This window comes from Streptomyces sp. NPDC029956, assembly GCF_055574655.1.
In genome coordinates, this window is record NZ_JBVHZJ010000013.1 from 124582 (window position 1) to 181428 (window position 56847).

49 protein-coding genes and 1 pseudogene are annotated in these 56847 nt (G+C 73.4%); 27 read left to right on the forward strand and 23 right to left on the reverse strand.

The features are described from left to right. Window positions 1-156 precede the first annotated feature (156 nt). Both ACZ4XX_RS13385 and ACZ4XX_RS13390 read left to right on the forward strand, forming a co-directional pair. Window positions 157-1590 (forward strand): WGR domain-containing protein, encoded by a 1434-nt coding sequence (locus tag ACZ4XX_RS13385; protein ID WP_468508058.1) that lies wholly within the window; start codon window positions 157-159, stop codon window positions 1588-1590. Next, complete coding sequence (locus tag ACZ4XX_RS13390) at window positions 1587-2066, forward strand: hypothetical protein (protein WP_468508059.1); 480 nt, start codon at window positions 1587-1589, stop codon at window positions 2064-2066. Before ACZ4XX_RS13385 ends, ACZ4XX_RS13390 begins: the two co-directional genes overlap by 4 nt. 34 nt (window positions 2067-2100) lie before the next feature. Here ACZ4XX_RS13390 and ACZ4XX_RS13395 read toward each other — a convergent pair whose 3' ends face one another. From ACZ4XX_RS13395 to ACZ4XX_RS13405, 3 genes are all read right to left on the reverse strand, one after another. After that, window positions 2101-2523: a DUF350 domain-containing protein gene (locus ACZ4XX_RS13395; protein ID WP_468508060.1), complete on the reverse strand. Its 423-nt coding sequence runs from the start codon at window positions 2521-2523 to the stop codon at window positions 2101-2103. A gap of 157 nt (window positions 2524-2680) precedes the next feature. After that, the gene (locus ACZ4XX_RS13400) at window positions 2681-2821 is read right to left on the reverse strand and encodes a hypothetical protein (RefSeq protein ID WP_468508061.1); all 141 of its coding nucleotides are present in this window, start codon (window positions 2819-2821) and stop codon (window positions 2681-2683) included. Window positions 2822-2886: 65 nt separating this feature from the next. Next, window positions 2887-4263: a M20/M25/M40 family metallo-hydrolase gene (locus ACZ4XX_RS13405; protein ID WP_468508062.1), complete on the reverse strand. Its 1377-nt coding sequence runs from the start codon at window positions 4261-4263 to the stop codon at window positions 2887-2889. Window positions 4264-4476: 213 nt separating this feature from the next. On the opposite strand from ACZ4XX_RS13405, the gene ACZ4XX_RS13410 reads away from it, so the two are divergent. Continuing rightward, complete coding sequence (locus tag ACZ4XX_RS13410) at window positions 4477-5025, forward strand: DoxX family protein (protein WP_468508115.1); 549 nt, start codon at window positions 4477-4479, stop codon at window positions 5023-5025. Between the two features lie 82 nt (window positions 5026-5107). Further along, on the forward strand, window positions 5108-6058 hold the full coding sequence (opcA, locus tag ACZ4XX_RS13415; RefSeq protein WP_468508063.1) for a glucose-6-phosphate dehydrogenase assembly protein OpcA: 951 nt from the start codon (window positions 5108-5110) through the stop codon (window positions 6056-6058). A gap of 84 nt (window positions 6059-6142) precedes the next feature. On the opposite strand, the gene ACZ4XX_RS13420 is transcribed toward opcA, so the two are convergent. Together ACZ4XX_RS13420 and ACZ4XX_RS13425 are read right to left on the reverse strand one after the other, a co-directional pair. After that, the gene (locus ACZ4XX_RS13420) at window positions 6143-6907 is read right to left on the reverse strand and encodes a class I SAM-dependent methyltransferase (protein ID WP_468508064.1); all 765 of its coding nucleotides are present in this window, start codon (window positions 6905-6907) and stop codon (window positions 6143-6145) included. Between the two features lie 40 nt (window positions 6908-6947). Next, entirely contained in the window at window positions 6948-8135 is a 1188-nt protein-coding gene (locus ACZ4XX_RS13425; protein WP_468508065.1) for a cytochrome P450 family protein, read from the reverse strand. A 277-nt stretch (window positions 8136-8412) separates the two neighbouring features. Here ACZ4XX_RS13425 and ACZ4XX_RS13430 point away from each other — a divergent pair, with 277 nt between their 5' ends. Beyond that, window positions 8413-9603, forward strand: a complete 1191-nt coding sequence (locus ACZ4XX_RS13430; RefSeq protein WP_468508066.1) for a cytochrome P450 — start codon at window positions 8413-8415, stop codon at window positions 9601-9603. 354 nt (window positions 9604-9957) lie between these two features. Here the strand turns inward: ACZ4XX_RS13430 and ACZ4XX_RS13435 are convergent, their stop codons facing one another. Together ACZ4XX_RS13435 and ACZ4XX_RS13440 are read right to left on the reverse strand one after the other, a co-directional pair. After that, window positions 9958-10455: a hypothetical protein gene (locus tag ACZ4XX_RS13435; protein ID WP_468508067.1), complete on the reverse strand. Its 498-nt coding sequence runs from the start codon at window positions 10453-10455 to the stop codon at window positions 9958-9960. Between the two features lie 196 nt (window positions 10456-10651). Next, window positions 10652-11635: an acetylxylan esterase gene (locus ACZ4XX_RS13440; protein ID WP_468508068.1), complete on the reverse strand. Its 984-nt coding sequence runs from the start codon at window positions 11633-11635 to the stop codon at window positions 10652-10654. A 250-nt stretch (window positions 11636-11885) separates the two neighbouring features. On the opposite strand from ACZ4XX_RS13440, the gene ACZ4XX_RS13445 reads away from it, so the two are divergent. Beyond that, window positions 11886-12167 (forward strand): hypothetical protein, encoded by a 282-nt coding sequence (locus tag ACZ4XX_RS13445; protein WP_468508069.1) that lies wholly within the window; start codon window positions 11886-11888, stop codon window positions 12165-12167. A 16-nt stretch (window positions 12168-12183) separates the two neighbouring features. Here ACZ4XX_RS13445 and ACZ4XX_RS13450 read toward each other — a convergent pair whose 3' ends face one another. The 4 genes from ACZ4XX_RS13450 to ACZ4XX_RS13465 all read right to left on the reverse strand — a co-directional run bounded on the left by ACZ4XX_RS13450 (window position 12184) and on the right by ACZ4XX_RS13465 (window position 16498). Beyond that, complete coding sequence (locus ACZ4XX_RS13450; RefSeq protein WP_468508116.1) at window positions 12184-14418, reverse strand: heavy metal translocating P-type ATPase; 2235 nt, start codon at window positions 14416-14418, stop codon at window positions 12184-12186. Between the two features lie 80 nt (window positions 14419-14498). Further along, window positions 14499-14654 carry a hypothetical protein gene (locus tag ACZ4XX_RS13455; RefSeq protein WP_468508070.1) on the reverse strand — a complete coding sequence of 52 codons (156 nt, stop codon included), beginning with the start codon at window positions 14652-14654 and terminating at the stop codon, window positions 14499-14501. A 277-nt stretch (window positions 14655-14931) separates the two neighbouring features. Continuing rightward, a complete protein-coding gene (locus ACZ4XX_RS13460) occupies window positions 14932-15627 on the reverse strand; it encodes a sigma-70 family RNA polymerase sigma factor (protein WP_468508071.1) in 696 nt (231 codons plus the stop codon). 157 nt (window positions 15628-15784) lie between these two features. Next, window positions 15785-16498 carry a hypothetical protein gene (locus tag ACZ4XX_RS13465; protein WP_468508072.1) on the reverse strand — a complete coding sequence of 238 codons (714 nt, stop codon included), beginning with the start codon at window positions 16496-16498 and terminating at the stop codon, window positions 15785-15787. Between the two features lie 243 nt (window positions 16499-16741). On the opposite strand from ACZ4XX_RS13465, the gene ACZ4XX_RS13470 reads away from it, so the two are divergent. Both ACZ4XX_RS13470 and ACZ4XX_RS13475 read left to right on the forward strand, forming a co-directional pair. Next, window positions 16742-17971, forward strand: a complete 1230-nt coding sequence (locus ACZ4XX_RS13470; protein ID WP_468508073.1) for an MFS transporter — start codon at window positions 16742-16744, stop codon at window positions 17969-17971. Then, complete coding sequence (locus ACZ4XX_RS13475; protein WP_468508074.1) at window positions 17968-19146, forward strand: sugar ABC transporter permease; 1179 nt, start codon at window positions 17968-17970, stop codon at window positions 19144-19146. Before ACZ4XX_RS13470 ends, ACZ4XX_RS13475 begins: the two co-directional genes overlap by 4 nt. On the opposite strand, the gene ACZ4XX_RS13480 is transcribed toward ACZ4XX_RS13475, so the two are convergent. Further along, a complete protein-coding gene (locus ACZ4XX_RS13480) occupies window positions 19133-20314 on the reverse strand; it encodes an acyl-CoA dehydrogenase family protein (protein WP_468508075.1) in 1182 nt (393 codons plus the stop codon). The genes ACZ4XX_RS13475 and ACZ4XX_RS13480 overlap by 14 nt on opposite strands. A 154-nt stretch (window positions 20315-20468) precedes the next feature. Between ACZ4XX_RS13480 and ACZ4XX_RS13485 the strand changes: the two genes are divergently transcribed. Next, entirely contained in the window at window positions 20469-22304 is a 1836-nt protein-coding gene (locus ACZ4XX_RS13485) for a CoA transferase (RefSeq protein ID WP_468508076.1), read from the forward strand. Next, a complete protein-coding gene (locus tag ACZ4XX_RS13490; protein ID WP_468508077.1) occupies window positions 22301-23959 on the forward strand; it encodes a class I adenylate-forming enzyme family protein in 1659 nt (552 codons plus the stop codon). The genes ACZ4XX_RS13485 and ACZ4XX_RS13490 overlap by 4 nt, the downstream gene beginning before the upstream one ends. A 122-nt stretch (window positions 23960-24081) precedes the next feature. Here ACZ4XX_RS13490 and ACZ4XX_RS13495 read toward each other — a convergent pair whose 3' ends face one another. Genes ACZ4XX_RS13495 through ACZ4XX_RS13505 form a run of 3 tightly spaced genes read right to left on the reverse strand, consistent with a single transcriptional unit; the run spans window position 24082 to window position 26350 of the window. Then, entirely contained in the window at window positions 24082-24891 is an 810-nt protein-coding gene (locus ACZ4XX_RS13495) for a metal ABC transporter solute-binding protein, Zn/Mn family (protein ID WP_468508078.1), read from the reverse strand. Further along, the gene (locus ACZ4XX_RS13500) at window positions 24840-25718 is read right to left on the reverse strand and encodes a metal ABC transporter permease (RefSeq protein ID WP_468508079.1); all 879 of its coding nucleotides are present in this window, start codon (window positions 25716-25718) and stop codon (window positions 24840-24842) included. Before ACZ4XX_RS13500 ends, ACZ4XX_RS13495 begins: the two co-directional genes overlap by 52 nt. Beyond that, window positions 25715-26350 carry a metal ABC transporter ATP-binding protein gene (locus ACZ4XX_RS13505; RefSeq protein ID WP_468508080.1) on the reverse strand — a complete coding sequence of 212 codons (636 nt, stop codon included), beginning with the start codon at window positions 26348-26350 and terminating at the stop codon, window positions 25715-25717. Before ACZ4XX_RS13505 ends, ACZ4XX_RS13500 begins: the two co-directional genes overlap by 4 nt. A 399-nt stretch (window positions 26351-26749) precedes the next feature. Here ACZ4XX_RS13505 and ACZ4XX_RS13510 point away from each other — a divergent pair, with 399 nt between their 5' ends. Continuing rightward, a complete protein-coding gene (locus ACZ4XX_RS13510; RefSeq protein ID WP_468508081.1) occupies window positions 26750-27109 on the forward strand; it encodes a DUF6193 family natural product biosynthesis protein in 360 nt (119 codons plus the stop codon). Window positions 27110-27231: 122 nt separating this feature from the next. Here ACZ4XX_RS13510 and ACZ4XX_RS13515 read toward each other — a convergent pair whose 3' ends face one another. Beyond that, on the reverse strand, window positions 27232-27516 hold the full coding sequence (locus ACZ4XX_RS13515) for a cupin domain-containing protein (protein WP_468508082.1): 285 nt from the start codon (window positions 27514-27516) through the stop codon (window positions 27232-27234). A 1153-nt stretch (window positions 27517-28669) separates the two neighbouring features. Here ACZ4XX_RS13515 and ACZ4XX_RS13520 point away from each other — a divergent pair. After that, entirely contained in the window at window positions 28670-29254 is a 585-nt protein-coding gene (locus ACZ4XX_RS13520; protein ID WP_468508083.1) for a DUF6328 family protein, read from the forward strand. 123 nt (window positions 29255-29377) lie between these two features. Here ACZ4XX_RS13520 and ACZ4XX_RS13525 read toward each other — a convergent pair whose 3' ends face one another. Then, a complete protein-coding gene (locus ACZ4XX_RS13525; protein ID WP_468508084.1) occupies window positions 29378-31108 on the reverse strand; it encodes a thiamine pyrophosphate-dependent enzyme in 1731 nt (576 codons plus the stop codon). A 32-nt stretch (window positions 31109-31140) separates the two neighbouring features. Continuing rightward, window positions 31141-32733, reverse strand: coding sequence for an FMN-binding glutamate synthase family protein (locus ACZ4XX_RS13530; RefSeq protein ID WP_468508085.1), 1593 nt, complete (start codon window positions 32731-32733; stop codon window positions 31141-31143). 144 nt (window positions 32734-32877) lie between these two features. On the opposite strand from ACZ4XX_RS13530, the gene ACZ4XX_RS13535 reads away from it, so the two are divergent. Together ACZ4XX_RS13535 and ACZ4XX_RS13540 are read left to right on the forward strand one after the other, a co-directional pair. Next, a complete protein-coding gene (locus ACZ4XX_RS13535; protein WP_468508086.1) occupies window positions 32878-33249 on the forward strand; it encodes a hypothetical protein in 372 nt (123 codons plus the stop codon). Window positions 33250-33353: 104 nt separating this feature from the next. After that, on the forward strand, window positions 33354-33515 hold the full coding sequence (locus ACZ4XX_RS13540) for a DUF5670 family protein (protein WP_033211473.1): 162 nt from the start codon (window positions 33354-33356) through the stop codon (window positions 33513-33515). A gap of 64 nt (window positions 33516-33579) precedes the next feature. Here ACZ4XX_RS13540 and ACZ4XX_RS13545 read toward each other — a convergent pair whose 3' ends face one another. After that, complete coding sequence (locus ACZ4XX_RS13545) at window positions 33580-33807, reverse strand: DUF5133 domain-containing protein (protein WP_468508087.1); 228 nt, start codon at window positions 33805-33807, stop codon at window positions 33580-33582. Window positions 33808-34089: 282 nt separating this feature from the next. Here ACZ4XX_RS13545 and ACZ4XX_RS13550 point away from each other — a divergent pair, with 282 nt between their 5' ends. The 4 genes from ACZ4XX_RS13550 to ACZ4XX_RS13565 all read left to right on the forward strand — a co-directional run bounded on the left by ACZ4XX_RS13550 (window position 34090) and on the right by ACZ4XX_RS13565 (window position 42339). Then, window positions 34090-38118, forward strand: a complete 4029-nt coding sequence (locus ACZ4XX_RS13550; RefSeq protein ID WP_468508088.1) for a HAMP domain-containing protein — start codon at window positions 34090-34092, stop codon at window positions 38116-38118. Window positions 38119-38233: 115 nt separating this feature from the next. Beyond that, window positions 38234-40690, forward strand: coding sequence for a SpoIIE family protein phosphatase (locus ACZ4XX_RS13555; RefSeq protein ID WP_468508089.1), 2457 nt, complete (start codon window positions 38234-38236; stop codon window positions 40688-40690). A gap of 52 nt (window positions 40691-40742) precedes the next feature. Further along, complete coding sequence (locus tag ACZ4XX_RS13560) at window positions 40743-41111, forward strand: STAS domain-containing protein (protein WP_468508090.1); 369 nt, start codon at window positions 40743-40745, stop codon at window positions 41109-41111. 67 nt (window positions 41112-41178) lie between these two features. Next, window positions 41179-42339 (forward strand): PP2C family protein-serine/threonine phosphatase, encoded by a 1161-nt coding sequence (locus tag ACZ4XX_RS13565; RefSeq protein ID WP_468508091.1) that lies wholly within the window; start codon window positions 41179-41181, stop codon window positions 42337-42339. Window positions 42340-42473: 134 nt separating this feature from the next. Here the strand turns inward: ACZ4XX_RS13565 and ACZ4XX_RS13570 are convergent, their stop codons facing one another. Next, window positions 42474-42986, reverse strand: a complete 513-nt coding sequence (locus ACZ4XX_RS13570; protein WP_468508092.1) for a MarR family winged helix-turn-helix transcriptional regulator — start codon at window positions 42984-42986, stop codon at window positions 42474-42476. A 107-nt stretch (window positions 42987-43093) separates the two neighbouring features. Here ACZ4XX_RS13570 and ACZ4XX_RS13575 point away from each other — a divergent pair, with 107 nt between their 5' ends. From ACZ4XX_RS13575 to ACZ4XX_RS13600, 6 genes are all read left to right on the forward strand, one after another. Then, window positions 43094-44305 (forward strand): PP2C family protein-serine/threonine phosphatase, encoded by a 1212-nt coding sequence (locus ACZ4XX_RS13575; protein WP_468508093.1) that lies wholly within the window; start codon window positions 43094-43096, stop codon window positions 44303-44305. A gap of 115 nt (window positions 44306-44420) precedes the next feature. Further along, the gene (locus ACZ4XX_RS13580; protein ID WP_468508094.1) at window positions 44421-44867 is read left to right on the forward strand and encodes an ATP-binding protein; all 447 of its coding nucleotides are present in this window, start codon (window positions 44421-44423) and stop codon (window positions 44865-44867) included. 245 nt (window positions 44868-45112) lie between these two features. Continuing rightward, the gene (locus ACZ4XX_RS13585; RefSeq protein WP_468508095.1) at window positions 45113-46789 is read left to right on the forward strand and encodes a SpoIIE family protein phosphatase; all 1677 of its coding nucleotides are present in this window, start codon (window positions 45113-45115) and stop codon (window positions 46787-46789) included. Then, the gene (locus tag ACZ4XX_RS13590; RefSeq protein ID WP_468508096.1) at window positions 46786-47904 is read left to right on the forward strand and encodes a cobalamin B12-binding domain-containing protein; all 1119 of its coding nucleotides are present in this window, start codon (window positions 46786-46788) and stop codon (window positions 47902-47904) included. The genes ACZ4XX_RS13585 and ACZ4XX_RS13590 overlap by 4 nt, the downstream gene beginning before the upstream one ends. Then, on the forward strand, window positions 47901-48302 hold the full coding sequence (locus ACZ4XX_RS13595) for an STAS domain-containing protein (RefSeq protein ID WP_468508097.1): 402 nt from the start codon (window positions 47901-47903) through the stop codon (window positions 48300-48302). The genes ACZ4XX_RS13590 and ACZ4XX_RS13595 overlap by 4 nt, the downstream gene beginning before the upstream one ends. A 213-nt stretch (window positions 48303-48515) precedes the next feature. Further along, a complete protein-coding gene (locus ACZ4XX_RS13600) occupies window positions 48516-50156 on the forward strand; it encodes a tetratricopeptide repeat protein (protein WP_468508098.1) in 1641 nt (546 codons plus the stop codon). Window positions 50157-50545: 389 nt separating this feature from the next. On the opposite strand, the pseudogene ACZ4XX_RS13605 reads toward ACZ4XX_RS13600, so the two are convergent. Then, window positions 50546-51067: pseudogene (locus tag ACZ4XX_RS13605) on the reverse strand (DedA family protein); the annotation flags it as partial. Continuing rightward, complete coding sequence (locus ACZ4XX_RS13610) at window positions 50965-51696, reverse strand: class I SAM-dependent methyltransferase (protein WP_468508099.1); 732 nt, start codon at window positions 51694-51696, stop codon at window positions 50965-50967. The gene ACZ4XX_RS13610 and the pseudogene ACZ4XX_RS13605, both read right to left, overlap by 103 nt. A 182-nt stretch (window positions 51697-51878) precedes the next feature. On the opposite strand from ACZ4XX_RS13610, the gene ACZ4XX_RS13615 reads away from it, so the two are divergent. From ACZ4XX_RS13615 to ACZ4XX_RS13625, 3 genes are all read left to right on the forward strand, one after another. Then, complete coding sequence (locus ACZ4XX_RS13615) at window positions 51879-52976, forward strand: sensor histidine kinase (RefSeq protein ID WP_468508117.1); 1098 nt, start codon at window positions 51879-51881, stop codon at window positions 52974-52976. After that, the gene (locus ACZ4XX_RS13620) at window positions 52973-53623 is read left to right on the forward strand and encodes a response regulator (RefSeq protein ID WP_468508100.1); all 651 of its coding nucleotides are present in this window, start codon (window positions 52973-52975) and stop codon (window positions 53621-53623) included. The genes ACZ4XX_RS13615 and ACZ4XX_RS13620 overlap by 4 nt, the downstream gene beginning before the upstream one ends. A gap of 131 nt (window positions 53624-53754) precedes the next feature. Then, window positions 53755-55188, forward strand: coding sequence for an aspartate ammonia-lyase (locus tag ACZ4XX_RS13625; protein WP_468508101.1), 1434 nt, complete (start codon window positions 53755-53757; stop codon window positions 55186-55188). Between the two features lie 97 nt (window positions 55189-55285). On the opposite strand, the gene ACZ4XX_RS13630 is transcribed toward ACZ4XX_RS13625, so the two are convergent. Continuing rightward, window positions 55286-56716 carry a pre-peptidase C-terminal domain-containing protein gene (locus ACZ4XX_RS13630; RefSeq protein WP_468508102.1) on the reverse strand — a complete coding sequence of 477 codons (1431 nt, stop codon included), beginning with the start codon at window positions 56714-56716 and terminating at the stop codon, window positions 55286-55288. Window positions 56717-56847: the final 131 nt, after the last annotated feature.

The window sequence follows — 56847 nt, forward strand, 5'->3', positions numbered from 1 at the left end:
AACGCTGGACGGGCAGGAGGGGGGGCTATCGACCAAACGAGGGCGGCGAATGCGGGAGAATGGGCAGAAACGCCGCGTCCTCCCCCCTAGGGGCCGAGCCCCGGGCCCGGTCCGGCGCGTGGGCCGTTGTCAGTGGGTGCCCCTACCGTTCTCACCATGACGACGACCTATCTGGAGCTGTCGCAGGACGACGGCGGCGCCCACAAGTTCTACGAAGTGACCGTCGACGACCTCGCGGTGTCGGTCCGCTACGGCCGGATCGGGACGGCGGGCCAGACGCAGAGCTCCACGTTCCCCACGGCGGCGAAGGCGCAGGCGGCCGCGGCGAAGAAGATAGGGGAGAAGGTTCGCAAGGGATACGCCCCGGCGGTCCGGGGACAGCGGGCGGCCCGCGCCGTGACGCGTCGCGCGGTGACCTCCGCGCCCTCCACCGCGCGCGCCGTCGCCCCCGTCCTGTGGCGTTTCCGGACCGGGTCGGCCGCCTTCGGCATCCACGTCGACGAGGAGCGCTGCTGGGTCGGCAACCAGGCGGGGGACGTGTTCACGCTCGACCGCTCCGGTGAGGTGCAGGCCCGGTTCAGCCTGCCGGACGGCGTCAAGTGCCTGGTCGCCGACGACTTCTGGATCTACGCCGGCTGTGACGACGGCAAGGTGTACGACCTGTCGTCGAAGCTGCCGTTCGCCGCGTACGACATCGCCACCGACGTCGACATCTTCTGGCTCGACATCCACGAGGGCGTCCTGCACGTCGCCGACCGCTCCGGCCGGCTCACCGTCATCGACCACGAGGACGAGCACCAGTGGGCGCGCGGCGGCCAGGGCGAGCACGCCTGGATGGTCCGCGCCGACGGGGACGCCGTCTACTACGGGGACACGCGGGGCGTCGCCGCCCACGCGCCCGACGGCGGCGGCGAGCTGTGGCACACGGCCACCGAGGGCGGGGTGCTCTTCGGCTGGCAGGAGGACACCGCGGTCTACGCGGGCACGGCCCGCAAGAAGGTCCAGCGGCTCGCGAAGAAGGACGGACGCGTCGAGGCGGTCTACGCCTGCGACAGCCCCGTGTACTCCTGCGCCACCTCGCCCGGCGGCCGGTTCGTCTTCGCCGCCGACTCGGCCTCCTCCGTCTACTGCTTCGCGGAGGACGGCACCCGGCTGTGGAAGCTCGGTACGGGAGGGGGCTCCGCGCTCTCCATGCAGTACCGCGACGAGCGTCTCTATCTGGTGACCACGGACGGTTCGCTGGTGTGCGTGGACGCGAGCGAGGCGGCGATCCAGGCCGCCCAGGGCGGCACGGTGCCGGTCGCGCGGGACATCAAGCTCGCCGCGGCCATGCCGGTGTACGAGCCGGCGACGACCGTCACCGCCGTCACCACCGTCAGCGTCGCCCCGGCCGGTTCGGTGGTCGTGGAGTGTGTGAACGAGTCGGGCAGGACGCGGGTCAGGGTCCTCTCCGAGGGCTACGACTCCGCGTGGAACGTGCAGTTCCCGCGCGCGATCCGGGAGCCCGGCGCGCGCTACGTGGTGGACGCCCTGCACGCGGCCGCGGGCGGCTTCTACCGGGTCCGCGGTGACATCCGGCGGCTGCAGTGACGGCGGGCCACGGGGGCGGCACGTTCGAGGCGGCCACGGGGGACGGCCCGCCGACGCCCCCGGCTGACATCGAGCAGCGGTCGAGGGAGGTCCGGGCCGCCCTCGACGGGCTGCTCCAGATCAGACGGCTGACCCACCGCCGGGACGGCGGGGACGCGACGGCCGTCCCGGCGGACTGGGAGCGTCGGCAGCCCGTCCGTGCGGTGGCCCTCGCCCTGGAGTCGGGCGGCCTCACGCCCTCGGCCGTGGACGCCTCGGGGACACGGATCAGCACGGGCTACCGCGTCCGGCCGGGGGACCGGCCGGGGACGGCCGTGATCGAGTGGCTGGGCCCGGCGGGCTCGGGAGCCGCCCAGGAGGAGGCGGCGACCCTCGGCGCCTGCGTACCCGCCCTGACGCGACTCGGCTGGGAGGCCCTGCTGTACAAGGGGCCGCGGGGCCGTCGCTTCCTCGAGGTGGAGCCGATGGCGGGCTGAGACCCGAAGGAGGCGGCCGGCCCCGGTGGTGGGCTCAGGCGATCGAGGCGGAGACGATCGCCGAGACCGCTATGTTGCAGGAGGCGGTCACCCAGACCGCCGGGTGCGGCTCGGGGTCGACCAGGGTGGCGCCCAGCCTGCCCGGCGTGACCAGGTCCACGACCAGGAACGCCACGGCCATCATGACCAGGCCGAGCAGGCCGAACGCGGCCGTCGACGCGAGGCCCTTGCCGAAGTTCTCGTACGTCGTCCAGATCGAGGTGAAGACGATGCCGCCGATGCCCAGGAGCGCCGAGCTCAGCAGGATCGCGGCGTTGCGGTTGCGGTCCTCCCAGATCTGCCGGCGGAGCTTCCCGGGGGTCAGCAGATCCACGAGGACCATGCCGAGGATCAGCAGGACCACGCCGAGGGCGCCGTAGGCGCCGGCCCGGCCGAGGCCGTTGACGATGTCGCTCATGGTGTGCCGGTCTCCGGGGAATCACGATCACGGGGGATCGGTGGTCAAGGACCGGCAAAATGTAGCGCACGCGTCAACAGCACTCGCCGCCCGCCCGGGAATCGGGCGGACGGCGAACGGTCGGACACGTGGTCGGGCAGGGGGAGCGGACTCCCCGTCAGGCGCCCGGCGGCAGCTTCTCGGCGCGGGAGCGCACCTGGAACGCCGTGACGATCTCGACCGCGCCGACGGCCGGCAGCCGGATGCCGCCCAGGACCATCAGCACCGCGGCCGACTCCAGCGGGGAGACGATGAGCACCGCCCCGACGAGGCCATGGACGGTTCCCGTCCTTCCGCGGGGGAGGCCGTCGGAGCGGGGACGGGTCAGCGCGGCGCGGCGTAGCCGCTGAGGAACAGCGCCTCGGCCAGCGCCATGTGCTCGATCTCGGAGGGGTCCACGCTCTCGTTGGGTGCATGGATGAGACAGCCGGGCTCCTCGACGCCGATCAGGGCGATCTCGGCGGTGGGGAAGTGGGCGGCGAGCACGTTGCAGAGCGGGATCGAACCGCCCTGCCCCGACTGGACCATGTCCTTCCCGTACGCCTCGCGGAGCGCCGCCGCCAGGGCCCGGTAGGCGGGTCCGTCGGTACGCGCCCGGAACGGCTGGCCGCCGCTCTCCGGCTCCACCTCCACCCGGGCGCCCCACGGGGCGGCCGAGGTCAGATGGGCGGCGAGGGCACGCTGGGCGTCGTCGGCGTCGACCCCCGGCGGGATCCGCAGACTGACCCGGGCGCTCACCTTCGCCTGCACGGCGGCCGAAGAACCCACCACCGGCGGGCAGTCGATGCCGAGCACGGTGACGGCGGGCCGCGCCCAGAGCTCGTCGGCGACCGAACCCGTACCGACGAGGGACACCCCGTCGAGGGCGCCGACATCGACGCGGAACTGTTCGGCCGGGTAGTCCACGCCGTCCCAGGCACCGTCGCCGGACAGCCCCTTGATCACGGTGTTGCCGTGCTCGTCACGGAGGCTGTCGAGCATCCGGATCAGGGCGGCCAGTGCGTCGGGCGCGGGGCCGCCGAACATGCCGGAGTGCATCGCCCCCTTGAGGGTGGAGACGGTGACGACGACGTTGGCGAGCCCGCGCAGCGAGGTGGTCGTGGTGGGCAGGCCGCGCGCGAAGTTGCCGGTGTCGCAGATCAACAGGGTGTCGGCGGAGAAGAGGTCGGGCTGCAGCGGGACGAGCTGCTCCAGGCCGCCGGTGCCCTGCTCCTCCGAACCCTCCGCCACGAACTTGATGTGCACGGGGAAGCCCCGGCCGTCCGGACCGCCCAGCGCGCGGAGGGCCGTGAGGTGCATGGCGATGTTGCCCTTGCAGTCGGCCGAACCGCGGCCGTACCAGCGGCCGTCGCGCTCGGTGAGCTCGAAGGGAGGTGTCTCCCACGCCGCGTCGTCCAGCGGAGGCTGTACGTCGTAGTGGCAGTAGAGGAGCACGGTGGGCGCCCCCTCGGGGCCCGGCGCGTGCCCCACGACCGCGTCCGTGCCGTCGGGAGTCGTCACCCGCCGCATGTCCTGGAGTCCCGCCTCGGTGAAGGCCCGTACGAGGAAGTCGGCGGCCTTCGCGCACTCCTCCGGAGGGAACTGACGAGGGTCGGCGACCGACCGCATCGCCACGAGCTCGGTCAGGTCCTCCTTCGCCCGGGGCATCAGGGCCCGGACCTTCTCCCGCAGGGCTGCGGTCCCGGTGGACTCGGCGGTCATGCGTACCCACTTCCCTCGGGCCGTGGCGGGGCGCGGCTCGCGGAGCCCGGGACGGCGACGGCCCTCTCAGCCAAGCACCCGTGAACAACTGCCGCAAAAGGTGACTCGTACGGAGTATTCGCCCGGGGTCCCGGGCGGCGGGGGCCGGGCAGGGCGACGACAGTGGACCGCGTACGAGTCCGCCCCTTCCTCCTCCCGCACCTGGAGAACCACATGGGCCACCCCAACCGACGCGACCTCGGGCTCCTCGTGCTGCGGGTCGGCACCGGAGCCGTACTCGCCGCGCACGGCACCCAGAAGCTCTTCGGCTGGTTCGGCGGCGGAGGCATCGACGGCACCACCAAGGCCATGGAGGCCATGGGCTTCCACCCGGGCCGGGAGAGCGCCATCGCCGCCGGGCTCGGCGAGGCGGGCGGCGGCGCCCTGCTCGCCCTCGGCCTCGCCACCCCGGCCGCCGGGGCCGCCGCCGCCGGAGCCATGACCGGCGCCGTCGCCGTCCATGCCCCAGCCGGCTTCTTCGCCCAGAGCGGCGGCTACGAGTACCCGGCGTTCCTGGGCTTCGTCGCCGCCGCGATCGGGGTCACCGGCGCCGGCCGGTACTCCCTCGACCACGCCACGGACCATGTCCTCGACCGTCCCTGGGTGGTGGCCGCCGCCTTCCTCGGCACCGCGATCGCCGCCGCGGCCGTGGTCAACCGACGGGCCGACGAGCAGGCCGCCGCCGGTGCCGCGGCGGAGGAGGCGGAGCCGGAATCCGTGTGAGGCCGTCCGAGGACGGGGGCCCGCACGCGTCCGCCGCGCGGGAGGGTTAGGCTCGCCGCAGAGGAAGGGACGGTCGCCGCGCATGAAGATCGATCTGACGGACACCAACTCCAGCAAGATCAACAAGGCGATCCTGGAAGGCCGAAGGGCCGTCGGCACACCCGCCGCCGGTGTCGTGCTCACCCTTGTCGTCGTCACCGACGAGGAGAACGCCTACGACGCGGTCAAGGCCGCCAACGACGCCTCCCGGGAACACCCCTCCCGCATCCTGGTGGTCATCAAGCGCCACGCCCGCTCGCCCCACGGACGCCACGAGACCCGGCTCGACGCCGAGGTCAGGCTCGGCACCGACGCCGGCTCGGGCGAGACGGTGCTGCTCCGGCTGCACGGCGAACTCGGCGACCGCGCCGACTCCGTGGTCCTGCCCCTGCTGCTGCCCGACGCACCTGTCGTCGTCTGGTGGCCCGTCGACGCCCCCGAGGTGCCGTCCCGCGACCCGCTGGGCTCGCTCGCCCAGCGCCGCATCACCGACATGTACGCGGTCGAGGACCCCCTCGCCGCGCTGGAGAAGCGGGGCGCCTCGTACGCCCCCGGTGACACCGACCTCGCCTGGACCCGGCTCACCCCATGGCGCTCGATGCTGGCCGCCGCGCTCGACCAGGCCCCGCTGACCGTGACCTCGGCCGCCGTCGAGAGCGAGGCCGAGAACCCGAGCGCCGAACTCCTCGCCCGCTGGTTCGAGGTCCGGCTGGGCGTCCCCGTCGACCGGATCGTCACCGACGGACCCGTCGTCACGGCCGTCCGCATGGGCACCGCGGACGGCGAGATCCGCATCGACCGGCCCGAGGGGCCGGTGGCGCGGCTCTCCATCCCCGGCCAGCCCAGCCGGGTCCTCGCCCTCAAGGTCCGGACGACGGCCGAGCTGATCGCCGAGGAACTGCGCCGCCTGGACCCGGACGACGCCTACGCGGCGGCCCTGCGCGGCCGCGGTGGAGCGGCGAGCCCGACGGCCGACCTGCACACCCACGCCTGACCTGCGGTCCGCGGCCCCCATCCGTTGCGGACCGATCCGGGCCGACGGCCAGGTCCGGCCGCCGGCCCGGATCGGCTCCCGGCCTCAGGGCTTCTCGAAGACCATGACGAAGTCGGCCATCTCCCGTACCCGCGGAACGTCCGGGTCCGGGAGCGCGAGGAGCCGCTCCTGGGCCTCGGTCACCAGGCGGGTGGCGTCACCCGTGACCGGCCAGGCGCCGGTGAAGAGGCCGCCCGACAGGGAGCGGGCCATCGCGCGGGGCGACACCCGGAAGGCCGTGGGGCGTTCGGAGGCCGCACCCCGGTAGACGAGTCCCCGGGACTCGGCGATCGGTGCGAGGGCCCACGGCCCGTCCTGACGGGTCCGGTGCGGATCGAGCCGGTCCTCCAGCTCGCCCACCACGACTCCTACGTCGTCCGTGGGACGGGTGCCCCCGGCCGGGATGACCAGATAGCGGCCTCCCGGGTGCAGCACCCGGGCGACCTCGTCGAAGACCATGCCGTGATCGGGCCCGGTGTGCAGCAGCCAGGTGGACACCGCCTGGCTCACCGACGCGGTCCGTAGCGGAAGACGGCAGGCGTCCGCCACCGCCACCCGCGGACCGAGCCGCTCCAGGGCCCGGGCGAGCATCCCGGTGGACAGGTCGAGCCCGTACACCACGTGCCCGCGCGCGGTCAGTTCGGCCGCCACGATGCCCGTGCCCACGCCGATGTCGAGCACCGGACGGGCGGGGTCGAGCAGCGGCGCGAGCTGCTCGGCGAAGCCGGCGGCCCGGGCCGTGCCGCCGCGCGAGGCGTCGTAGCCGGGGGCGATCGCGTCGAACTCCGCCGTACGGGAGGCCGAAGTCATCCGTCTGTCTCCGTTCGTCTCTCTGCCGTCGGGACGGACGTCAGGCCTCGGGCGTGAAGGCAACGGGCAGGGTCGCCATGCCGCGCAGGATGCCCTCGCGCCGGCTCAGATCCGCGTCCGGGTCGGCGAGCCGCAGGTCGGGGAAGCGGCGCAGCAGCGTGCCGATGGCGATCCTCGCCTCCGCGCGGGCCAGCGGCGCACCCAGGCAGAAGTGCACACCATGGCCGAAAGCAAGCTGTTGCGGCACCTCGCGGCGTGCGATGTCGAGGATGTCGGCACGGTCGTAACGGCCCGGGTCGCGGTTGGCGGCGGCCAGCCCGATGATGATCATCTCGCCCGGCGGGACGGTGACCCCGCCGATCTCGTACGCGTCGGTGGTGAAGCGGGCGACACCACGGCTCACCGGGCCCTCGTAGCGCAGCAGTTCCTCGATCGCCCCGGGCAGCAGCGAGGGGTCGTCGCGGAGCGCGGCGAACTGGTCCGGGTGTCGCAGCAGGGCGTGGACGCCGTTGGCGATCAGGCTCGCCGTCGTCTCGTGTCCGGCGAGCGTGAGCAGGATCGTCATCGCCGTCAGCTCGCGGTCGCTGATCCGCTCCTCGGCCTGCGCGGCGCAGAGCGCGCTCAGCAGATCGTCCTTCGGATCCGCCTTTCGCTCGGCGATCAACGGCAGGAAGAACTCGGTGAGTTCGGCCCGCGCCCGAGCACCCTTGGCGAGCCGCTCCGGGGTGTTGGGCGGCATGATCAGACCGACCGCGAGGCGGGCGAAGTCGGGCTGCCCCTCGGCCGGGATGCCGATCAGCTCACTGAGGACGGCCATGGGCAGCGGCAGCGCGAACTCGGAGACCAGATCAGCGGTTCCGCGGGCCGCGACGGCGTCGAGGAGGGCGTCGGTGTGCGCCTGCACGCGGGGCGCGAGCTGCTCCACCCGGCGGGCCGTGAAAGCCTTCGAGACGAGGTTGCGCAGCCGGGTGTGGTCCTCGCCGTCGGCGACGAGCATGCTGGCCATCAGGACGTTGGTGCGTTCCTGGTGGGCCATCTCCTCCTCAAGTCCGTTCACCCCGACGGGACTACTGCTGAGCCGCGGGTCGGTGAGCGCGGCAACGGCCTCGTCGTAACCGGTGACCATCCAGACTTCAAGAGTGGGATTCAGCCGTACGCGCTGGACGACACCATGCTCGCGGATGCGCTCGAAGAGCGGGTAGGGGTTGGGCTGTTGGGCCACGTTCACCGGGACATCGTGAACGATTGTCTGCTCTTGACCGGTCATCTTCCGTAACTCCCCGATGATTTGTGAAAGATCTCTGGCAAGTAGTCATACCAGCCACCCCAGTTGCGTGGTAGCGTCACCGGCGCTCGGCTCGGATTGATGTTCGGAGAAGGACCGGCGAACGGCCGGTGACAAGATCAGTGAGGCGCTCCACCCACCGGTGACCGGCGCCTCGCACTGCTCGACTCGTTGGCAGCCAAGGCCTCGACCAGGCCCTATGCGCAGGGGGAGACGTTTCGTGGAGCAAGCGGCAGCCGTGGACCCGATTCTGGACCTGGCCCGTCCGTCGATCCTGCGGAACCCGTACCCGTCGTACGCCCGGATGCGTGAGACCTCCCCCGTCCTGTGGCACGAACTGCTCGGCTCCTGGGTGCTGACCCGGCACGCCGACTGCCTCGCCGTGCTCACCGACAGCAATCGATTCGCCTCCGACTGGCGGCGCGCCGGGGAGGAGATCCCCGCCCCGCTGCTCAGCGTGCAGACCCTCGACCCGCCGGAGCACACGGCCATCAGGCACCTGCTGCTCGACGGTTTCCGGGCACAGGACCGGCAGGCGCTCAACGACGGCCTGGAGGGGCAGATCGCCGATCTGCTCGCGGAGTTGGCCCGCCGTCCCTCCTTCGATCTCGTCGGAGACCTCGCCGAGCCGGTGGCACTCCGCTTCGTGACCGCCTTCCTCGGCGTCGAGGCCCCCGGGCTCGACTGGTTCGTGCCCATGTCCCGTACCGTCGTCGACGGCATGGACGCCGGCCTCTGGCCCGAGAAGCACGAGCCGGCCGTCGCGGCCCGCGCCCGGCTCGCGGAGTACGCGGGGGGATGGCTCGCGGACCCGCCCAAGGAAGGCCTCATCGCGTACGTCGCCGAGCACGCGGCGGACAGCGGCGTGGCAGAAACGGTTCTGCGCAACAGTCTGCGCGCCGTCCTCCACGCCGGCTACGAATCCGCCTCGCGGCTCCTCGGCAACGCGGCGGCCGCCCTCCTCACCACCCCCGGCGCGCTCGAGGCGTTCCGGGCGACCCCGTCCACGGCCGTGGACGAACTCATCCGGTACGACGCACCGGTCCAGGCGGACGCCCGGGTCTGCGTCACCGACACCGAACTGGGTGGCGTCACGATGAAGGCGGGTGATCCGGTCACGCTCTTCCTGGGCGCGGCCAACCACGACCCGCTCCGCTTCGCCCACCCCACAGAGCTGCGACTCGACCGCGCCCCGAACCCGCACCTCGGGTTCGGCCGCGGGGCCCATGCCTGTCTGGGCGCGTCCATGGCGATCCGTCTCACCGGATCCGTCCTGGGTGCCCTGGCCAGGGATCATCCGCAGGCACGGGCAGTCGCGGAACCGGAACACCGGCGCAATCTGACCCTCCGCGGTCTCGACCGCTTCGAGGTCACCCTGCGTCCAGACACGGGGGAGGAGGTACGACCATGAAGTACTGGCACTGAAACCAGTGAGCGTGCGGCCCGTCCGGGAGGCGGGTACCCACGCCGTGCACGACAACCGTGCACCTCGCCGGAGCCCGAGCCCGCTGCACGGCTCGGGCTCCGGCCCTTTCGCGCGGCACACGCTCCACGAGGAGCCGGGGCCGCGAGGCGACGAGGCGACGAGGAGCAGAAGGGGCCAGGGCCGAGGACCCGAGCGCGAGGACCCGAGCGCGAGGACCCGAGCGCGAGGACCCGAGCCCGAAGACCCGAGCCCGAAGACCCGAGCCCGAAGACCCGAGCCCGAAGACCCGAGCCCGAAGACCCGAGCGCGAGCGCCCGAGGAGTCAGGCCGAGCGGTGGGTCACCGGCTGACGTCCGGTTCCATGCACACGTCGTCGACGAGCAGGCTCAGCGCGCCGTCGACGGGACACCGCAGGCCGACCGACAGCCGGCGCATGTGGCCGTCCGGGCCGAGCGTGTACGCGGCGGCCACCTGGAACAGGTCGTGGCCGGCGGGACACACGACCACGGCCGTGTCCGTCCCGGGGGCGGGAGCCGTGGGCGGCCGGAGTTCCCGGCCCTCCGGCTCCGCACCGCCGAACCCTTCCTCGTCATGGACCTCGAGCGGCAGACAGCAGCCCTCGCAGAAGCATTCCTGCGACACCACCTCGAACCGGTCCCAGCGGCAGTACGGGCAGATGACGGGCCCCGTCACGATCCGCCGCTCGTCCCCACCGTCCCCGTCCCCGTCCCCGGCCGCGGCCCCGTCCCCGGCCCCGTCGAGCAGGCGCAGAAGGCCGTCGCTCACGGCCGCGTCGTCGCCCACCGGGCCCTCGCTCCACACCTGTGTGCTCTCCATGCCAGTGATCATTCCACTTGCGGAACGGGCCGGTTCGACCGGTACGTTCCCACCGGTCGAGCGTGCCCAGGGCGGGTCGCAGGCATGCCGCAGGCGGGTCGTCGGCCGCACGCCCCGCACGCCCCGCGCCCCCGCGGGCACGTTCACACCCCACACCCCACACCCCACACCCCAGGCCCACGCCCCACCCCGTGCGTCAGTCCGGCAGCTCCCCTCGCAGCTTCCCCGGCAGCCAGCGGAGTTGGGCCGCCTGCTGGAAGGTGCCGCCGCCCTCGTGGTCGTTGAAGTCGTACACCTCGATCGCCTTCTCGTCCCCGGCGTACGCGTTGAAGGCCGCGAACACCGTCGACGGCGGGCACGTCAGGTCCTCCAGCGCCGTCGAGAACAGCGCCGGGGCCGAGGCGCGGGCGGCGAAGTGGACACCGTCGAAGTAGGAGAGGGTGTCCTGGACCCGGTGCACCCGGCCGCGATGCGTCTTGAGGTAGTTGCCTATCTCGCGGTACGGCGCGCGGTCCGTGACCGTCGTCGCACGCGGGAAGTCGCACAGGAACGGTACGTCCGCAGCCACCGCCACCAGGTCCGGCACGAGCCCCGCCACGGCGAGCGTGATCCCGCCACCCTGACTGACGCCGGTCACCGCGGTGCGGCCCGCGTCCACCAGGGGATGCGAGCGGGCGGCCTCCACGGCGCGGACCGCGTCGGTGAAGAGGCGCCGGTAGTAGTAGGTGTACGGATCCTCGACGCCCCGCGTCATGAAGCCGGGGAACGAGGGTGCGCTGCCCACCGGGTCGGGAGTGTCACCGGTGGCCCAGCCGCTGCCCTGGCCGCGGGTGTCCATCACGAAGTGCGCGAACCCGGCGGAGGCCCAGAGCAGGTGGGTGTGCGGAAGGCCGCGCCCACCGCCGTACCCGAGGAACTCCACGACGACGGGCAGCGGTTGGGAGGTGCCGGCGGGTAGGACGAGCCAGCCCTTGACCGGCTGTCCGTCGAACCCGGCGAAGGTGACGTCGAAGGTCTCGACGGTGGTGAGCCCTGTCGGGACCGCGTCGAAGCGTGCGTCCAGGGCGTGCGTGCGGGCCTCTCCGAGGGTCTTCGCCCAGAAGGCGTCGAAGTCCTCGGGCTCCACGGATGTGCTCCGGTAGGTACGGAGTCGGTCGAGGGGCAGGTCGAACTGGGTCATGAACACCGCCTGGTGGGTCGCTTGGTGAGGGAGAGTCACGTTCGAGATCCTGAACGGTTCACCCGGCCTGACCCACCCTATCTGCGCGACCCCGTGAATTCATATACGTGAACTGCACCGGGTCCGGTCGGACACTCCGCGCCGTCGACGTCACGAGAAGGGTTCCGGGCCGGTCGTCGTGACATCCTCTGACGAACCGCCCACAGCGTGTCCAGTTGTGGGCCTTCGTCGTCCTGCGCGGAGGGACACCATGCTCATCAGCCACGTCGTACGTCACCATGTGCTGCACGTGACGCTCCACCGCGACCTGGACGTCACCAACAGGGCCGCCGTCGCCCTCCAGGTCCAGGCTCTGGTCCAGGCGATCCGCCCGACCCGGGTGTCCGTCTCCGTCCCGACCGCCGACCCCACCCCGGCCACCGTCAGCGCCCTCGCCCGGGCCCACCGCATGTGCGCGAGCCTGGACATCCCCCTGACCGTGCGCGGTGCGAGCGCCCGCACCCGCAGACTCCTGGACGTGACGGCCGAGTAGTCCCTCGTGGCCCCGGTCAGAGCCCCCGGCGCCGAGGCGCCGTCGAGGGGCGCCAGGCACGCAGCCGCAGGCTGTTCCCCACCACGAGGACCGAGCTCGCCGACATCGCGGCCGCCGCCACCATCGGGCTGAGCACGCCGAGCATGGCGAGGGGCACGGTCACCACGTTGTAGCCGAAGGCCCAGACGAGGTTGACGCGGATCGTGGACAGGGTGCGCCGCGCGAGGCGTACGGCATCGGGCAGGGCCTCGATCCCCGTGCGTACGAGGGTGACGTCCGCGGCGCCGATGGCGGCGTCGGTGCCGCTGCCGAGGCCGATGCCCAGGTCCGCGGCGGCGAGCGCGGCGGCGTCGTTCACGCCGTCGCCCACGACCGCGACCCGGTGCCCCCGTTCCCGCAGGGCGCGTACCAGGGCGGCCTTCTCCTCGGGAGTGCAGCGGGCGTGGACCTCCTGGATGCCCAGGTCGGTGGCCACGGCCACGGCAGGCGCCTTCGCGTCTCCGGTGGCCAGGACGGGCCGTACGCCGAGGCGGCGGAGGGTGTCCACGGCCCGGTAGGTTCCGGGCCGCAGCACGTCACCGATCTCGACGAGGGCCGCCGGCTCGCCGTCGACGCGCACGAGGACGGGGGTGCGGGCGGTGGCCTCGGCCGCCGTCAGCGCGTCGGCGAGGGCCGCCGGCAGCTCGCCCGTCGGCGCCCCGATGTCGACCATCCTGCCCTCGACGACACCGCGGGCCCCTCTTCCCGGCAGGGCGCGGAAGTCGACGACGTCGGGCAGTTCCGCATCGGCGTGCGCCCGCGCGTAGTCGACGACCGCCCGGCCCAACGGATGTTCGGAACCCTGCTCCACCGCCCCGGCGTACCGCACGACGGCGCGCTCGCCGAGGCCGCCGGCGCCGGGGGCGACGGTGAAGCGGGCGACGGTCGTCCGACCAGAGGTCAGCGTGCCGGTCTTGTCGAGCACGACGGTGTCGACGTGCCGGAGTCCTTCGAGCGCCGCGGGACCGCCGACCAGGATCCCGAGCTGGGCTCCCCGCCCTGTCGCGGCCATGAGGGCCGTCGGCGTGGCCAGGCCCAGCGCGCACGGGCAGGCCACGACCAGGACGGCCACGCAGGCAGTGACCGCCGACTCCGCCTCCCGGCCGGTGCCGAGCCAGAAGCCGAGCGTGCCGGCGGCCAGGGCCAGGACGACGGGGACGAAGGCGCCGGCCACCCGGTCGGCCAGCCGCTGAGCCCGGGCCTTACCGGCCTGCGCCTCCTCCACCAGCCGGGCGACGCGGGCGAGGCGGGTGTCCGCACCGACCGCCGTGGCCCGCACGAGCAACAGCCCGGCGACGTTCACCGAGCCGCCGACCACCTCGGAGCCGGGCTCGACCTCGACCGGCTCGCTCTCCCCGGTCACCAGGGAGAGGTCCACCGCCGAACTGCCCTCGACGACTTCGCCGTCGGTGGCGACCCGCTCGCCCGGCCGTACGAGGAACGTCTGCCCGGCACGCAACCGCTCGAGCGGTACGAGTCGTTCGCCGCCGCCCTCCTCCCGTACCGCCACGTCCTTGACACTCAGCCCGGCGAGCGCGCGAAGGGCCGCCCCCGTACCCCGCCGGGCCCGGGCTTCGAGGAAGCGGCCCGCCCACACGAACAGCGGTACGCCGACGGTCGCTTCGAGATAGACGTGCGCCATGCCGTCCGCGGCTGCCCCGGGGGCCAGGGTGAACGGCATCCGCATGCCGGGCGCTCCCGCCCCGCCGAGGAACAGCGCGTACGCCGACCAGCCGAACGAGGCGACCACGCCCAGTGACACCAGCGTGTCCATGGTCGACGCGGAGTGACGCAGCCCGCGCAACGCCCGTACGTGGAACGGCCACGCTCCCCACGCGGCCACCGGCGCGGCCAGCGCGAAGCACAGCCACTGCCAGTTGCGGAACTGCAGGACGGGCGCCATGGACAGGACCAGCACCGGCAGCGCGAGGAGCGCCGTGATCACCAGCCGCCGCAGCTCCGTCTCCTGTCCGGCGCGGTCCGGGGCGGGCCGCCGGTCGGCCGGAGGCTCGGGAAGCACCGCCGTGTAGCCGGCCTTCTCGACCGTGGCGACCAGTTCCTCGACCGGGAGACCGGAGGGGTGGCACACCCGCGCCCGTCCGGTCGCCAGGTTGACCGTGGCCGTGACCCCCTCCAGGCGGGAGAGCTTCTTCTCGACCCGGTTGACGCACGCGGCGCACGTCATGCCGCCGACCAGGAGATCCGTCGTCATCGTCACCGAGTCCACGGACCGCGACTCCGCCCGGTCCTCCCGGTCCGCCTGGCCTGCCTGGTCCGCGGCCGGTCCGCGGCTCACGAGTGACCTCCGTGGTGCGGGTTCTCGGTGGCGGGCCTGGGGCCCGTCGTCGAAGGCGGGTCCGGAGTGGAGCCGATCGGTGCCACCGCCGACCCCAGCGCGTACGCCCCCGCGAAGACCAGGGCGAGCAGCAGCAGGAAGCCCCCCAGCACGACGGGAGGCGAACCGAACCGCCCCGTGGTTCCCGCGGGGGACGAGGATGCGCGTGCCTTTTCCATCGGTCGCCTCTCCGGAGCGCGTCGTACGGCACCGGAGGGATCGGGCCGTGCTTCCGGAGGAGTCGGACGGTCGGGTGATCCGGTTCCCGCGATCGGGGGACGCGTACCGGGACGGGGGCGGGGCGGGGCGGTCGGCGGAGCGGGGGACGTTCGGCGCCATGCCGTGACCCCGCCCCCGCGCCCCGCCCCGCCGACCGCGCGACGCGAACGGTCAGACGAGCGCGGGCGCCCGCGTGAACCGCCTGCGTACCGGAGCCCCGTCACCCGGGGCAGGCACCGGCGACGGCGCCGGTTCCTCTGCGCCACGCACCAGGGCGACCAGGGAGATCCGAGCCCGTGCGACCCGCGAGCGGACCGTGCCGACGGGACAGCCGATGGCTTCGGCGGCCTCGGCGTACGGCAGGCCCAGGAGCTGGGTGAGGACGAAGGCGTCCCTCCGCTCGGTCGGGATGGCCGCCAGGAGATCGGCGAGCGCGACGCCGTCCTCGAAACCGGGAAGCCCTCGGGGCTGGGTGTGTTCGGCCTCCGCCTGCCAGTCGTCGCGGTCGGACAGGCGCGGCCGCGCGGCCGCGTGCCGCAGGCTGTCGACCACCGTCCGGCGGGCTATCGACAGCAGCCACGTGCGAGCCGAGGAACGCCCCTGGAAGCGGGGCAGTGAGGCGAGCGCACGGAGGAACACCTCCTGGGTGAGGTCGTCGGCCGCCTGGCGGTCGGCACTGAGGTAGGTCACGTAACGCCGGACGTCGCGGTGCAGAGCACGGACGAACAGATCGGCCTTGGCCGGGTCGCCGTCCCGGGCGGCCAGCGCGAGCCGGGTCGTCGCCGCGTCCGTGTCGGCGTCCGGCGCGTATGCCGGGCGGGAGGTGCTCGCCGGGCGCGGAAGGAGGGTTTCGCGGGCAGGAGTCATCGCCACAAGTCCTTACGAGGCAAAGGGAGTCCGGCCAGGCGCGCGGATGAGGTCGGCGCCGTGGCCGGTGACTGGTACGGCCGGCCGCGACCGGGTGGAAGCGGCATGGCCGATGCCCGAGGGACGGACTGAGCCGTCGAGCTCGGGGAGCCGGCTGTCAGAGGACAGCGAGTGCCTGGGGTGGACCTCGGGAGATGAGCGAGTGGGCGAGGAGGAGCCGTCGCGGAGCCCGCTCGTCACCGGCTCGCACCGGACGGAAGCGGGGTCGGTCCCGTACGACGGGGACGAAGGAGGCGAGCAGCGGACGCAGTGGACGGAAGAGCCGCAGGGACGCGGCGAGCAGCAGGCGGAACGCGGCCTGCTCGCCGAACGCCATCCACAGGCCGCTCAGGAGCGCGGCCAGGAGGTGGGCCGACAACATCCCCAAGGACGACGACGGATCCGTCATGTCGTGCCCGGCCGGAGCCGCGGACACCATGCCGGCGGACAGGGTCACGTCCCCGTGCCCCATGGGCGCGTGTGCCATGTGCGCGTGTGCCGCGTGTACGTCGTCCATCGGCATCGGCATCGGCATCGACAGCGGCTTCTGCAACGGCGCGGTCGGCGCCGGCACGGCCGTCGTCTGGGACCACGAGAAGGCCGTGTGGAGCGCGCTCTGCACGACCACACTCGCCGCGGTGACGGCGAGGAGACCGCGCTCACGGCCCGCGAGCACCCAGGTGACCGCCACGGTGGCCGCCAAGGCGGGGAAGAGAGTCCAGGCGGGCACTGCCTGACCCGACATCAGGACGTGGCCGGTGGCCGCGAGCAGCACACAGACGGCCGCGAACATCGCGGCCCGCACTCCTCGCGAACATCGGCCTGGTGTCATGGCGCGCCCATCCTTGCACCCTCCCCGGAGGCTTGAGGGCGGGTACGGCCGTGCTGCGGCCGCCCCCACGACCTGTCGGGACATGAGTACGCGACTGTGACGGGTCCCACAAGTGCGCCTCGGGAACTTCCGGCACGGTCGCCACGACTCCTCGAAGACGACGGCGTTCGGCCTGATCGCTGATCGCTGATCGCTGATCGCTGATCGCTGATCGCTGATCGCCGAACGGGGGAGGGGCACGCGGTGACGAGCGCGGGTACGGCGGCGGAGGCACCCGCCGAGACGGGAGAGGGGACGGTCCGCGGGCTGACCGCGCTCCTGACGACGGCCATGGCCTTCTCGATGATGCAGCTGTTCCTGCTCGGTGCGCTGGGCCCGCGGCTCATCGACGGACTCGGGGTCTCGGAGACCGTGTGGGGTCTGACCACCACGGTGGGCTTCGGAACGGCGGCCGTCCTCTCTCCCGTCGGAGGCAGGCTCGTCGACCGCGTCGGCCCCCGCCGGTCCCTCGTGGCCCTGCTCGCCCTCTCGGCGGTGGCGTTGGGCCTGATCGGCTCCGCGCCCGGCCCCGGTCTGCTGCTCGTGGCCGTCGCGGTCGGCGGGCTGCCCCAGGCGCTCGCCAACCCGGCGACGAACAAGGCGATCCTGGCGTCCGTACCGCCGTCGAGGCGGGGCGCGGTCACCGGCACCAAGCAGTCCGGGGTCCAACTGGGTGCATTCGTGGCAGGGTTGCCGCTCGCCGTGGCCGCGAGCGCGATCGGCTGGCGGGGCGCTGTCTGGACGGCCGCAGGCGCCGCGCTCGTCGCCGCCCTGTGGGCCCGCAACGCGCTGCCGGCCGACGCCTCGCCGCCGCCGAAGGGGGCCCCGGGCGGGTGCGGTCCGGCACCGACCCGCCCCGGTGGTCCCGTGCCCTGGCTGGCCGCCTTCTCGCTCCTCCTCGGCGCGGGCATCGCCTCCGTCAACACCTACCTCGCCCTCTTCGGAGTCCAACGCCTCGGCATGGGGCCGACGGTGGCGGGAGCACTCGTCGCCGTCCTCGGCGTCGCCGGGATCGGCGGCCGGGTCGGCTGGTCCCGGGCCGCCACGCCCGGCCGGGCTCCGTGGCTGCCCGGTCTGCTCGCGGGCGGGGCGGTGGGAGCGGCCGTGCTCCTGACCGCCGCCGTCCACGTCGACCTGCTGGTGTGGGCGGCGGCCGTGGCGGTCGGCGTGTTCGCCGTGTCCGGCAACGCGGTCTCGATGGTCCTGGTGATGCAGCGCTCCGCGCCGGGCCGGGCCGGGCAGGACTCCGCGCTGGTCGCCGCCGGCTTCTTCGCCGGATTCGCGGTGGGTCCGCCCCTGTTCGGGCTTCTCGCGGAGCGCGGGCGGTACGGGGAGGGCTGGGTGCTGGTCGCCGTGGAGTTCGCCCTCGCGGGACTGGTCGGGCTCGCCTGGGCGGTACGGGACCGCCGGACGCGCGCGGACGGTCCGCGGTGACCGTCACGGACTGGGCCGACGAGGCCCTCCGCCTTCTCCTGGGACGGGTGGGGGAGACCGCGGAGCAGGTGGGTGACCGCTTTCCCCTGTACGCCGATCCGGCCGACGGCCGGTGGACGACCACGGGACGCGGATCGTGGACGGGCGGCTTCTGGGCGGGACTGCTGTGGCTCCGGTCCGGCCTCACCGGAAGCGCCGAGGACCGTTCGGCGGCCGCCGCCGTCACCGGCCGGCTCGCCCCCTGGGCCGAGGCGGACACCGCGGCCCGCGGCCTCGTCCTCTGGTACGGGACGGCCCCGGCCATCGAGGACGCGACGGCGCGCGCCCTGCGGGAGCGGGCGGCGAAGGCAGCCCTCGGCGCCTTCGACCCGGAACTGGGCCTCGTCCCGTGGGGATCGGCCCTCGGCGGTGCGCGCCTACGGGCTCGTGCGGACGGTGTCCCCGGTCTCGTACCCCTGCTGGCCTCGGCGGGACCCGAGGGGCAGGCGGCGGCCGCCGGGCACCTCCACCGCCATCTGGACCTGTGCCTGCCCCGCGACGGCGCCGCGCGGCCGTCCCCGGCGTGGCGCCGGGACCCGACGCACGGCTGGCTGGCCGAAGCCGATCCCGCGCCCGGCTGGACCCGTGGTGAGGCGTGGCTCCTCCTGGCCGTCGCCGACGCGCTGCTCCTCGCGGAGGCCCAGCCGCCCCAGGAAGCCCCGCTGCTCGCAGACCCCCCGCTGCTCGCGGACGTCCCACTGCCCGCCGACGTCCCGCTGCCCGCGGACGCCCCGTCCTGGCGCGCGGACCGGCTGACCCGGGCGGCCGAACTCCTCCTCTCCGGCGGTGCGATGCTCGCCGGCCCCCCGGTCCCGCCCGCGGACGTCCGTCAGGCGGACGGCCCGCTCGACACCTCCGCCGCCGCCATCACCGCCGTCGCCCTCCTGAAGCTCGCGCTCGTCCCCGGAGCCGCGTGGTCGTCGGCGTGCGCGTCCCGGGCGGAGGCCGTGCTCCACCGGCTCGCGCACGAGCACCTCACCCCGCCGGGAGGGACCCGTCCGGCGGGGATGCTCCTCGACGGCTGCTACGACGCGCACAGCGGCACCGCCGTCCGCCACGAACTCGTCTGGGGCGACTTCTTCCTGGCCCTCGGGCTGGCGGAGCTCCTCGGCCGGGTGGACCTCAGGCGGGTGTGACGGGGGAGGCCCGACGGCTCCGCAGGACGCGCCGGGCGACGGAGGAGACGTGCTGCTCGTCCGGTCCGTCGAGGATCCGGGCCGTCCGCCCGGTACGGAACAGCGCCGGCAGGGGCGTGTCCGGGCCGAGCCCGGCCGCGCCGAAGACCTGGACGGCCCGGTCGGCGACGTCCTGCAGGGTGCGGGCCGCCGCCGTCTTCGCCAGACCGACCTCCACGTGGGCGTCGCGCCCGTCCGCGACCAGCGCCATCGCCTCGTACACGAGCGGGCGAGCCGTCCGCAGCGCCAGCAGGGCTTCGAAGACGTGCTGCTGGACGAGCTGGCGGTCGGCGAGCGGGCCCCGGGCGCCCCGGCGGGCCGCGGCGCGGTCACAGAGGAGGTCGAAGGCCCGCTGGGCCTGGCCGATCCACCGCAACGCCCGCAGTGTGCGCCCCAGTTGGAGGCGCTCGCCCGCGACCGTCAGAGCCTGTCCGAGGTCGCCGACGACATGATCCTCGGCGACCTCGACGCCGTCGAAGTCGATCTCGTACTGCCCGGTCGCGCCCAGGACCGGCAGCTCGCGCACGACCCGGAACCCGGGTGAACCGGTCGGCACGAGAAGCAGGGAGAGCCCGGTGCGGTCGCCTGCCGTTCCGCTCGTCCGGGCGAGCACGGTCACCAGGTCCGCGTGCCCTGCGTGCGACACGAACCACTTCCGGCCGGTCACACGCCGGCCGCCGCCCGGCAGTGGCTCCGCCCGGGTCGCCGTCAGCGCCGGTTCCGTACCGGGGGTGTCCGGCTCGGTCATCGCGTAACAGGTGCGGAGGTCGCCGGAGACCAGACCGGGGAGGTACTCCGAGCGCACCCGGGCCGAGCCGTGCCGGGCCAGCATGGTCACGTCGAGGAGCGAGGCCGACCCGAGCGCCGCCGGCCCGTGGTCGCTGGCGCCCTCCGCCTCGGCGACCGACGCGTACCCGCCCAAGGACAGTCCGCCGCCGCCCAGTTCGGCGGGAAGGGGAAGCGCCCACAGGCCGGCCTGCCGGGCCTCCTCGCGCAGCCGCTCACGCAGGTCCCCGGCGGGCGGCCCGCCGGCATCGAGCATCTGCTCCACGGGGAACACGCGGTCACGGACGAACGCGGAGACCCGCTTCCGCAGCAGATCGACATCCGGTACGTCATGATCCGTCACTGTTTCCTCCGTCTCGGGAACTCGGCAGAACGCGTGTCCGACTGCCTGCCCGTGGAAGTGGTCGGGCCCACGGGCCGCCCAGTTCCCGCCAGTTCCCGTGACCGTGACAGTCCCCGTGCGGCGGCCGGCGCCGCCGCGCCAGGAGAGGAGAGGCATGGCGTCATCAGTGACCGCGCGCACCGCGGTCCGTCGTCCGCTCGACACAGCCCGTCCGCTCGACGCACTGCGGTGCGACATCGGCGGCCCCGAGCCCCTGACCCGCGTCGTCTCCGACCACCTGCGACGACTCGGGGCGACGGTACGGGACGGTGGCCCGGGTGATGTCACCCTGGGCGGTGCCGAGTTCGCCCCTGTCACGGCCCGTACCGCCTGGGGGCCCGTCGGCTCCGGGATCGAGGACGAGGCCACCGCCCAGGCCGTCACCGGTGTCATGGCCGTCCACGGCCGACGCCACGGGGCCCCGCGCGGCCTCGCCGTCGACCCTCTCGCCACCGCCACCGGTGTGCTCACCGTCCAGGGCCTCCTCGCGGACCTCATCGGGCAGGCCCGGGGCGGCCCGCCGGCGCGCCCGCGGACGACGACCGCCGACCGGGCCGGGCTGCTCACCGTCTCCCAGTACCTCGCGGCAGCGGGTGCCGACGAACCGGAGGCCGTCCAACCCGCCCCGGGCGGACCGCCGTTCACCTCCGCCGACGGCGTCCTGTTCGAACTGGAGACGCTCGATCCGGAAGCCTGGGCGGCGTTCTGGCGCGCCCTGGAGACCCCCGCCGACGCGATACGGGCGGGCTGGCGACCCTTCCAGTTCCGGTACGCCACCGCCTGCGCGCCGTTTCCCGTCGTCCTCCACGAGGTGACCCGTCGGCACCCGTGGGAACGGATCCGGCAGGCCGCCGAGCGGTCCGGAGCCGAGGTGTGCCGGCTGTGGACGCTCGCCGAGCGCGCCGGCGAGGACGACGGCGCCGATCCGTGGACCCTGCGCACGCTCGGCCCGGACCGCCCGCGGACCGCCACGGCCCCCACGGGTCCCCCGGCTTCCACGGCCGGTGACACGGCCGTCACAGCCGTCACGGCGGACCGGCCGCTGGCCGGACTGACCGTCCTGGAGGCGGGCCGCCGGATCCAGGCCCCGCTCGCCGCGCACCTGTTGGGCCTGCTCGGCGCCCGCGTGATCCGGATCGAGCCCCCGGGCGGCGACCCGCTGAGAGGCATGCCGCCGGCCTGCGGCGGGATCTCCGCCCGCTGGCTCGCGCTCAACCGGGGCAAAGAGGCGGTGGAGATCGACATCAAGGCACCGGGGGACCGGACGCGACTGCGTGAACTCGTCGCCGAAGCCGACGTGTTCCTGCACAACTGGGCACCGGGCAAGGCGGCGGAGCTGGAACTCGACGCCGAGCACCTCGCCACCGTGAACCCCTCCCTCGTCCACACGTACACGGGCGGCTGGGCCGACCGGATCGACGACGCCCCCATGGGCACCGACTTCATGGTGCAGGCCAGGACCGGCGTGGGGGAGGCCGCCCACCCGGCCGGCGAACCGCCCGTGCCCTCCCTCATGACCCTCCTCGACGTCCTGGGCGGCCTCCACGGCACCGAGGCCGTCCTCGCGGGCCTGCTCCTGCGCGAGCGCACGGGGCACGGCGTACGGGTCGAATCCTCGCTGCTCGGCGCGGCCGACACCCTCCTCGCCCCCGCCCTGCGACGAGCCGCGACGGGCGCCGACCCCCGTCGCCCCGCCGGGTTCCGGCACCCGCTCCGGACCTCCGACGGCTGGATCGCGCCGAGCGACACCAGCGCGCCCGCGGCCGCGGCGCACGACGTCACGGGGATGTGCACCGAGGACGCCCTGGACCGACTGCGCGGCCACGGCCTGACCGCCACCGCCGTCACCACCGACCTGTCCGCCCTGCACCACGACCCGCGCCTGTCCGGCCCGATCGGCCGGGACGCGCACGGTGCCCCCGCCGTTCCCGACCCCTGGAGCCTCGCGTGACCGTCACCCTGAACGACCTGCTCCCCGCCGACCTCCGCCGTTCCTGGGTGGTGGACGGCACCTGCCCCGACCTCGACGTCTACAGCCTCTACCGGGCCAGACAGATCGCCGGTCTGCACCGCACCGCCGTGATCGACGCCAAGGGCACGCTCTGTTACACGGCCCTCGACCGCAAGTCCCGATGCCTGGCCGAGGGCCTCCGGGGGCTCGGCATCGGCGCCGGAGACGTCGTGGGCGTCCAGCTGCCCAACCACCGCGACGCCGTCGTCGCGGACCTGGCGCTCGCCGCTCTGGGCGCGATCGCCCTCCCCTTCCCGGTCGGACGCGGCGCGAGGGAGGCCGAGTGCCTGCTGCGCCGCGCGGAGGCCGTCGCGGTCATCGCCGCCGTGGAACACCGGGGACAGACCCACGCCGCCGACCTCCGGAGCCTCGCTCCGGCACTGCCGGCCCTGCGGCACGTCATCGCCGCCGGCCGCGGCCCCGCGCCCGACGGAACGATTCCGCTGTCCCGGCTGCTGCGTACCGACGCCTCCGGTTTCGTCCCGGCCCGCCCCGACCCCGACAGCGCCGCCCGCATCCTCGTCTCGTCCGGCTCCGAAGCCGAGCCGAAGATGGTGGCGTACTCCCACAACGCCCTGGCCGGAGGGCGCGGCAACTTCCTCGCCTCCCTCATGCCCGACGACACCCCGCCCCGCTGCCTCTTCCTGGTCCCCCTGGCCTCGGCCTTCGGCTCCAACGGCACGGCCGTCACCCTCGCCCGCCACGGCGGCACGCTCGTCCTGCTCGACCACTTCACGCCCGAGGCCGCCCTCGCCGCCGTACGGGAGCACCGGCCCACCCACATCCTCGGCGTGCCCACCATGATCCGCATGATGCTGGAGGCCTTGGAGCGGACGGACGAACCCCTGCCCGCCCCGACCGCGCTCGTCCTCGGCGGCGCGCCCCTCGACGAGGCGACCGCCGAGGCGGCGGCCGCCGCCTTCGGCTGCCCCGTCGTCAACCTGTACGGATCGGCCGACGGCGTCAACTGCCACACCGGGCTCCAGCACACCGTGCCGCCCACCGACCGTTCCGGAGTCGTCGTCGGCCGTCCCGATCCCCGGGTCGCCGAGATCCGCATCACCGATCCCGACACCCACGAGCCGCTGCCCGACGGGCGGATCGGCGAGATCGTCTCCCGCGGCCCCATGACCCCGCTCTGCTACGTGGGTTCACCCGAGCTCGACGCCCGCTACCGCACGCCCGACGGCTGGGTCAGGACCGGCGATCTCGGGTTCCTCGACCCCGAGGGCGTCCTCCACGTCGCCGGCCGCCTCAAGGACGTGGTGATACGCGGCGGCGCCAACATCAGCCCCGCCGAGGTCGAACGCGAACTCGTCTCCCACCCGCGGGTCCGGGACGCGGTCTGCGTGGGCGTGCCCGACCCGCTCATGGGCGAGCGGCTCGCGGCCTGTCTGGTCGCCAAGGGCCCGACAGCTCCGTCACTCGCCGAGCTGGGGGCGTACCTGGCCGAGCAGGGACTCGACCGGCACAAGCACCCCGAGCACCTCCTCGTCCTGCCCGAACTGCCGCTCACCGCCGCCGGAAAGCCCGACCGCGCCGCGCTGCGGACCCGGATCGCGCAGGACCGGGAGTCCCTGCTCGTCCAGGCGTGACGACAGGTCCCGCCGGGCGGATCGGGCGCGGCCCCGGACCTGATCCGCCGGACAGGCCGAAGGGGGAGGGCCGCACCGCGGCCCTCCCCCTTCGCTCCACCGTGCGGTCAGGGCGGTGGCGGTCAGGAACCGCTCATGGCCTTCTTCAACCGGTCCGCCGCGGTGCGGTACACCGCCAGCAGATCCAGGTCCTCGCCCGGGTAGTTCACCACCGTGACCTGCTTCGCGCCCGAGCCCGGCAGCACGGTGCCGGTCGACATGTGCGCGTTGTCGAGGACGAAGGCCGGCTTCTTCGCCGAGAGCGAGGCCAGTTGCGCGGGGGTGACCGGCTCGGGGCCGTACGTACCCACCGGCGTGGCGCCCGCGAGGCCGGCCGCCCAGGCCGTGAAGACCTGGGAGACGACCGTCGGGCTCTTGCCGTCCGGCCAGGCGGCCCTGAGCTCGCCGTTCAGCTTCGTGACCTCGTCGTCGAGACGGGTCTTCCACCGCGTGGCGGTGTCCTTCGTGCCGAACAGGGCGCCGAGCCGCTCGACTTCGGCTCCGGCCCTGGCCGGGTCGTTGTCGAGGTTCACCTCGACGAGCTTCGCCTTCGAGCCGGCCGCCTCCTTGATCTTCGCCGCGTACGGCTCGAACGGCGCGTACAGCACGAAGTCCGCCTTCGCGACGGCCGCCAGGTCGGACGGCTTCGGGTCGTAGTCCGGGGCGTGGTGCACGGACTGCGGCACGATCACCGTGACGTCCTCGGCCCCGGCGGCCTTGGCGAAGGCGCCCTCCCAGGTGGTCGTCGCGACCACCACCGGCTTGCCCCCCGCCTCCTTGGTGCCGGTGCCGGTGGCCGGCTTGTCCTCCCCGCACCCCGCGAGCAGCGGCAGCGCCGCACTCAGTGCGACGAGGGAAGCGAGACGGGCGGTACGGACGCGGGTGCGCGCCATGAGCTGGTTCTCCGTTCGGGAATGAGATGCGCGGCGAGGACGACAACCCCCGCCGTCAGGACGAGGACCGGTCCCGGAGGCCAGTCCAGCCACAGGGCCAGCAGGAACCCCGTGACGTTGACCGCGACGCCGATGCCGACCGCCCACAGCGTGATCGACGCCAGCGAGCGGCCCAGTCGGCGGGCCGCGAGCGCGGGCAGCAGGGTGAGCGCGTCGACCAGGAGCGCCCCGGTCAGCTTGATCGCACCGGCGACAGCGACCGCGACCAGGACGAGAAGAGCCGTGGTGAGAAAGCGGACCGGCACCCCCGAGCACTGGGCGAGCTCGCGGTCGTACAGCAGCAGCGCCACCTCACGGCGCCGCCACCAGAACAGTCCGGGTACGACCACGGCGAGCGCGCCGAGGACCACGAGGTCCGCCGTGCCGACCGAGAGGATCGACCCCCACAGCAGGGCGAAGGCCCCCGACGCGTTGACGCCGGAGACGGCGAGCACGAGCAGGGCGGCGGCGATGGCGAGACTCATCAGCAGACCCATCGCCCCCGACAGCCCCGCCGGTGTCCGGGCCAGCGGCGCGACCCCCGCCCCCGACAACGCGCACGCCACCAGCGCGCACACCATCGGATCGATCCCGGTCAGCAGCCCGACCGCGATGCCGAGCAGCGCCACGTGCATCATCGCGAACCGCACCGGCATGATGTCGAGGCCCACGATGACGACGCCGATCACCGGCAGGCCGACGGCCGCCAGGAGCAGCGCCACCCCCGCACGTCGGACCGGCACCAGCTCGAGCACGGCGCCGAGGTCGGCTGCCGCGAGCGCGCTCACCGCACCTCCCGCAGCCGCCCCGCGGCCATCTCCAGGACCCGGTCGCACCGGTCCGCCAGCGCCCGGTCATGGGTCACGACCACGAGCGTCACCGGCAGCTCGGTCAGCACGTCGGCCGCCTCCTCCTGACCCTCGAAGTCCAGGGCGGCGGTCGGCTCGTCGGCGAGCAGCACCTGGGCTCCCGCCGCGACACAGCCGATCGCCCGCGCCAGGTACATGCGCTGCAACTGCCCACCGGACAAGGTGCCCACGGGACGCGAGGCCAGTGCCCCGACCCCGAGCCGTCCGGCCGCCCGCACCGCCTCGCCGGGTGCCCCGCTGCTCGCGAGCAGCTCGTCGCCCCGCAGCGGGAACCGGCCGGCGGCGGGCTTCTGCGGGATCCAGGCGCACGAGCGGCGCCGCCACGCCCGGTCGGCGGCCGAGCGCGCGCCGCGCCCGCCGACCTCGATGGAGCCGCTCGTCTGCCGGTGCATTCCGAGGACCGCACGCAGCAGCGTCGTCTTCCCGGACCCGTTCGTCCCCGTGAGGGCGACCCGCTCGCCGGCGGCGATCTCCAGATCCACCCCCGCCACGGCCTCGGCGCGGCCGTGCCGACAGACGACCCCGCGCATGCGTATGTCCAGTCCGCCCATCCCGTGCCTCTCGCCGCTTCCGTGCCGGTGCGGTGGAGGAGTCGTACGGCGGAGCCGCCGAGTTCCCGAACGGCCGGCGGAACCGTCACCCGGACTCCTCGTCAGCCGCCCGGGCGTCCGCCGCCGGAGCGAACGGATCCAGCGGGGGGAACCGGCGCGGAGGGAGCTCGGTGTCGGCTGTCACACGTGCCGGCGCGGGGCGGACCGGCTGATGCGCCGCACGTGATCGCGATTGCCGGAGCCGCCCGCACCATTGCTGGTGCCCTGACCGAGGAGGCGGCGCGACGGGCGTTCGTGGGAGTCGATCCACTGGTACACCGACGACGGGAACGGAGGATTCACGGAGATCACGGTTCCGAAGCCGGATCTTCCCGAGATCCAGGCTCGGCGGGTGCGTTGATGAACGAGAAGGGGTGTTGTCCCATGGCGGACCATGAGGAGTTTCAGGATCCGGCGGCTGCGGTCGCGGAGCAGTGGAGGCGACTGCTGGAGGAGGGGGAGGGTTTCGTGGACCCGGCCATGGTGCGGGCGGCGTACGCCGAGCCCCGGCTCCGGGCCCTGTACCCCGGCGTCAGTCACGGCGTGATCTTCTTCAAGACGGACGCGGGCCCCGACGCCTCACCGGTGGGAGGGTACGTGTACAAGATGGAGGCCGGTGGGTTCTTGATCCGGGGCCCCCTGGGAGTGGCCACGTTCGGGGAGGCTTTCGCCCTCGTCGTGACGAGCCTCCCGGACGACGAGGGCCCGGCCGCCGGGTGAAGCCCGCGCGCGCCGACGGCACTCCGGACGATCTGTGAGGCGCGTCGGGCGCCCTGCGGCGGATCCACCCGGCGTGGCGTCCGGGATCCGCGCCCCGGGGCGGGACCGACCGGGGTGGTGGGCTACTTCAGCTCGATCTCGACGAACGCCAGCGCGGCGGTCCCCGCGTTGACGACCTCGTGTTCGCCGCCGGCCGGGCGGGCGTATGACTGGCCCGCCCGGAGCTCGGAGACGCCGACCGTGCCATCGGCGCCGATCACCCGCGTCCGCCCGTCGGTGACCGGGACGACGACGTAGTCGTACGCGTGGACGTGGCGGCCGGTGGACTGACCGGGTTCGAAGTCCCAGCGGGTCACACGGGTCCGGTCGTCCTCGTGCTGTATGTTCGCGCGGGCCGTGGTGGTCACGGGGGCGCTCCTTTCGGCGTCGTCGTCTCCGGGCGCCGGGGGAGCGGAGCCGTCGGCGCACCTGGGCGGCAGGTTAGCCGCCCAGGTGCGCTCCGGGCGAAACCGGATCGGGGTGGCATGGGTCCCGGCCGACGGGGCAGGCGGGAGTCGAGCGAGGGACACGCTCATGCCGGACGATCCACGGTTCCCCCCTTGCCGTGGGTCGGCGGCACCGCGCGCGGCCCGCACCCCTGTGGAGGTGCGGGCCGCACGCATGTCGCCCCGAGCCGCCCCGGGACGACGCCCGGGACGACGCCCTGGGACGACGCCCTGGGACGATGCCCTGGGACGACGTTCCCCGGCGGGCCGGACCGTGGAGCGGCCTCTCCGAAGCCTCCGGGTTTGACGACGGGAAGAGCGGCAAGGCGAACAGGTGTGCAACGGAATCAGGGGACGGGCAGCCGGCCCGCGGAACCCACCCAGGAGGCGCTCATGTCGAACCCGACCCGAGTCCTCGTCCGTGTGGTTCCGTGCGCCGCGGCGGATCTCGTGGCACCGTTCCGCCCGCCTCGTCGCCCGACCCGGTCTCCAGTGACGCCGCCGTCGCGGCCGCCGGACGCCGCAGTTCCGTCCGAAGGCCCCAGTGCCTCGGGCCGGAGCGGGGAGAGCCGCACGTACGCTCCCGCCGTGACCCCCGACGCGCCGCGCGGACGGGACGGGCAGGAGGGGCAAGAGGGACAGGAGAGGCTGAAGTGACGGGCCGACGGCCCGGGCCCCGGCTACCACGGGCGGCCGGCCGGCGACTGCGGGCTGCGCCCCGGCGCGAACGGCGGCCGTACCACGCCCGACGGCCGGCCGCCCTCCGGCGCGGACGGTGGCAGCACCACGCGCCCCCGCGAACGGCCGGCACCCTGCGGGCCTGACTCCGCACCGTGCCGCGCCGGACGGAAGCCCCCGAGTTCGACGGGGGCTTCCGCCGCGCAGGCCCCGGCCGGTCGAGCCGCAGGCCCGCCGGGCTCCGAGACCCCGGCGCGCGCCCCGCACCGCCCCCGCGGCCCGCCGAGCCGCCCGCGCGGTGCGGGGTGTCAGCGCCGTCCGCATCCGACAGGGGCGGAGCGCCACCGGACCGGAGTGGTGCGGGCGCGCTCCCCCCGTGCTTCAGAGGAGGATCTTCATGGACGAACGAAACGGCGGTACGCCGGAGGGCGAGCCGAATGAGGCGCAGCGCGGCGCGAACCCCCGGGAGCCTGGCACCGGCACCGGCACCGGCACCGGCACCGGCAGCGGCACGGACGGTCGCGGCGAGACGGAGGAGGAGCGCGCGGACCGGCGCTGGCAGGAGCTCCTGCAGGAGATACGGGTCGCCCAGACCGGCGTCCAGATCCTCCTCGGCTTCCTCCTCACCGTGGCGTTCACCCCGCTCTTCCACGACCTGGAGCAGACCGACAGGACGATCTACCTGGTGACCGTCGTCCTCGGCTCGCTGTCGACGGGCGCGCTGATCGGCCCCGTCTCCTTCCACCGGATCGTGTCGGGGCGGCGGGTCAAGCCCCAGGCCGTCGTCTGGGCCTCCCGGCTCACCTTCACCGGCATCCTGCTGCTGCTCGCGACGCTGACAGCCGCCCTGTTCCTCATCCTGAGGGTGGCGACGCACGACCCGTACGTGCCCTGGCTGGTCTCCGGCGTCCTCGTCTGGTACCTGATCTGCTGGTTCGCCCTGCCCCTGTGGGTCCGCACCCACTACGCCGACGGAAGCTGACCGGAGAACGACCCGAGGAGCCCACGGGCCCGAGGAATCCAATGAGCCGACTGAGGGGCGGACCGCCGGATGGCGGGCCGCCCCTCAGTCCCGGACCAGGCCCCTCGTCCGCCGGATCACCGCTCAGCGCGCACCGGAGGGAAGGTTCTCCTTGATCTTGGCGATGGCGAAACCCCACCCCTGCGACACCGTCGGCCTGCCCGGCACGGCCACCTCCGCCGGATTGGTCAGCACGTCGAGGAGGACCGGGCCGGGAAGGGCGAGCGCCTTGCGTACGGCCTCGTCCAGCTCGCCCGGCGCGGTGACGCGGATGCCGGTCAGCCCGAGCGCCTCGGCCACCGCGGCGAAGTCGGGGTTGTCGAGCACCGTCCCGAACTCGGGAAGCCCCGCCTGCTCCTGCTCCAGCTTGACCATGCCGAGGCGGCGGTTGTCGAAGACGACGAGCTTGACCGGCAGCCGTTCGGAGCGGATGGTCATCAGGTCGCCGAGCAGCATGCCGAGGCCGCCGTCGCCGCAGAAGGCCACCACCTGCCGGTCCGGCGCCCACAGCTGCGCCCCGATGGCCTGGGGCATCGCGTTGGCCATGGAGCCGAGGTTGTACGAGCCGATCAGCCGGCGGGTGCCGCGCATCCGCACGAACCGCGAGAGCCACACGGTCGCCATCCCGGTGTCCGAGGTGAAGATCGCGTCGTCGGCGGCGTGGCGGTCGACGGCGGCCGCGAGGGCCTCGGGTCGGATGTCCGCGTCCCGGTTGTCGAACATGGCCCGCACCCGCCCCAGCAGCCGCTTGTCGTGGGCGGGGTCGGCGAGGTCCGCCTGGCCCTCCTGCCAGTCCGCGTACCGCTCACGGGCCTCGTCGAGGTGGGAGCGCGACGGGACGGGCGCCAGCAGCGGCAGCAGGGCCCGCAGCGTCGCACCCACGTCTCCGGCGAGTCCGACGTCCACGGGGACGCGGCGGCCGAGGTGCTCCTCGCGGGTGTCGATCTGCACGACCCGGCAGTCCTCCGGATACCAGTCCCGGTAGGGGAAGTCCGTCCCCAGCATGATCAGCGTGTCGCAGGCGTCCATGGCGTGGGCCGCGGCCGGGTTGCCGATGAGGCCGGTCTGGCCGACCTCGTACGGGTTGTCGTCCTCGAAGCCCTCCTTGCCCTTCAGGGTCAGCACCATCGGGGCCGAGAGGAGCTCGGCGGCGCGCAGCACCTCCTCGCGGGCCTCCCGGGCGCCGCGCCCGACCAGGAGGGTGACCCGTGAGCCCCGGGCGATCGCCTCGGCTGCCTCGGCGAGCGCCGGGTCGTCGGGACGCGTGACGGAGGGGCGCGGCAGCGCGAACCGCGTCGGCCGGTCCTCCTCGACCTCCCGGTCACCGAGGTCGCCGGGGACGGTGAGCACCGCCACGCCCCGCCCGGTCACGGCTGCCCGCACCGCCGACTCCAGCAGCCGGGGCATCTGGTCGGGGGAGGTCACGGTGGCCCGGTACACGGCCACGTCCCGGAAGAGGAGGTCGTTGTCGACCTCCTGGAAGTAGTCCCCGCCCATCTCCGACAGCGGCACCTGTCCGCAGATAGCCAGGACCGGCGCCCCGCTCTTGGCCGCGTCGTACAGTCCGTTGAGCAGGTGCACCGAGCCCGGGCCCACGGTGCCCATGCAGACGGCCGGCTCGCCGGAGAGCTGGGCGCGCGCCCCGGCGGCGAAGGCCGCCGCCTCCTCGTGGCGGAAGCCGGTCCAGTCGATGCCCTCGGTGGTCCGGATGGCGTCGGTGATCGGGTTGAGCGCGTCGCCGACCACGCCGAAGACGTGGCCGACACCGAGGTCCGCGAGGCCGTCGACGATCACCTGTGCGACGGTACGAGTCATGGTGTCTCCCTTCACTGTGGACGTCGACCGGTTCACCGAAGGGTGAACCGGTCCGGATGAGCTGCCTTCCAGTCGCCTGCCCACGCGTCCGGAACCGAAGCGGGCGACAGGAGCATGCCGGGTTCGAGCGGTTCGTACAGCTCGGCGTGGGATCGCACGGCGTCCGGTCCGACCCGGCGCAGGAGCATGCCGGGCCCCAGCTCCTCGGGGCCGCCGGCGCCCATGGCGGCCATGAGCTGCAGGGCGCTGCGGACGGTCGCCTCCTGGAAGCGGCGGACGCGGTGCGCCTTGTCCCCGACGTCGAGGGCGCGGGCGCGCCGGGGGTCCTGGGTGGCGACGCCGACGGGGCAGGTGTTGGTGTGACAGCGCTGGGCCTGGATGCACCCGAGCGCGAACATCATGGCCCGGGCGGAGTTGGTGTAGTCGGCGCCCTGGATCAGCCGCTTGACGATGTCGCCCCCGGTGGCGATCTTGCCGGAGGCGCCGATCCGGATCCGGTCGCGCAGCCCCGTGCCGACGAGGGCCCGGTGCACCGTGGTCAGGCCCTCGGTGAGGGGCAGGCCGACGGTGTCCGCGAACTCCAGCGGGGCGGCGCCCGTGCCGCCCTCCGCCCCGTCGACGACGATGAAGTCGGGCGTGAGGTCCTCCTCCAGCATCGCCTTGCAGACGGCGAGGAAGTCGCGGCGTGCTCCCACGCACAGCTTGAAGCCGACCGGTTTGCCGCCGGAGAGCTCCCGCATCCGGCCGAGGAAGCGCACCAGCTCCCGCGGGGTCCGGTAGACGCGGTGGTACGGCGGGGAGATCACCGTGCGGCCCTCGGGGACGCCGCGGACCGCGGCGATCTCCCGGCCGACCTTGGAGCCGGGCAGCACGCCTCCGATGCCGGGCTTCGCGCCCTGGCTGATCTTCAGCAGGACGCAGGCGACCTGGTCGAGGGCGGCCTTCTCGGCGAACCGCCGCGGGTCGAACCCGCCGTCCTCGGCACGACAGCCGAAGTACCCCGTCCCGATCTCCCAGACGAGGTCGCCGCCCGGGGCGAGATGGTGTTCCGATATCCCGCCCTCGCCGGTGTCGTGGGCGAAGCCGCCGCGCCGCGCGCCCTTGTTCAGGGCGCGGATCGCCCGCCCCGACAGGGAGCCGAAGCTCATCGCCGACACGTTGAGCAGGGCCATGTCGTAGGGCCGGGCGCAGGCGGGGCCTCCGATCCGGACCCGGGGCAGGTCGTCCGGCACCGGGCGCGGGGCCATGGAGGGGACCAGGTACTCGGTGCCGGTCCGGTCCAGCTCCAGCTCCGTGCCGAAGGGGTCCTCTGCGTCCGTCCCCTTCGCCCGCTCGTACACGATGGACCGGGTGTCCCGGTCGAAGGGCACGCCGTCGACGTTCCCTTCCACGAAGTACTGCTGCACCTCGGGGCGGATCGCCTCCATCGCGAACCGCAGGTGCCCGAGGAGCGGGTAGTTGCGCAGGATCGAGTGGCGCCGCTGGACGACGTCGTACGACGCGACCGCGGCGAGCAGGAGGGCGGGCCCGGCCGCGCACCACCACCACGGGGACACCAGGACGGCCGCGAGGCCGGTGCCGAGCGCGGCGAGGACGGGGCAGACCACGAGCAGTGACGTCACCATGGACGGCCGTCTGTCCCGGACGGCGGCGGTCATGTGCGCACGGGGGAAGCGGGCGGGGCGGGTCCGGCCGGACGCGGGCGGGGCGGTCGGGCCGGCCGCGGGCCCGCCAGGTTTAGCCTGCGGGAGTCCGGCCAGACGGTGCGCATGAGTGCTTCGGAGAAGAGCGAACGGAACCAGTTCCCCTGGACCGGCCCCTACGCCGTCCCGGACCACCCCGGTCCGACGCGGGTGGACGACCCCGACGTGGACGCGAGGTACGAGCCGGCGAACCTCGGGGAGTCGGGCGCTCTTCCGGCCCCGTTCGCCGAGAAGGCCCGCGCGGCGGCGTACCGGGCCCGCGGCGCCGGGAGCGAGCTGCGGGCCGCCGCGCGTGCCCACCCGACCGTGACGGCCGGTGCCGCCGCGGCCACGGCGGCCGCGCTCGCCCTCGCGTACGGGCGGGGACGTCGGGCCGGGAGCCTGGCCGCGCGGCGCGACCTCGGCCCACTGGCGCTGCTGCTCGCACGCCGCCGCTGAGCGGGCGGACCCTCCCGCCCCCCGGCCGGAGGCCGGCGCGCTCCGCACGCCGTCCGGCCGCTCCTGTTCCTGACCGTCACCCTTCCTTACGGAGGTCGATACGCATGGTCCCCCTGCTTCTCGTACTGCTGCTCGTCCTGCTCCTCTTCGGCGCCGGCTTCGCGGTCAAGGCGCTCTGGTGGATCGCCGTCATCGTGCTCGTCCTGTGGCTGCTGGGCTTCGTGGCCCGGCCGAAGGGCGGCACGGGCCGCTGGTACCGCTGGTAGGCAGCCGCCACGGCGTGACAGAGCCCGGCACCTCCGTCAGGGAGGGCCGGGCTCGGTCGTGTGCTCAGGCGCTCAGCGCCGAGTCGTCCTCGGGGCGCGCGCCGGGCAGTCGATGGCGGGCCGCGATCAGCGCCGCGTCCACGTCACGTGTGCCGGTGGAGACGCACAGCGTGTACGCGAGGTCGTCCATGCGGCGCCGTACCTCTTCGCCGCCGTTCTCCGCCCGGAGCACTTTGAGCGTCTCGTACTGCTCGATGAGATTGCGCAGGACCACGGGATGGGCCATCAACACGTACTGCTCCCCTCGTCGTCGGGGCGGGGACCGCCCGGTTCCACGCGCGTGTACCCCGTTCGCGAGGGCGTATGCCCGCCGCCCGGGGCCGGGGAGGGCGGGTTCAGGCCGTATGACCCGGCACCGCCCTCCTCTTGTCGATCACGGAGGGGTAGTGTCGTCATGATTGCCGTACGGCAACGATCGAGGCAGCCGGCGCCGTCCCGGGGGAGCGGACGTCCGGCACACGGCGCGGGCCGTACGGTCCGTGTGCGACAGGTTGGTGGGGAACGAGGATGGGGCATGTCTGAGATGACGATCGAGGGCTCCTCAGGCCCGGAGCACCCCGGACCGGCCGCAGTGGTCGAGCCTGAACTCCGCCAGCTCCTGGCCGGGCTCACGGCGGTGCGGGACGGCGACTTCGGCACCCGTCTGCCGGACGAGGCGGGCGGGCTGATGGGCGAGATCTCCCGGGTGTTCAACGGGATGGTCGACCAGCTGTCCCTGTTCACCTCCGAGGTGACGCGGGTGGCGCGGGAGGTCGGCACGGAGGGGACGCTCGGGGGGCAGGCCGCCGTGCCCGGCGTCTCCGGCACCTGGGCCGATCTGACCGACTCGGTGAACGCGATGGCCGGCAACCTCACCACCCAGGTCCGGGACATCGCCCATGTGGCCACGGCGGTCGCCAAGGGCGACCTGTCCCAGAAGATCGACGTGGACGCCCGCGGCGAGATCCTGGAGCTGAAGAACACCATCAACACGATGGTCGACCAGCTCTCCGCCTTCGCCGACGAGGTCACGCGCATGGCCCGTGACGTGGGCACCGAGGGCATCCTCGGGGGACAGGCCGACGTGAAGGGCGTCTCCGGCACCTGGCGTGACCTGACCGACTCCGTCAACTCGATGGCGGGGAACCTCACCGCGCAGGTGCGGGCGATCGCCCACGTCGCCACCGCCGTCGCGGGCGGGGACCTGTCGAAGAAGGTCGACGTGGACGCCCGGGGCGAGATCCTGGAGCTGAAGACGACCATCAACACGATGGTCGACCAGCTCTCGGCCTTCGCCGACGAGGTGACCCGGGTGGCCCGCGAGGTCGGCACCGAGGGCAACCTCGGCGGCCAGGCCACCGTCCGGGGCGCCTCGGGCACCTGGAAGGACCTGACCGACAACGTCAACGTGATGGCGTCCAACCTCACCGGGCAGGTGCGTTCGATCGCCCAGGTGGCCACCGCCGTGGCCCGCGGCGACCTGTCCCGCCGGATCACCGTGGAGGCCAAGGGCGAGGTGGCCGCCCTCGCCGACACCATCAACACCATGGTGGACACCCTGTCGGCCTTCGCCGACGAGGTGACCCGGGTCGCCCGCGAGGTCGGTACCGAGGGCAGGCTCGGCGGCCAGGCCCGGGTGCCGAACGTGGCCGGCACCTGGAAGGACCTCACCGACAACGTCAACTCCATGGCGAACAACCTGACCGGACAGGTCCGGAACATCGCCCAGGTCACCACCGCCGTCGCCAACGGAGACCTCTCCAAGAAGATCGACGTCGACGCCCGGGGCGAGATCCTGGAGCTGAAGACGACCATCAACACGATGGTCGACCAGCTGTCCGCGTTCGCGGCCGAGGTGACCCGGGTGGCCCGCGAGGTCGGCAGCGAGGGCCGGCTCGGCGGGCAGGCCGAGGTCGAGGGGGTCTCGGGGACCTGGAAGCGTTTGACCGAGAACGTCAACGAGCTGGCGGGCAACCTCACCCGGCAGGTCCGCGCCATCGCCGAGGTCGCGAGCGCCGTCGCCGAGGGCGACCTCACCCGCTCGATCACCGTCGAGGCGTCGGGCGAGGTGGCCGAGCTCAAGGACAACATCAACGCCATGGTCGGCTCACTGCGCGAGACGACACGGGCCAACCTGGAGCAGGACTGGCTCAAGTCCAGTCTGGCCCGGATGTCCGCGCTGATGCAGGGCCATCGCGACCTGGCCGTCGTCGCCGAACTCGTCATGGACGAGCTGACCCCGCTCGTCGCCGCCCAGTACGGCGCGTTCTACCTCGCGGAGGAAGGCGCGGCCGGCGTCGAGCTGGGCCTCGTCGGCTCCTACGGACGCCCCGCCGGCGACCAGGGCCGGGCCCGCTTCCGGCTGGGCGAGTCGCTCGTCGGACAGGCCGCCCGCAGCCGCCGCACCATCGCCGCCGAGAACGTACCCGGCGACTACGTCACGATCTCCTCGGGACTCGGCAGCACGGCCCGCGGCAGCCTCGTCGTGCTGCCGGTCGTCGTCGAGGAGCAGGTGCTCGGAGTCATCGAGCTGATGTCCTTCAGCCCCTTCACCTCCGTGCACCGGGACTTCCTGGAACAGCTCATGGAGACCGTCGGCGTCAACCTCAGCACCATCGTCGCCAACGCCCGCACCGACGAACTCCTCGACGAGTCCCAGCGGCTGGCCGGCGAACTCCGCTCGCGCACCGAGGAACTCCAGGTGCGACAGGAGGAACTCCAGCTCTCCAACGCCGAGCTGGAGGAGAAGGCGGCCCTGCTCGTCACGCAGAACCGCGACATCGAGGCCAAGAACCTCCAGATCGAGCAGGCCCGGCAGGAACTCGAGGACCGCGCCCAGCAGCTCGCCCTCGCCTCCACGTACAAGTCGGAGTTCCTGGCCAACATGAGCCACGAACTGCGCACCCCGCTCAACAGCCTGCTGATCCTGGCCCAGCTGCTGGCCCAGAACCCGACCCGCAACCTCACGGCCAAGCAGGTCGAGTACGCCGGCATCATCCACTCGGCCGGATCCGACCTGCTCCAGCTCATCAACGACATCCTCGACCTGTCCAAGGTGGAGGCCGGGAAGATGGACCTCAACCCGGAACGCGTACCCCTGCGCAGGCTCCTCGAATACGTCGAGGCCACCTTCCGCCCGCTCACCTCGCAGCAGAGCCTCGCCTTCGCGGTCTCCACCGCGGCCGGCGTCCCCGTCGACCTCGTCACCGACGACTCGCGGCTCCGGCAGGTGCTGCGCAACCTGCTGTCGAACGCGGTCAAGTTCACCGAGCACGGCAGCGTCGAGCTGCGCATCGAACCGGCCTCGGACGACGAGCTGCCCGTGTCCGTCCATCGCGGCGGCCCCGTCGTCGCCTTCCGCGTCACCGACACCGGCATCGGCATCGCCCCCGAGAACCTGGATGCCATCTTCGGAGCCTTCCAGCAGGCCGACGGGACCACCAACCGCAAGTACGGCGGAACCGGCCTGGGCCTCTCCATCAGCCGTGAGATCGCGTATCTGCTCGGCGGCGCCCTGACGGTCACGAGCGTCCCCGGCCAGGGCAGCACCTTCACCCTCTACCTCCCCGTCACCCGCACCGACTTCACCGAGCAGCCCGACCCCGCCGCCCTGCCGACGGCCCCCACCGCGGCGCTGTCCGTCCCGGCACCGGCCCGCAGCGGCGTGCTCTCCCTGCCCGGTGCTCCGGTCGCCCGGCCGACCAGGCGCCTCCTCGTGATCGAGGAGCGCCCGCGCGGGCTCCTCGGCGTCGTCGCCGAGAACGCCGTCACGCAGCTCGCGGCCGACGGCGGGCACACGGAACGGACGGACATCGAACTGATCGCGGTCGTCGGCCCGCAGGAGGCCGCCTCCGCGCTCGCCACCCGGCCGTTCCACTGCGTCGTGCTCGACGTCGACATGGCGGACGGCGACGCCCTGCGCTTCCTGGACGCCGTGGACGGCGACGAGGCGCTGCGTACCGTCCCCGTCCTCGCCCACAACAACCGCCGGCTCCCCGCCGACGAGGAGGGCGCCCTCCAGGACCTCGCACGCCGCCGCCCGCTGGAACTCCTCTCCAGCCTCGACGAGCTGCGCGAGCGGATCACCCTCCACCTGTCCGCCGAGCAGCCGGGCGACGTCGTGCCCCTGGTGCGCGGCGACCACCGGGCCCCCGCTCCCCGGACCATCGACACCACCCTGCGCGGCACGACCGTCCTCGCCGTCGACGACGACGCCCGCAACCTCTACGCCCTCAGCGGCATCCTCGAGCTGCACGGCATCACCGTGCTGCACGCCGAGAACGGGCGGAAGGGAATCGAGACGCTCCTGGGGAACCCGGCCGTCGCCCTCGTCCTGATGGACGTGATGATGCCGGAGATGGACGGCTACACAGCCACCGCGCGGATCAGGGAGCTGCCGCAGTACGCGGACCTCCCCGTGATCGCCGTCACCGCGAAGGCCATGCCCGGCGACCGGGAGAAGAGCCTCGCGGCCGGGGCCAGCGACTACGTCACCAAGCCCGTCGACGCCGACGAACTGATCGCCTGTGTCAGCCGCTGGCTCGACGGCGGGGCCACCTCGTGACCCTTCCCGCGGGAGCGCCCCGCCCTCCACGCCCGGCCGGGGAGCGCCGGACCGGCGCACCCCGCCTCCGTACGCACCGCGGCCCCGGGGCCGCCCCGACCGAGGAGGCGTCGACGTGAACGGCCCCCGCTTCCTGGGCGGAGACCCGTCCGCCGGCCTCCCCGAGGCAGGCACCGCCGTGTCCCCGACCCCCGACGGCACCGCCCCGTACCCCGCCGACGGCGCAGCGGTCGCCGCGGCCGAGGCGTCCGCCGGCGGCCGGCTGGCCGCCACGGTGGAACGGCTGCGCGGCGAGGTGCGCGCCGCGCACGCGGCGGCAGAGGGCCGCGCCCTGATCGAACTCGCCAAGGGCGTCATCGTCGAGCGCCTCGGCTGCGGCCCCGCCCAGGCGGCCCGCCAGCTCGCGGAGCTCGCCGACCAGGCCGGACTGTCCCGGCTCGAGCTGGCCGCGGACATCATCAACCAGGCGGCCCGGGACCGGATGGCCGAGGTCGCCGACGAGTTCGTGCGGACGGCCGTCGGCGAGCCGGACGCCCCCGCCGCCTCTGTCGCGGTGCGGTTGCGCACGGCGGAGAGCGCGGCGCTCAGCGCCGGCGACACCCAGGCCGTCGCCGAGTCGCTGCTCAGGCACGCCCTCGGACCCCTGGGCGCCGTCGCCGTGGCGATCTGGACCACCGACCCCGACACCTCGCTGAGCCTGCGCGGCCACGCAGGCTTCGGCCTCGACGAGGCGGCCCGCTGGCGCTACGTACCGCCGGGGGTGACCACCGCGGCCCGCCAGGCGCTCACCGGGCGTCGCACCGTCCGGTACGCCTCACTGGCGGCCGCGGGCATCCCCTCGATCGGAGGCGCCCGCCATCCCGACGGCGGCCGCGTCGTCGTCCCCGCCGGGACCGGCGGCCGCATCCACGGCGTACTGGAGATCTGCTGGGCCCGTCCGCTCGACCCCCTGCCGCAGGCCGTGGAGCGCCAGATCGAGGCCCTCGCCGAGCTCTGCGCCCACACCCTGGAGGCGCTGCCCGAGGCATCCCCCGGGGGCTTCCCCGTCGCCGGCGGGGACGGGGCGCCGGCGCTGGCCGAACTCTCCGACGGGCTGTACGACCCCGCCCTCGTCCTGACCCCTCACCTGGACGAGGCGGGGAAGCTCGTCGACTTCCGCATCCGGCACGCCAACGCGCACTTCCAGGACCCGGCCGGGCGGCCCCGCGGCTCCGTCGACGGGGTCCTGCTCCTGGAGGCGTACCCGGCGACCGCGGGCGGGAGCGAACTCTTCGACCGGATCGAGCGGGTCTACGCCACGGGCGAGCCGTTCCGCGCCCGCCGGGTCCGACTCACCGCCCTGGTGGACCAGGTGCCGCTCGCCTCGCTCGCCGACATCAGCATCAGCCGGTGCGGCGCGAGCGTCCTCCTCATCTGGCGCGTCGAGGACGAGTCGGCCCGCCTCGCCAGCCTCCTCCAGCACGCCCAGCGGCTCGGCCGGGTCGGCGCCTTCGAGGAGGACGTCGTCGCCGGGGAGATCACCTGGCACGGCCAGCTCTTCGAACTCTTCGGCCGCAGGCCGACGGAGCCGCCGGTCGCCCTGCGCGACCTCGCCGCGCACGCCCACCCCGACGACGCCGGCACCATCCGCCGCTTCCTCCAGAAGGTGCTGTACCAGCGGCGGGTGGGTTCCACCGCCTTCCGCATGCTCCGCCACGACGGCGTCACGCGGCACATCCGGGTGACCGCCGAACCCGCCCTGGGCACCGACGGCGGCCTCCAGGCCGTCCGGGGCGCCTACCAGGACATCTCGGCGCAGCACTGGACCGAGGTGGCCCTCACGGCCACCCGCGACCGGCTGGCGGCGACGGAGGAGGCGGTCGAGGAACGCAACCGGCTCACCCTCCAGCTCCAGCACGCCATCATGCCGCCGGCCAAGCCGCCGCTCGACGCGCCGGGACTCGACGTCGCCGTGCGCTACCGCCCCGCCGAGTCCGAGTCCCTGGTCGGCGGCGACTGGTACGACGCGGTCGTGCTGCCGTCCAAGAAGGTGCTCCTGTGCGTCGGGGACGTCGCGGGCCACGGAGTGGAGGCAGCCACCGGGATGGTGGTGCTGCGCAACGCGCTGCGCGGCCTCGCCGTCACGGGCGCGGGCCCGGGGCAACTGCTGTCCTGGCTCAACAGCGTCGCCCACCACCTCACCGCCCATGTCACGGCCACCGCCGTGTGCGGCATCTACGACCCCGGGACCCGCACGCTGCGCTGGGCCCGCGCGGGACACCTCCCGCCGGTGCTGGTCCGCGGGGACGAGGCGGTCGACCTGCCACTCCTGAGCGGGCTGCTGCTGGGGGCCCTCGCGGAGGCCGAGTACGAGGAGGCGGAGCTGCGGCTCGAAGCCGGCGACACGGTGCTGATGTACACCGACGGGCTCGTCGAGCGACGGGACACCGCCGTCCCGGACTCCGTCGCCCACCTGCTCACCGTCGCCCGGCAGCCGTCCGACAGCCTCGAACGCCGGCTGGACGAGCTGCTCGCGCGCAGCAGGTCGGACACGGACGACGACACGTGCGTGATCGGTGTCCAGGTCTCCTGACCACGCCCGTCCGCCCCACGACCGGCCCCACCCCCCATGGAAAGCAGGGAACATGTCCGAGCGAGAAGCGAACCTGGATGTCGACGTCGAGATCCGCGACGACCGCACGGCCGTGCTGACCGTGGGGGGCGAGCTGGACATGGAGACGGCCGGCCGGCTCGAGGACCGTCTGACGGAACAGTTCGGGCAGGGGAGGCGCCGGCTCGTGCTGGACCTGTCCGCCCTCTGCTTCATGGACTCCTCGGGGCTGAACCTCTTGATCAGAGCGGTGAACAGGGCGCGGGAGGCCGGGGGCGACCTGTATCTCGCCGCGCCGACCCCGGCCGTGCGACGCATCCTGGAGATCACCGGCGTGACGACCACGATCCCGCCGCACGACGGTGTGGCGGACGCGCTGGCCGCGGCCGGCGGCGCGAGATAGCGGACGGGCGGCCCGGCCCCCGTGCACGGGACCGGGCCCAGGGAAGAGGAAGAGGGAGAGGAAGACCGTGCACGAGATCGCCGAGATCGAGCAGGCGCTCCGCCGGGCGGCTCCGCACCAGCTCGTGGCCGTCGTCGAGGACGCCCTGAGGGAGCACCGCGGGGTGCGGCGGGTGGAACTCCGTCTGGCCGACTACGGCCTGCGGTCGCTCCAGCTCGTCGGACACGCCTCCGGGGCGGATCCGTCGGTCCCCATCCACGACAGCCCCCAGGGGCGCGCCTTCGGCGCCCAGGAGCCGCACGTCGTCCGGGACTCCGGGGCGCTCCGGCTCCACCTGCCCGTCACCGTCCGGGGGGACCGGCTCGGGGTCCTGACGGCCGAGCTGCCCCCGGAGGCCGACCTCGGGACGCTGCTTCCCGGACTCGCCCAGGTCTGCGAGGCGCTGGGCCACGAGATCCTGGTGGCCGAGCGCGACACGGATCTGTACGTCCTGGCCCGGCGTGCGACGCGGCTCACGCTCGCGGCGGAGATGCAGTGGCAGCTCCTGCCCGGCCGTTCCTGTTCCCGTCCCGAGTTCGCCCTCGCCGCCCATCTGGAGCCCGCCTACGCCATCTTCGGCGACAACTACGACTGGTCGGTCTCGGACGGCCGGCTGACCCTGACGGTCACCAACGGCATGGGGGAGGGCATCGAGGCCGCCCTGCTGACGAACCTCGCGATCAACGCGCTGCGCAACGCCCGCCGGGCCGGTCTCCCGCTGGTGGACCAGGCCGCGCTGGCCGACCAGGCCGTGTACGCCCAGTACCGGGGCGGGGCCTTCGTGTCCGTGCTGCTGCTCTGCTTCGACCTGGCCACGGGCGAGGTGGAGGCCGTGGACGCGGGTTCGCCCCGACTGTGGCGGCAGCGGGGGCAGACGGTGGAGCCCATCGGCTTCGAGGCGCAGCTGCCCCTCGGCATGTTCGAGGACACCGTGTACGTCACCGAGCGGTTCGCCGTGCGGCCGGGCGACCGGCTGCTGTTCGGCAGCGACGGCGTGTACGCCGCCGTCTCGCCCGCCGGGGAGAGCTACGGGGACCGGGCGCTGGCCCGCGCGCTGCGGGGGACGCGCCTGCTGCCGCCCACACACGTGCCGCAGGCGGTGCTCCGCGAACTCGCCGTCCACCACGGCGCCGGCGTGCTGGAGGACGACGCCCTGGTCGTCTGCCTCGACTGGCACGGCACCGTGTGAACAGTTGTCGTGTGGCAACTGTATCCTTGGGGCAACACCCGGCAGGGTGCCCGGAAGAACGCCGTCAAGGACGACCAGAGGTGGCCATGAGGACATGGGGTGCGCGCCCGGCCGGAGCCGGCTGCGCGCGGGGATCAGGCCGAACTGACGTCCTTCAGCGGCGTGCGCGCCGCTGACGAGGCGGCCGTTCCGCCCCCTCCCACGGCCTCGTGGAACCCGCTGAGCCCCCGCAGCAGCGCCTTGCGGCTCGTCGGCGACATGGCCGCGATGACCGCGAGCAGGGCCTCCTCGCGCTGGGCCCGCAGGTCCCGCAGGTACGCCTTCCCGTGCACGGTCAGGTGCAGCTCCAGCTGCCTCCGGCTCACCGGGCTTGGCAGCCGCTGCACGAAGCCCAGCGCCTCCAGCCGGTCGCACATGCGGCTCACCGAGGGCGGTGCGGAGCCGAGCAGTTCCCCCAGGGTGCGCAGGTTGATGCCCTCCTCGCGGTCCAGGCTGTACAACACACGCAGCTGACTCGCCGAGACCGGTGTCGACGACACCATGTCCCGGCCGCGTTCCCACAGCACCTCCAGCAGCTCGATGAGCTCCCGGGCGGCCTCGGCCGTCCGCTGCGGTTCCCGCGGCGACGGGGCGGGGTTGCTGTTCATGCCTGCCGACACTCCTCGGACGTCCGGGGCCGGGGGCATCGGCCTTGCGACGGACCGGTCATCTCCACATCTCTCCAGAAGGCGGTACGGATCAGGTGGATCGACACGTGACAGTGGAAGGCGCACTGCGCGGGGCGGCACCGCACCTCCTCCTGGACTCCCTCCGTACCAGTCTCGCGCACCTGTACGCCGCCACCTCCGCCGACCTGCTGCTCGTCGACTACGGATTCACGACCCTGCGCCCCGTGGAGCCCGTGCAGACACCTGCCGGGATGCTGCACGCGCCCGTGGACGAGGGCCCCGCCGGCCGCGTCCTGCGCACCCAGCAACCATATCTTTTCCGTGATGTCGGGCTCACGGCGACCGTTTACCTTCCCGTCACGGTCCGTGGCGACCGGTTCGGCGTCCTGGTCGTCGTCCTGCCCGCGCACCGGTCCACCCCGGAGACCACCGCCGGCCTCGCCCGGGTCGCCGAGACCCTCGGACACGCCCTGCGTGTCGCCGACCGTCACACCGACCTCTACCGTCGCACCCGCAGGACGCGCGCCCTCAGCGTCGCGGGGGAGATGCAGTGGGACACCCTGCCGGGCCGGGCCTGCACCGGACCGGCCTTCGACCTCCACGCCCACTGGGAGCCCGCCTACACCTCCGGAGGCCACCTCCTGGACTGGAGCACGACCGAACGGGACCTGCTGATCGTCGTCGCCGACGGCGCCGGGCCCGGCACACCCGCCGCCCTGGCGAGCACCCTCGCCCTGATGGCGATCCGCAACGCCCGGCGGGCCGGACTCGACCTGGTGACGCAGGCCAGCCTCACCGACCAGGCCCTCTACGGGCAGTACCGGGGGAAGCACCCGCTCGCGGCTCTGCTGCTCCGGCTCGACCTGACCACCGGCGAGGCCGAGGTGGTGGACGCCGGGTCGCCGACGCTCTGGCGCATCCGCTCCACCGTGACCGAGCGCATCGAACTCGACCGCCAACTGCCCCTGGGCATGTTCGAGGACACCGTCTACGCCACCCAGCGCCTGCGCCTCCTGCGCGGCGACCGCCTGGTCTTCGTCGCCCACGGGTCCGGGGAGCCGGGGGCCGGCGGGGAGCACGAGGAGCCGGACGGTCCCGTCGCCCGCGCCCTCGCCGACGGCGGCCGCCCGCAGGGCGCGGACGTCCCCCGGGCCGTCGTACGGGCGCTGCGCGGGGGATCGCATGGCGTGCCGGACGCCGTCCTCGTACTCTGTCTCGACTGGCACGGCCACGAGGCCGGCACACCGGACACGGGGCGGCACGGGGAGCTCGCGCCGACGCCGCCGAGGTCTCCTTGACGCACGGTCGGGGGTGCGATCCGAGGTGCGGGCGGTGTGGGAACCGTGAAGAGGGGAAAGGCGGGTACGAGGAGCCCAGCCGCCGACCCATCCGGACGAGGGGAGTACGAGCGCCATGACGGACGCGATCACCGCGGAGCGCGCGGTGCCGGAGCCTCTGCTGTCCGCGGGGGCCGTCTACGACGACGGTTCCGGCGGCGGGGCGATCGCGGCCGCCCGCGCCTTCACGGCCGACTTCCTCGCGGCCGCCCCGGCCGTGCTGCCCGGACCTGTCGGGGACGAGCGCGTCGAACTCGCACAGCTCGTGGTCAGCGAACTGGTCACCAACGCGATCCGTCACACGGCCGGCCCCTGCCGGCTCCACCTGGAACTGGGCCGGGACACCCTGGAGATCTCGGTCTTCGACCGGGAGGCCGCCGCCCCCGTGCCCCGCGGACACGACCCCCGCCGCATCGGTCAGCACGGCGTCGAGATCGTGGTCGCCGTCTGCGAGAGCCTCACGGTGGAGCCCGCCCCCGGAGGGAAGCGGGTCCGCGCCCGCCTCTCCCTCCGGTCGGAGTGACCCGACACGGCGAACCCGCAGGACGGGCGACCGCGCTGCCGCACCGGCACCGCACCGGCCCGCCGAAGCGCCGACCGCCTTTCGTGAAGCCCCTGTGCCGGAATCGTGGGGGTACTGCGCGGAAAGGCCGGATGCGTACGGGAACGGAGGGGTTCACTTGCTGTGCGGCGCCCGCTCCGCAAGGGTGAACGAACGAGCTGACGTCGAGTGGAAAGGTGGCGGGCCACCATACGCGGGCCACGCTTATGACTGTTTTCGAAGGAAAGTCCGGCCGGGAGACCCTGGCAGCCGCGGGCACCTCCTGGCTCGGGTCGCCGCACCCGGCCGTGGTGGCCGACCGCGAGGGCGGTGTCGTGGAGTTCAACGCCGCCGCGGCCGACCTCTTCCCACGGATGCGAATCGGCACGAGGCTCGACGAGGTCGTCCCGGGATGGCTCGCCGACGCCCACCGACGGCTCGCCCATCCGGCACGCACACCGGCCGCCGCGGCTCCGGTGCGGGCGGGGTCCGCCCCGCTGCGCGGCAGCCACGACGGCCGGCTCCTGAGAGCCCACCCCACCCGGTCCGGCCACGGCGACGTGGCATGGTGGCTGGTCGACGACTCCGACCTGACGGCCGCCCAGGACGCCCTGCGGACCGAACGGGAGCGCCACACGCTCCTGGCCGAGGCGTCCACACAGCTGCTGTCCTCGCTCAACCCCGACCGCTGCCTGGAGAAGGCGGCCCAGCTCGCCGCCGCCCACCTCGGCGACGCGGCCCTCGTGATCTCCCCACCCGTGCGGAACCGGTACACCGTGGTCACCGCCACGGGCGAGGGCTTCGAGCGGCGGCAGCTCACCCTCGACCCGATCCTCGTACCGGGTCTCGCCGAGGCACTGCAGGGCTTCCCGCCGGTGCCCGCCCGCTGGATCGACCCGGCCGAACTGCCCTCCTGGGCCGTGCCCGAGGACTTCGGAGGAACCCCCGGGTCCGTCGCCATCACCCCGCTGCCCGGCCACGGCGTGCCCGCGGGCGCCCTGATCCTCCTGCGGCGCAGCGGGCAACGGGCCTTCGACGCGTCCGAGGAACGCTTCGCCCGACTGTTCGCCGCCCGCGCCGGCGCCGCCCTGTCGGCCGCGCGCCTCTACGCGGAGCAGGCCCGCATCACCCGCGCGCTGATCGCCGAACTGCTCCCGCCGCAGCTCCACCACGTCGGCGGGGTCGACTTCGCAGGCGGCTACCGCACCTCCCAGGACGCCGAGCGGATCGGCGGCGACTTCTACGACGTGCACCCCGGCACCGAGGACGGCCAGGAGACGCTCGCCGTCCTCGGCGACGTGTGCGGCAAGGGGCTGGACGCCGCCGTGCTCACGGGCAGGATCCGCAGCACCGTGCAGGCCCTGCTGCCCCTCGCCGGCGACCACCAGGACGTCCTCCGGCTGCTCAACGGCGCCCTGCTGACCGCCAGGCACACCCGCTTCGCCACCCTGGTCCTGGCCTCGGTGCGACGGACGGGCGGCCAGGTGCGGCTCCGGCTCACCAGTGCCGGCCACCCCCTCCCGCTCGTCCTGCGCGCCACGGGCCAGGTGGAGGAGGCGGACACCGGCGGAACCCTGGTGGGCGCCCTCCCCGTCGTCACCAGCCGGTCGGCGACCGTACACCTGTCTCCCGGCGAGACCTGCCTGCTCTACACGGACGGGATCACGGAGGCCCGCGGCGGGCCGCTCGGCGAGGGCATGTTCGGCGAGGACCGGCTGCGCTCCGCGCTCGCCGAATGCGTGGGCCTCCCGGCCGAGGCCGTCGTCGAGCGCGTGCAGATGGTCGCCGGGGACTGGGTGGGCCGCGGCCCCCACGACGACATGGCGGTCGTCGCCATCACCGCGCCGCACACCACCCATCTGTCCGCGGTGAACGGCCACACCCGGGGCAGGTACACCGCATGAGCACACAGACGACGACCCCCTCTCCCCCCTCGACCGCCGACCTCGCCGCCGCCCGGCGACAGCTGTGGGCGGCACTGGAGGCGAGGGACGAGGCGGCGGCCGCCGAGGCCGTCCTCGGCGCCCACGACGCCGGGGTCCCGGTCGAGGACCTCCTGCTCGACGTGATCGGCCCCGTCCAGGCCCGGATCGGCGCGGAATGGGCCGCCGGCCGCATCGGCGTCGCCCAGGAGCACGCCGCGACGGCCATCCAGGACCGCGTCGTCGCCGCCCTCGCCCACCGCACCGCGGACGGGCCGAACCCCCGGCCGGAGACCGGGGCGACGCCCCGGCGCGTGACCGTCGCCTGCGTCGACGGCGAGTGGCACGCCCTGCCCGCCCGCCTCCTCGCCGAGGTCCTGCGCGGCCGGGGGTTCCTCGTCGACTACCTCGGGGCGCACGTCCCCACCCCCCACCTCGTCGCGCATCTGCACCAGACCGGCACGGACGTCGTCGCCCTCTCGTCCTCGCTGCCGGTCCGGCTCCCGACGGCCCACGCCGCCGTCACCGCCATCCAGGCCATCGGGCTTCCCGTCCTCGTCGGCGGAGCCGCCTTCGGACCCGACGGCCGGTACGCCCGCCTGCTGGGCGCCGACGGGTGGGCACCGGACGCCCGCGCCGCCGCCCGTCTCCTCGCCGCCGGCCCGCAGTGGCCCGGCACGGCCCGGCGGGCCCCCGCCGGCGATCTGCCCCATCTCGCCGACCAGGAGTACACCCTGGTCACACGCGCCCGGACCCAGCTGGTCCGCCAGGTCCTCCAGGGCCTCGAGGACGCGGTCCCGGCCATGGCCGCGTACACCGACAGACAGCGGGAACGGACCGCCGAGGACATCGCCCACATCGTCGACTTCCTCGGGGCGTCCCTCTACGCCGACGACGCCGAGCTGTTCACCGGCTTCGTCACCTGGACCGCCGGGATCCTCAAGGCCCGGGGCGTCCCGGGCGCCGCCCTGGTCGCCGCCCTCGACCTGCTCGCCGACGCCCAGCGCGACTTCCCCCGCGCACGCACGCACCTCGCCGCCGGGCGTCGCGCCCTCGTCCGCGTACCCGCCCCGTCGGCCCAAGGACCCCGTTCGTGAACACCCCCGACCGCACCTTCGCACTCAAGGCCGTCGCCGCACCCGACGGGGTGCTGTACGTGACGCTCGCCGGCGACCTGGCCTGGGACAGCGCCGACGAGCTGCTGGACGAGGCACGGGCCCGCCTCGACCCGGCCTCCGCCCCGACGGACCTCCGCGTCGACTGCGCCGGACTGACCCTGTGCGACTCGACGGGCCTCTCCGCCCTGCTGGCCCTCCACCGGCTCGCCGCGGCCGCCGGCGTCCGGCTGCACCTCGACCACAGACCGCCCTTCCTCGACCGACTGCTCCTGCTCACCGGCACGCACGAGCACCTGACGGGCCGGTCCGAGAGCGCCGGCCCCGACGGGGACACCCCGACCGGCGCGGCGAAGGACCCGCGTCCGGCCGGTCCCTAGCCGGGGCACGTCGCACACGTACAGCCGGGCCACCGGCAGGGGGGGAGGGACCGGGCCCTCGCGTCGGACTCGCAGAGCAAGGCACCGTCGAGAGAGGGATGTTGCCGACACCGATGAGCCACCACCGCCGAGACCGGTCAGTCGGTGCGATTCCCGTCCGGGCCCGTACAGCTCCGCCATAGGCTGGCGGCCTCGCGACGAGGGGAGAGAACGGTGAGTGAGCACGACCGGCCGGCGGCCGGCGGCACCGACGGGCGCGACGAGGCCGGTACGAGGGCGCCCGACGACCCTGCCCCCACCCCGCGCAAGGACGGCAACCACATCTCGGGCGGCCACTTCGGCAACGTCGTCATGGCGGACACGGTGCAGGGCGGTGTGACCTTCACCTACGGTGGCGGCGACACTCCGAGCGACTTGCAGGATCCGGTCATCGCCTCCGTGCAGCTGAGACCGGGCGGGACCCTCGCTGATCTGGTCGTGGATGCGGATCCGCCACGTGTGATGGTGCCCAGCGGCACGATTCACGTCATCACACTGGAGGCCAGGACGAACCGGGCCGTGGTCCTCGACGCCGCGCGCCCCGTCGTTCTGGCTCGCAGGCCACCGCGCCCCGCCTGTCTGCTGATCCGCATCGGGGCGAAGATCGAACCCCGCCGCTTCTTGACGGACTTCGACGTCCGGGTGCCGCAGATGCAGGCGCAGGGCGCGGACTTCCCGTTCTCCATCAGCGCCGCCGACGTGGAGCAGTTCTGGTTCGAGCCCATCGCCCGCACGCACGAGATCTCGTGGCAGCTGGAGCTCGACTGGACCTGCGCGGGCCGTCGGGGCACCACCGTCATCAACAACAACGGGGCACCGTTCGAGGTGTATCCCGTGGACGCGTTGTACGACGGCCGGGAGCCCTCGGTACTGAGTTCCGGCTGCAGCCTCCACCATGCGCGGGGGTGCCCGTCCCTTCTTCTCGAGGAGTCAGGGACTCCCACGTCCCTGTGGAGGTCGGCCACGTCGTCCTCGCTCCCGTCCTACCCTGCGGTGGGCGGGCCGCGAGCCTCTGACGCCGCGACCGCACCGCCGGACCGCTCCGAGGACGACGCCCCGGAGGATCTCCAAGGTCGCATCCTGGCTCTGCACGCCGGCCTTGCCGTCAGCGACCCAGAGCTTCCCGCCTCCTGGCCCGAGTACCGCACACTCGCCTCACTCGTAAGGATCCTGTGCAACCGCCCGGACTTCCGCAGCCACGAACCACAGGAGTTCAGGGCCCTGCTGGTACAGGTGCTGCGCTACCTGTACGTGTCCGGTCAGCACGAACCCGGCGCGGCCCTCGGCCGCACAGTCCGGGCAGCCTGGAACGAAGGGCTCGGGGAGGACCATCCGGACACCCTGGCGGTGGCCAACAGGCTCGCCGGGTGCCTGGTCGGCCTCGGGAAGTACGCCGAGGCAAGGGATGTGTTCGCGGACCTTCTCCCGCGCTGTGAGCGGGCGCTGGGCTGGGAGGATCCCCTGACCCTGACCGTCGCCGGCAACCTCTGCGCGTGCCTGTCCGCGCTCGGTGCTCACGAAGAGGCCCGGCGACAGTGCGAGGACGTGGTGCGGCGGAGCCGTCTCGCACTCGGCCCCGACGATCCCCGCACACTGCGCGCGTCAGCCAACCTGGCGATCTTCCTGCGGCGCCTCGACGATCATCGGACCGCCCTCGCCGTCCTGGAGGACACCCTGCTGCGGTACCGGCGGGTGCTGGGCGAGGACCATCCCGACACCCTGCACGCCAAGAGAGACCTCATCGATCTCCTTCGCGCGATGGGGGAGGACGACCGCGCCCAGGCCGTGGCGGGAGATCCACCGGCCGGCCCCTGAGCGGATGTCGAGCACGGGAAGCCGATAACCCGCCCTGCCGGCGGTGACGAGTCCGGCCTCACACGGCTCCATGTGGAGAAGAGATTGACGGCGCCATCCGTGGCGGCTTCCCGCCGAGAGCAGGGCCGGCAGACGGTGCGGCGCTTCCGCTGGTGGGGGGCGGGGTGAGCGGAGTCGTGGGGATCGGTCGGTTCCGACGGCCCTCCGCGCGCTCGGGTGCGTCGGCGGATCTTGGCCGTGGCCAGGACGGTCCCGGCGATCAGTACGGCGGTGGCGGCGAGTGCGGGGCCGCCGAGGGCCATGGCGTGCTGGAGCGAGGTTGCTGCGGCGTAGCCGGTTGAGGCTTCTACGCCGGCCCACAGGGGTGCGGAGAGCAGACTGTAGGGAGCGATGCGGCGGTAGGGGAGTCGGGTCGCGCCCGCCAGGTGCGGGGCCAGGGTGCGCATGACCGGGACGAATCGGAAGAGGAGGACGGCCTGCCCGCCGCGTGCGGCCATGAGGGCTTCGGCCCGGCGCCATGCGGCGGCGGGTACGCGGCGGCCCAGGCGGCCGGTCCGCAGGCGGCTGCCCAGGAGGTGCCCGGTGCGGTGGCCGAGGGCGTCCCCGGCCACGACCGCGCATGAGGCGGCAACGATGACCAGGGCCAGATTCAGGTCACCGGCGCGGGCCAGTGCGCCGGCGGCCAGCAGGAGGCTCAGGGTCGGGATGAACGCGCCGATCAGCAGGACGGACTCGGCCAGCACCGCGGCGGCCAGGATCGCGTATGCGGCCGGAGCGGGAACCTGGCTGATCAAGCTGGTCAGCGCGTTCACGGGCCCACTCCGATCATGGCCGCCGGGGCCGCCGTCCGGGCTGCCCGACGTACGGGGCGGCGCAGCTGCCAGACCTTCGCCGGGGGCAGGTTGCCCCACACGGTCCGACAGTCGGTGGCATATCGGCGCTGGTAGCCGGCGAGGACCTCCTCGACGTCACGGTGGCGACGGGTCTCGGCGCGGGTGGCGGTCATGGCGCGGGCGTAGCGGGTGCCCCGGTAGGCGAAGTAGGTGAGCGCGCCGCCGGGCTGAAGCAGCTCCATGTACCGATCCATGATCGTTTCGACCTGGGCGGGAGTGAAGTTGGTGAAGGGCAGCCCGGAGACGATCACGTCGTATCGGCGGTCGGTGTCGAGTTGTTCCACGAGGGCGTGGTGTACACGGACGCGTTCGCGACCGTCGGCCGACCGGGGGTGGTCATGGAGGAGGTGGCGCAGCTGGGCGGCGAAGCGGGCGTTGGCCTCGACGACGTCCAGGCGGCTGTTCGGCGAGAGGCGGGCGATCAGGGCACGGGTGACCGATCCGGTGCCTGCGCCCGCCTCCATGACGGTCAGAGGGCGTGGGCCGTGCTCGGCCACCGGGTCGGTGAGCGAGCGGCCCAGGGCCCTGCTGCTGGGGGCGATGGCTCCGGTGGCACGCAGATCACGGGCGGCTTCGAGGAGGAACATCCAGCCCTCGGCGTTGCGCTGCGCGAGGACACGGTCATGTGAGGTGGTCCAGTCGTCCATGCCTTCGACGCTACGAATGCCGACAGTTCTGCGAATCCGCCCTTGTGCGGCCCTCCCTCCCTACGAAAGTAGGTGGTCGCCATGGCAGAACGTCGGAGGAAGCGGGACGGCCGCACGCCTACGATTTACGGGTGAACCGGGAACAACGTCGGAAATGGGTCGCGTCCGGCCGGTACGGTCTGGTGGTGCTGCTGACTCTGGCAGCCGTGCAGAACGAGGCATTGAGCCGAGGCGGTCACTACCTCACGCTGGGCGGCGCGGCGGCCGTGGTGTGCGGAGTGCTTCTGCTGCTGCGGCGTGGCCACTGGCTGCTCGCCCCCGCTGCGACGACGGCAGCGGCGGGAGTGTGGGGGTGGCCCATGCTCCCGCTGTTGCTTCTCGCCCTGTTCGACCTCGCCGCCGACCGGCACACCCCGGCAGCCGTGACCTGTGCCGCCGCCGCACTGACCGGTAACGCACTCTTTCATCCGACGGTCTCCCTGTGGAGGCCGCAGCAGTACGGAGCCAGCCTGTTTCTGCTGCTGGCCGTCACAGGGGGCCTGTGGATCGGCAACCGGCGACGCTTGGTGCAAGCGCTGAACACACAGGTCGAACACCTGAGGATCGAAAGGGAACTGCGAGAGCAGACGGCACGCTTCGCCGAACGGTCCGCGATCGCCGCCGAGATGCATGACGTGCTCGCCCACCGGCTCAGCCTGATCGCCCTGCACACCGGCGTCCTGGCCACCAGGAAGGACACCCTGCCCGCTCCCGTCGTCGAACGCCTGGCCATGCTGCGCACTGCATCCATCGACGCCCTGACCGACCTGCGTGATGTGCTGGGCGCCTTGCGCACCACCGATGAGCGGCTCGTGACCGACCGGCCCGCACCGGTCCTGCGCGACGTCGAAGAGATGATCGAGCAGGCACGGGCGGCCGGGCAGGTCATCGACACGGCCATCGAGGGCAGGCCCGAGCGGGCCCCTGCCGCCCATCGGCTCGCTGTCTACCGCCTGGCCCAGGAAGCCCTGACCAACACCCGCAAACACGCCCCTGACGCACCCGTCCGCGTCCGCATCGACTACGGGCCGCCCGCCACGCTCATCGAGGTCACCAACCCCCCTGCCACTGGTGTCCACGACGTCCGGTCGGTGCCCTCGGGGTTCGGCCTCGTCGGTCTGCGCGAGCGGGTCGAAGCACTCGGCGGGCATCTGACCGCCGGGCCCGGCGACGCCGGCTCCTGGCGGCTGGCCGCCCGCATCCCTCACCCCGCTGCCGAACAGAACGGTCTCCGCACGTGATCCGCGCCATGGTCGTCGACGACGACGCTCTCGTACGCCTCGGTCTGACCGACCTCCTCGACGGCGACGAGGGCATCGAAGTCGTCGCCCAGGCCACCGACGGCCTGCACGCCGTCGAACAGGCCACCGCTCACCACGTCGACGTCGCCCTCGTCGACGTTCGCATGCCCCGCATGGACGGCATCACCGCCACCGCTCGACTGCGCGCACTTCCGCACCCGCCGAAGGTCATCACCCTGACCACCTTCGACCTCGACGAATACGTCTACGGCGCGCTGGCCGCGGGCGCCGACGGCTTCCTCCTCAAGGACACCGATCCCGCCGAGATCCTGCGCGCCGTCCATCTCGTCGCCGCCGGGTCCGCCATGCTCCATCCCGCCGCCGCCCGCCGCCTCATCGACCGCTATCACCACACCAACCGCGCCGGGACCGCGCAGGCCCGGAACCGGATCGGCCTTCTCACCCCGCGTGAGACGGACGTCCTGGCGCTGCTGGCCGAGGGGGCCACCAACGCCGACATCGCGAACGCGCTCGGTATGCGGGAGAGCACCGTCAAATCCCACGTCAGCCGCATCCTGGCCACCCTGGACGTCACCAACCGGGTCCAGGCCGCGCTCCTGGCCCGCGACGCCGGCCTCACCCCCTGAGTCCACCGCGGCGCTGCCCGCGACGCCGACGACGAGTCGGCGGTGCGCAGCGCCGACACGTAACGCAAGGTCCAGATGATGTATTGAAATGTATATCTGTAATGCCTGATACTGCTGGCACGGATGCCGCTGTGGCGTCCTCCTGTGAGGGTTTGTGCGAAGGGGCGAATGTGGATTCCGTACGCAAGGAGCACGACCTGATCGGCGAGAGATGCGTTCCGGGGCACGTCTACTACGGCGTGCACACTCTTCGGGCCGTTGAGAACTTCCCGCTCACCGGCGTAGCGCTGTCCGCCCATCCCGAGCTCGTGATCGCCCTCGCCGAGGTGAAGGAGGCAGCCGCTCTCGCCCACGGTGAACTCGGCACCCTGCCGCGGGAGCGGGTCGAAGCGATCGTCGCGGCGTGCGGAGAAGTCCGCGAAGGGCGTCTGCACGACCACTTCGTGGTGGATGTGTTCCAGGGCGGTGCGGGCACCTCGTCGAACATGAACGCCAACGAGGTGATCGCGAACCGGGCGCTGGAGCTGCTCGGTCACGAGCGCGGCGCCTACGCCCATCTGCACCCCAACGACGACGTCAATCGCTCCCAGAGCACCAACGACGTGTACCCGACAGCGGCCAAGCTCGCGATGTACGCCGCCGCAGGACGTCTGTTGGACGCGATGAGCGCCCTCGCCCATGCCTTCACCGAACGCGGGGGTGCGTTCGCCAAGATCGTGAAGCTCGGCAGGACGCAACTTCAGGACGCCGTACCGATGACTCTGGGCCAGGAGTTCGACGCGTTCGCCCTCACGGTGCGCGATGACGCGTCGCTCGTCACGCGGGCCTCTTCCGCGCTGCTCGAAGTCAATCTCGGCGGAACCGCCATCGGAACCGGCCTGAATGCCGACGCCGGGTTCGCGCAGCGTGCCGTGGCGCATCTGGCGACCATCACGTCGGCCCCGGTCCGCTCGGCCCGCCAGCCCGTCGAGAGCACCCAGGGGGTGGGGGGATTCATTCAGCTCTCCAGCTCCCTGAAGCAGTTCGCCCTGCGCCTGTCGAAGATCTGCAACGACCTCAGGCTGTTGTGCTCCGGGCCGAGGGCCGGCCTGGGGGAGCTTCGCCTGCCGGCGCTGCAGGCAGGGTCGAGCATCATGCCGGGCAAGGTGAACCCCGTCGTTCCCGAGGCGGTCAACCAGGTGTGCTTCGACGTCGTCGGGGCTGACGCCGCGGTGTCGGCGGCGGCCCAGGCGGGGCAGCTCCAGCTGAACGCCTTCGAGCCTTTGATGGTCCACCACCTCCTGAACTCGATGAACCGTCTGGAGGCGGCCTGCCGCGTCCTGGCCGAGCGGTGCGTACAGGGGATCGAGGCGAACGAGGACCGTCTCCGCGAATCGGTGGACAGGTCGGCGGGCCTCGCCACGGCGCTGAATCCGGTCATCGGATATCAGCGTGCGACCGAGCTGGCGCGCCAATGCATGGACACGGGGCTGTCCGTGCGCACGTTGGCCGCCAGGGGCGGACTGCTCACGGAGGAGGAGCTGGACGCGCGGCTCGACCCCTGGAAGCTCGCCCATCCGCAGTAGGCCGAGAAGGACCCGGGCCGGGGGTGCCGGGGCGGGTCCGCGAGCGGGGGCGGCCGGGTCTTCACGCCGGACATCGGTCGAAGATCCGGCGCTCTCGTCAGCTCTTGGTCAGGGTGCAGGTGTACGTGGCGGTCCCGCTGCCGTCGTAAGCCTCCACATCGACGTAGTACGTGCCGGTCCCGGAGGCGGTTCGGGTGAAGGTGAGGGTTTCGTCGGTGCCGGCGCCGTCGTTGACGGAGCGTTCCAGGGTGCTGCCGGCCGCATCGAGGAGGTAGACGTCGGCGTCGTACGCGGCAGGGACGGCGCAGTTCAGGGTGGCGGTCTGGCCGGCGGCCAGACCGACCTTGAAGTAGTCGCGGTCGCTGGTGGACTTCATGCTTCCGGTCAGGGTGCCGGGGGAGGGCAGGGCGGTGGCGTCGTCGGCCGTGTCACGGGTGTCGTTCGGCTCGCTCTCGGTGAGTGCGGTGCCGCCGCTCTGGCCTCCGCAGTCGGTCACCGGAGTGCCGTTGTAGAGGTTGGCGTCGGTCACCCCGTTGGTGACGCTGCGCAGGTAGTAGCCGCAGGTGGGCCGGTTCTTGAAGTCGAACGTGCCGCCCGGCGTCAGGCGCCAGATCTTGAAGCCGGAGTACGTCAGGGGCTTGCGGTCGACGGCCTGCTCGGGCTGGTGGTCGGCGAGGACCACATAGGCGTCCTTGCCGTACTGGGTGGCCATGCCGTTGCGGTCGATGAACAGCGACCCGCCACCCTCCTCGACGCCGACACCCCAGGCGGCGCCTCCTGTCGTGAGGCCGTCCTTCACCGAGCGGGCGAGGAACGCCATCGTGCGGCCCATGCGGTCGCGGGTCACGAAGTGGGAGTCGTTGACGACGCCGCCGTAGTTCGCCCACTGGAACATGCCGGTGGTGAAGCTGATGTAGCGGTCATAGGGGTTGGCGAGCGCTTCGGCGCTGGTGACGCTGCCGTTGCAGGCGTCGTAGACGACGGGGCTGTTGATGTGGTGGCCGGCGCTTCCGCCGCCGGAGCCGCCGCCCTTGGCGACGACGGATTCGACGGACGCCTCGAGCGCCGTTCCCTTCCAGGCCGTGTACCTGCACTGGTCGCCGCCGGCGAAGTAGACGAACTCGGCGTTGCGGACGTCGGTGTTGACCTGGCTGTTGTTGCCGTCGGTGGCTGCGGTGAGCGTCCACGTCGTGCACGAGTTCACGCCGGTCAGACCCATGACGGTGTCGCACTCGGGGGTCCTGCTCCCCGAAGTGGGTGCCGATCCGGAGAGAACGACGACATCGATGCTGCCGGTGCCCCCGCGGATGTCGTCGATGGCCCGGGTCATGGAGGCCGCGACGACGCCGCCGGCGCCGTTCATCGTGAACGCGGGGCCGTTCCACGAGGCGCGACTCGCGTCGGAGGTGCTGCCCAGCCTGATCCTGTCCGCAGCCGCGTGGGCGGGCTGCTGGATCGTCATGGCTGCGGTCACCGCGATCAGGGCGACCGCGAGCGGTGCGGTCTTGTGTGAGAGACGTGAGGTCATCGGGGCTCCAGTAAGAGGGATGCGTGCAGCGCCGCAGACGGACGCCGTCAGGGTGACGGCGTCCGACGCGGCTCATCGGGTTGGTAGCGGAACTTACAAGCCATTCGTCAGAACGGAAAGATGTAAGGCCG

Excerpts from the sequence above, each read along its gene's own strand:
- ACZ4XX_RS13520 (WP_468508083.1), top strand. The coding sequence starts at position 28,670 with ATGGACGAACGAAACGGCGGTACGCCGGAGGGCGAGCCGAATGAGGCG.
- ACZ4XX_RS13485 (WP_468508076.1), top strand. The coding sequence starts at position 20,469 with ATGGCGTCATCAGTGACCGCGCGCACCGCGGTCCGTCGTCCGCTCGAC.
- ACZ4XX_RS13410 (WP_468508115.1), top strand. The coding sequence starts at position 4,477 with ATGGGCCACCCCAACCGACGCGACCTCGGGCTCCTCGTGCTGCGGGTC.
- ACZ4XX_RS13465 (WP_468508072.1), bottom strand. The coding sequence starts at position 16,498 with ATGACACCAGGCCGATGTTCGCGAGGAGTGCGGGCCGCGATGTTCGCG.
- ACZ4XX_RS13590 (WP_468508096.1), top strand. The coding sequence starts at position 46,786 with ATGAGCACACAGACGACGACCCCCTCTCCCCCCTCGACCGCCGACCTC.
- ACZ4XX_RS13630 (WP_468508102.1), bottom strand. The coding sequence starts at position 56,716 with ATGACCTCACGTCTCTCACACAAGACCGCACCGCTCGCGGTCGCCCTG.
- ACZ4XX_RS13450 (WP_468508116.1), bottom strand. The coding sequence starts at position 14,418 with ATGACGACGGATCTCCTGGTCGGCGGCATGACGTGCGCCGCGTGCGTC.
- ACZ4XX_RS13495 (WP_468508078.1), bottom strand. The coding sequence starts at position 24,891 with ATGGCGCGCACCCGCGTCCGTACCGCCCGTCTCGCTTCCCTCGTCGCA.
- ACZ4XX_RS13535 (WP_468508086.1), top strand. The coding sequence starts at position 32,878 with ATGAGTGCTTCGGAGAAGAGCGAACGGAACCAGTTCCCCTGGACCGGC.
- opcA (WP_468508063.1), top strand. The coding sequence starts at position 5,108 with ATGAAGATCGATCTGACGGACACCAACTCCAGCAAGATCAACAAGGCG.
- ACZ4XX_RS13550 (WP_468508088.1), top strand. The coding sequence starts at position 34,090 with ATGTCTGAGATGACGATCGAGGGCTCCTCAGGCCCGGAGCACCCCGGA.
- ACZ4XX_RS13510 (WP_468508081.1), top strand. The coding sequence starts at position 26,750 with ATGAACGAGAAGGGGTGTTGTCCCATGGCGGACCATGAGGAGTTTCAG.
- ACZ4XX_RS13540 (WP_033211473.1), top strand. The coding sequence starts at position 33,354 with ATGGTCCCCCTGCTTCTCGTACTGCTGCTCGTCCTGCTCCTCTTCGGC.
- ACZ4XX_RS13505 (WP_468508080.1), bottom strand. The coding sequence starts at position 26,350 with ATGGGCGGACTGGACATACGCATGCGCGGGGTCGTCTGTCGGCACGGC.
- ACZ4XX_RS13610 (WP_468508099.1), bottom strand. The coding sequence starts at position 51,696 with ATGGACGACTGGACCACCTCACATGACCGTGTCCTCGCGCAGCGCAAC.
- ACZ4XX_RS13395 (WP_468508060.1), bottom strand. The coding sequence starts at position 2,523 with ATGAGCGACATCGTCAACGGCCTCGGCCGGGCCGGCGCCTACGGCGCC.
- ACZ4XX_RS13580 (WP_468508094.1), top strand. The coding sequence starts at position 44,421 with ATGACGGACGCGATCACCGCGGAGCGCGCGGTGCCGGAGCCTCTGCTG.
- ACZ4XX_RS13445 (WP_468508069.1), top strand. The coding sequence starts at position 11,886 with ATGCTCATCAGCCACGTCGTACGTCACCATGTGCTGCACGTGACGCTC.
- ACZ4XX_RS13560 (WP_468508090.1), top strand. The coding sequence starts at position 40,743 with ATGTCCGAGCGAGAAGCGAACCTGGATGTCGACGTCGAGATCCGCGAC.
- ACZ4XX_RS13530 (WP_468508085.1), bottom strand. The coding sequence starts at position 32,733 with ATGGTGACGTCACTGCTCGTGGTCTGCCCCGTCCTCGCCGCGCTCGGC.
- ACZ4XX_RS13460 (WP_468508071.1), bottom strand. The coding sequence starts at position 15,627 with ATGACTCCTGCCCGCGAAACCCTCCTTCCGCGCCCGGCGAGCACCTCC.
- ACZ4XX_RS13385 (WP_468508058.1), top strand. The coding sequence starts at position 157 with ATGACGACGACCTATCTGGAGCTGTCGCAGGACGACGGCGGCGCCCAC.
- ACZ4XX_RS13405 (WP_468508062.1), bottom strand. The coding sequence starts at position 4,263 with ATGACCGCCGAGTCCACCGGGACCGCAGCCCTGCGGGAGAAGGTCCGG.
- ACZ4XX_RS13525 (WP_468508084.1), bottom strand. The coding sequence starts at position 31,108 with ATGACTCGTACCGTCGCACAGGTGATCGTCGACGGCCTCGCGGACCTC.
- ACZ4XX_RS13570 (WP_468508092.1), bottom strand. The coding sequence starts at position 42,986 with ATGAACAGCAACCCCGCCCCGTCGCCGCGGGAACCGCAGCGGACGGCC.
- ACZ4XX_RS13585 (WP_468508095.1), top strand. The coding sequence starts at position 45,113 with ATGACTGTTTTCGAAGGAAAGTCCGGCCGGGAGACCCTGGCAGCCGCG.
- ACZ4XX_RS13440 (WP_468508068.1), bottom strand. The coding sequence starts at position 11,635 with ATGACCCAGTTCGACCTGCCCCTCGACCGACTCCGTACCTACCGGAGC.
- ACZ4XX_RS13420 (WP_468508064.1), bottom strand. The coding sequence starts at position 6,907 with ATGACTTCGGCCTCCCGTACGGCGGAGTTCGACGCGATCGCCCCCGGC.
- ACZ4XX_RS13435 (WP_468508067.1), bottom strand. The coding sequence starts at position 10,455 with ATGGAGAGCACACAGGTGTGGAGCGAGGGCCCGGTGGGCGACGACGCG.